The following is a 57,671-nucleotide window of genomic DNA, read 5'->3' as shown; positions in this document are numbered from 1 at the left end:
AAGCAGGAGACCCGCCGGATGCCGATGCTCCGCCCCTGACGGGCGGACCGGCTCACCGGCTGACGGGCCGACCGGCCGGCGCGCTCCCCGCGACCACGGGGAGCGCGCCGCACCCGCACCGGCTCAGTACGACAGGCCGTGCCCGATCTGGTACAGCGCCTTGTCCGGGACGTCGGCGCGCATTATCGCCACCGGCAGCCGGCCCACCGGATCCCGCCGCCCGGCGATCACCCGGGCCGCCGCCCGCAGCTCCACGTCCGTCCACGAATAGCTCGCCAGCGCCGCCTTGACGCCGGCCAGCTGCGCGATGTCGTACGGATTGCGCACCGCCAGCTGCACCACCGGCTTCCCGGTGGCCAGCAGTGCCTCGACCAGCTTCCGCTGCGACGAGCCGGCGGTCACGTTGTACGTGGCCACCACCACCGCGTCCCGCTCGCCCAGCGCCGCCACCGCCGCGTCGATCTGCGCGGACGTCGGCGACATGCCGGTCGACTGCGCGGTGGCCGTGAAACCCAGCTCGTCCAGGGCCCGCGCCAGGACCGTGGTCGGTGGGCCACCGGTGCCCGAGGGCGCGGCCGGGTCGACGCCCACCACCAGCACCCGCCGTTCCCGCCGGCGGGACAGCGGCAGCACCCCGGCGTCATTGCGCAGCAGCGTCGTCGTACGGTCCGCGATCCGGTCCGCGGCCGCCAGATGGCCCCGCGTCCCGACGACCCGGTCCACCTCGCCCCGGCTGGTGTACGGGTCGTCGAACAGCCCCCGCCGCTCCTTCAGCAGCAGGATCCGCAGCAGCTTCGCGTCGAGGTCGTGCTCGGACAGTTCCCCGTCCCGCAGTGCCGTCAGGACGGCGCCGTGCGCCACCGACAGGTCCGGCGGGTTCAGCAGCTGGTCCACACCGGCCTTCAGCGCGAGGACCGGCACCCGGGCGTCGCCGTACTTCTTCCGTACGCCCTCCATGCCCAGCGAGTCCGTCACCACCACCCCGTCGTAGCCGAGGCGTTCGCGCAGCAGGCCGGTGAGGATCGGCCGGGACAGCGTCGCCGGGTCCTCGCTCGCGTCGAACGCCGGCACGACGATGTGCGCCGTCATGATCGAGTCGATCCCGGCGGCGATCGCCGCCTTGAACGGCGGCGCGTCCAGCCGCTCCCACTCCTCGGCGGTGTGGTGGATGTACGGCAGCCCCACATGGCTGTCGGTATCGGTGTCGCCGTGGCCGGGGAAGTGCTTGGCGCAGGCGGCCACCCCGCCGTCCTGATAGCCCCTCACCTGCCCGCCGACCATACGGGCCACCGCCTGCGGATCGGCGCCGAAGGACCGTACTCCGATGACCGGGTTGGCCGGGTTGACGTTCACGTCCGCGTCCGGCGCGTAGTCCTGCCGGATGCCCATGGCGGCCAGCTCCTGCCCGGCGATCCGGCCCGCCGTACGGGCGTCGTCGCGGGAGCCGCCGGCGCCGAGCGCCATCGCGCCGGGGAACAGCGTCGCGGGCGCGCCGACCCGGGCCACTATGCCGTGCTCCTGGTCCGTGGAGATCAGCACCGGTACGGGCACGCGCTGGGCGGCCGCGGCCTTCTGGATGCCGTTGGACAGCTCGGCGATCTGGTGCGGCTCACGGGTGTTGTGCGCCCAGCCGAAGTAGATGATGCCGCCGACGTGGTACTTCGCGATCAGCTCCGCCGCGTTGGCGACCCCGATCTCCTTCTGGTTGGCGGCCACGTCGGCCGGGGCGGGGTCGGTCGCCGATTCGCCGTAGACCCGCATCACGAAGAGCTGGCCGACCTTCTCCTGTGGGGTCATCCGGGCGATCAGGCGGCGCAGCCGGTCCCGGGCGGCGGCATCGGGGGCGGGCCGGCGGCCGGTGACCGGCGCCGCCACGGCGGGCCCGGCACCCGCCGCACAGGCGGCGACGGCACCGGCCGCGGTGGTCAGAACGGTACGTCTGGAGTGCATCCGCGCTCCTTCCGGAGGGCTTCCTCGACCTCGTACAGGACTCGTTGAAGGAAACTTCCAAGGAGACACGGATAGCCGGAAAACTATTGTCGGTCAATCACTCCGGTCGGGGGTGCCGCCCTCCTCTTGCACGCCGGCCGGGGGTGTGGGAGGGACCGCGGGAGACACGCCGACGGCGTCGCCCGCCGCGGCACCGGCCGCCACCCCGTCGAGCAGCCACCGCAGATGCTCCCGGCCCGCGGCCAGCAACCCGGGCAGCTCGGGCGTCTCGGGGAACCAGCGCTTCTCGTACTCCCAGCACAGCCAGCCGCCCGCGCCCAGGCCGAAACCGCCCTCCGGCGCGGGCACCGGACCGTGCGCCGCCGCCGGCTCCGGACCGAGCGCGGCCAGCGCGGACGCCAGCGGCAGGGCGCCCGCACCGAGCGGCACCGGACGCGGATCCGCCGCCGACACCACGTCCTTGACCTGCACATAGCCCAGATACGGAGCAAGTGCCGCCCGGGTGTCGACGGGCCGCTCACCACCGCGCCAGGTGTGCAGCACGTCCCACAGCGCGCCGACGCTGCGGTGCCCGACCAGGCCCAGCACCCGCGCGGCGGCCGCGCCGGTGCCGTGCGAGTCATGGGTCTCCAGCAGCACCCGGACGCCCCGCTCGGCCGCGAGCGGCGCCACCGCGGCGAGCCGCCGGGCGGCATCCGCGTCCGCCTCCTCCGCCGGCCGCTCCCCGCCGCCGGGGAACACCCGCACATACGGCGCCCCCAGGTCCGCGGCGAGCAGCACCAGCTCGGACAGCTCGTGCGCCAGCTCCTCCTCGCCCGCCGCGTCCCGCTCGGCCGCGACCCGGGCGTATCCGGCGACGGAGAGGATCTCCACCCCGGCCGCCGCGAACTCCGCGCGCACCGCGGCCCGCTCCCGCGCCCCGATCAGCGGATGCACCGGCTCCTCCGGATGGGCCCGCAGCTCCACCCCCTGATAGCCGGCCCCGGCAGCCAGCCGCACCACGTCGGCGACCGGCATGCCCGGCACCCCGAGCGTGGAGAACGCCAGGCGCAAGGGCGGCGCCGCCGCCCGGCCCGGAGCCCCGGCCGGCGGGGTGCCGCCCGGCCCGCCCTCGTCGCCCGTGCCCTGCGTGCCGTCCGTTCCGGTCATGCCCGCGCTCCTCTCCTCCGTGGTCGTCCTACGTGCCCGCCCCGCGCAGCGACAGCCGCCAGTCCTGGCCGACCAGGTCCTGCCCGAAGCTGTGGTGCGGCGTCTCCGAGACCAGCTCGAAGCCGGCCCGCCGGTAGATCCGGCGGGCCGCGCCGAGGACGGAATTCGTCCACAGCACCATCTCCTCGTACCCGGCGTCCCGCGCGAAATCGACACAGGCGCCGACGAGTTGCCGCCCGAGGCCGTGGCCCCGCGCGGACGGCTCCACCAGCAGCAGCCGCAACCGGGCCACGCCCGGCCGGCCGTCCCGTACGCACATCACCGCACCGGCCCTGGCGCCGTCCAGCTCCGCCACCCAGGTGCGGTCCCACCGCGGGTCGAACGCCTCGGCGTACTCCGCGACGATCCGGGCGACCAGCGCCTCGTAGCTCAGGTCGAAGCCGTACTCGGCGGCGTAGAGCGCGGCGTTCCGCTCGACCATCCAGCCGAGGTCACCGGGGCGGGCGGTGCGCAGGGTGACCGTGGGGGAGGAGGCCGGAGGTGCCTCGCCGGTGGCCGCCGGGTCGTCGCCGAGCAGGGCGCGGATGGTCCGCATCGCGTCCGCCAGGCGGGCCCGGTCCGCCGCCGGAAGGTGCCGGAGCAGGGAGCCCGCGGCCTCCTGGGAGCGCTCCTCCAGCAGCCCGGCCGCCTCCCGGCCGTTCCCGGTGAGCGTGATCCGCTGGCGGCGCGGGTCCTGCGCGGACCTGCCGCGGCTGATCAGCTCCCGCTCCTCGAACTTGCCGAGCAGCCGGCTGAGATACCCGGCGTCCAGGGACAGCGAGGCACGCAGATCCGCCGCATCCACCCGCTCCTGGTGGGCGAGTTCGTAGAGCACCCGCGCCTCGGTGAGGGTGAACGGGGTGTAGAGGTGCCGACCGTAGTCGAGCGCGCCTATCAGGTTGGTGTAGAAGCGGTTGAACCTGCGCAGCTCACGGACGTCGGCGCCGGGATCGGACGCCGCGGCGTCGCCCTCCGGCGCGCTGCCGGACCGGGCGTTGGAGGGTGCTTCGGTTGTCATCGTGGACCACCTCACCGTTGACTGAGTCAAGGGTAACGACCGGAGCCGCTCCGCGCACCACCAATGCGCCGGCAGCCTGGCCGGCCCGTCCGGCGGCCGTCCCCCGCGGCCGCCGCGATGCCACCATGGAACGCGCTTGCTCCACCTCCGTTCCCGCTGCACCACGCCGCTGCTCCACCCGCCACCGAGGAAGCCGCCCCCGCACCAGGGGGAGAGAGGCCGGGCCGTGACACGCAGGACCGTACGCATCGCCATGAACGGCGTGACCGGGCGCATGGGCTACCGCCAGCACCTGGTCCGCTCCCTCCTCGCCCTGCGTGACCAGGGCGGACTCCCCCTGGACGACGGCACGGTCATCTGGCCGGAGCCGGTGCTGGTCGGCCGCTCCCCGCAGAAGCTGCGCGCCCTGGCCGAGCGGCACGGCCTGCCCGAGTGGTCCTGCGACCTCGACGCCGTACTGGCCGACGACACCGTCGAGATCTACTTCGACGCCCAGGTCACCGCCGCCCGCGAGGAGGCCGTGCAGAAAGCGATCGCGGCCGGCAAGCACCTCTACGTCGAGAAGCCCACCGCGAGCAGCCTCGCCGGCGCCCTCGAACTCGCCCGGCTCGCCCAGGAGGCCGGCGTCAAGAACGGCGTCGTCCAGGACAAGCTCTTCCTCCCCGGCCTGCGCAAACTCCGCCGCCTCGTCGAGGGCGGCTTCTTCGGCCGGATCCTGTCCGTACGCGGCGAGTTCGGCTACTGGGTCTTCGAGGGCGACCGGCAGCCGGCCCAGCGCCCCTCCTGGAACTACCGGGCCGAGGACGGCGGCGGCATCGCGGCCGACATGTTCCCGCACTGGGAGTACGTCCTGCACGAACTCTTCGGCCCGGTCCGCACCGTCCAGGCGCAGCTGACCACCCACCTCCCGCGCCGCTGGGACGAGTCCGGCACGCCGTACGACGCCACCGCCGACGACGCCGCCTACGCCGTGTTCCAACTGGCCGGCGGCATCGTCGCGCAGCTCAACTCCTCCTGGGCGGTCCGGGTGCACCGCGACGAACTCGTGGAGTTCCAGGTGGACGGCACCGAGGGCTCCGCCGTCGCCGGGCTGCGCGGCTGCCGGGTGCAGCACCGCTCCGTCACCCCCCGACCCGTCTGGAACCCCGACCTCCCGGTGGCCGAACCGTTCCGCGCGCAGTGGCAGGAGGTCCCCGACAACGCCGACTTCGACAACGGCTTCAAGGCGCAGTGGGAGCTCTTCCTGCGCCATGTCGTCCGCGACGGGCCCTGGCGCTGGGACCTGGCGGCCGGCGCCCGCGGCGTCCAGCTCGCCGAACTGGGCGCCCGGTCCTCCGCGGAGGGCCGCCGCCTGGACGTCCCGGAGTTGGACCGGTGACCGCCCGGACACCCGGCGGCGCCGCCTCCACATCCGGGCCCGCGGCCGCCCCGGCGCCCGGAACCCGCTCCCCGTTGCGGTCCCGCACCGTCTTCGCCGCCGCCCACGTCGTCGCCGATCCGTACGCCGACACCAGCCCGGACGGGCCGGCCGCCCTCGACTGGGACGCCACCCTCGCCTTCCGCCACCACCTCTGGTCGCACGGCCTGGGCGTGGCCGAGGCGATGGACACCGCGCAGCGCGGGACGGGCCTGGACTGGCCCGTCGCCGCCGAACTGATCCGCCGCTCCGGCGCCGAGGCCCGCGCGGCCGGCGGCCGGCTGGTCTGCGGCGCCGGCACCGACCAGATCACCGCCGGATCGCTCGCCGTGATCCGGGCCGCCTACGAGGAGCAGCTCGCGGTCGTCGAGGCGGCCGGTGCGCAGGCCGTCCTGATGGCCTCCCGCGCGCTCGCCGCCGCGGCCCGCAGCCCCGAGGACTACCTCGACGTCTACGGCCACCTCCTCCGCCAGGCCGCCCAACCGGTCGTCCTGCACTGGCTGGGCCCGATGTTCGACCCGGCGCTCGCGGGCTACTGGGGATCCGCCGACCTGGACGCGGCCACCGCCACCCTCCTCGCGGTCATCGCCGCCCACCCCGGCAAGGTCGACGGCGTCAAGATCTCCTTGCTGGACGCCCCACGGGAGCGCGCACTGCGCCGCCGCCTGCCGCCGGGAGTGCGCTGCTACACCGGTGACGACTTCCACTACCCCGAACTGATCGCGGGCGACGAGCAGGGCTTCAGTCACGCCCTGCTCGGCGTCTTCGACCCGCTGGCCCCCTTGGCGGCCGAGGCCGTCCGCCATCTCGACACCGGCGACCCGGCCGGCTTCCGCGAACTCCTCGACCCCACCGTCACGTTGGCCCGCCACCTCTTCCAGGAACCCACCCGCCACTACAAGACCGGCGTCGTCCTGCTGGCCTGGCTGGCGGGCCACCAGTCGCACTTCACCATGGTCGGCGGCCTCCAGTCGGCCCGCTCGCTGCCCCATCTGCAACGCGCCCACGAACTCGCCGCCGCACTCGGCCTGTTCCCGGACCCTGACCTCGCCGCCCACCGGATGCGCCGCCTGCTGTCCGTACACGGGGCCGAGGACGCCTTCCCGGTCCCGGCCCCGGCTCCGGGCGCGGGCGCGGCCCAGGGCGAGGCGCCGGCCCAGGCCCCGGCCTCGGGCGCGGGCGCAGGCGCGGCCCCGGCATCGGGCGCAGCGGAGCACCCGGGAGCCCCCGCATGACCGACGACCTCACCGGCCCCACGGACCTCACCGGCCCCACCGACCTCACCGTCCCTGCCGACGTCACCACCCCCACCGACCTCACCCACACCACCGATCTCTCCCGCCTGAGCCTCAATCAGGAGACCCTCCGCCAGTGGTCGCTGCCCGAACTCGCCGACGGCTGCGTACGGGCCGGCGTCCCGGCGGTCGGGCTGTGGCGCGCGCCCGTGCGGGCGTACGGCGTGGCCGCGGCCGCCCGGCTGGTCCGCGCGGCCGGGCTGCGGGTCAGCAGCCTGTGCCGGGGCGGGTTCCTCACCGCGCTCGACCCCGGTGAGCGGGCGGCGGCCCTGGACGACAACCGGGCGGCGGTCGACGAGGCCGCCACCCTGGGGACGGACACCCTGGTGCTGGTCTCGGGCGGGCTGCCGGCCGGCAGCCGGGACCTGCCCGGCGCCCGGGAGCGGATCGCGGACGCCCTGGGGGAGTTGGCGCCGTACGCCGCGGAACGGGGCGTACGGCTGGCGATCGAACCGCTGCACCCGATGTACGCGGCGGACCGGTGCGTGGTCTCCACCCTCGCCCAGGCGCTGGACCTCGCCGAGCGGTTTCCCGCGGACCGGGTCGGGGTGGTCGTGGACACTTACCACCTGTGGTGGGACGACACGGCCGGGGCGCAGATCGACCGGGCCGGGGCCGCCGCCCGCATCGCCGCCTTCCAACTGGCCGACTGGGTCACCCCGCTCCCGGAGGGCGTCCTGCTGGGCCGCGGGCAGTTGGGGGACGGTGTGGTGGACCTGCGCTGGTTCCGGGAGCGCGTCGAGGCGGCCGGCTACCGGGGGCCGATCGAGGTGGAGATCTTCAGCCCGGCGCTGTGGGCCCGCGACGGCACCGAGGCGCTGGCCGAGATCGTGGACCGTTTCCGCCGGCACGTCGCCGCCCGGCCGGAGCCCGGACCGCCGGCGCCAGGTGAACGGAATTCGTACAAGGGGTGACGGGCAAATAACTCTGCGGATGCGCGCAACCGTTCACGGCCGGCGGAAGTCATAGCTGTCGCTGGCCCAGGAGGGGGAGGGATCCGGGGGGATCCGGGGCCGGCACGGGAGGGGGAATCGAGGGGCCCGGCCTGGGGGGACGGGCCCCTCGACGGTGCGCACGCCGGTGCGCACGACGGTCGGCGGACACTCCGGCCCGGCGCGCTGTCAGACCCCGGCGGTACCGTCGGGGCATGGTCAACACAGCCGTGGTGGAAGGGGTCCTGGAGCGGATCACGTACGCCAACGAGGAGAACGGCTACACCGTCGCCCGGGTCGACACCGGCCGCGGCGCGGGCGATCTGCTGACCGTCGTCGGGGCGCTGCTCGGTGCGCAGGTGGGGGAGTCCCTCCGGATGGAGGGCCGCTGGGGCTCGCACCCGCAGTACGGCAAGCAGTTCACGTGCGAGAACTACACCACGGTGCTGCCCGCCACCGTCCAGGGCATCCGCCGCTACCTCGGCTCCGGTCTGGTCAAGGGCATCGGCCCGGTCTTCGCCGACCGCATCACCCAGCACTTCGGCGTGGACACCCTCGACATCATCGAGCGCGAGCCGCAGCGCCTCATCGAGGTCCCGGGCCTCGGCCCCAAGCGCACCAAGAAGATCGCCGACGCCTGGGAGGAGCAGAAGGCCATCAAGGAGGTCATGGTCTTCCTCCAGGGCGTCGGGGTCTCCACGTCCATCGCCGTGCGGATCTACAAGAAGTACGGCGACGCCTCGATCTCCGTCGTCCGCAACCAGCCCTACCGGCTCGCCGCCGACGTCTGGGGCATCGGCTTCCTGACCGCCGACCGCATCGCGCAGTCCGTCGGGATCCCGCACGACAGCCCGGACCGGGTCAAGGCCGGCCTGCAGTACGCCCTGTCGCAGTCCACGGACCAGGGCCACTGCTTCCTGCCCGAGGAGCAACTGCTCGCCGACGCGGTGAAGTTGCTCCAGGTGGACACCGGCCTGGTGATCGACTGCCTGGGCGAGCTGGCCGCGGAGCCGGAGGGCGTGGTGCGCGAGAAGGTGCCCGCCGGGGAGGACGGCGCGGAGGTCACCGCCGTCTATCTGGTGCCGTTCCACCGCGCGGAGATCTCGCTCGCCGGGCGGCTGACCCGGCTGCTGCGCACGGACGAGGACCGGATGCCGGCGTTCCGCGACGTCGCCTGGGACAAGGCGCTGGCCTGGCTGGCCCGCCGTACGGGCGCCGAGCTGGCCCCCGAGCAGCAGGAGGCGGTGCGGCTGGCGCTGACCCAGAAGGTCGCGGTGCTCACCGGCGGCCCGGGCTGCGGCAAGTCCTTCACGGTCCGCTCGGTCGTCGAGCTGGCCCGCGCCAAGAAGGCCACGGTCGTGCTGGCCGCGCCCACGGGCCGGGCCGCCAAGCGGCTGTCGGAGCTGACCGGCGCGGAGGCCTCCACGGTCCACCGTCTCCTGGAGCTCAAGCCCGGCGGGGACGCCGCCTACGACGCGGACCGGCCGCTGGACGCCGATCTGGTGGTCGTCGACGAGGCGTCCATGCTGGACCTGCTGCTGGCCAACAAGCTCGTCAAGGCGGTCCCGCCGGGCGCCCACCTGCTCCTGGTGGGCGACGTCGACCAGCTGCCGTCCGTAGGGGCCGGTGAGGTGCTGCGGGACCTGCTGGCCCCCTCCGGCCCCGTGCCGGCCGTGCGGCTGACCCGGATCTTCCGGCAGGCCCAGCAGTCCGGCGTGGTCACCAACGCCCACCGCATCAATTCCGGCGTCCCGCCGCTGACCACCGGGCTGGCCGATTTCTTCCTCTTCGCGGAGGAGGACAATGAGGAGGCCGGGCGGCTCGCCGTGGACGTCGCGGCCCGCCGGATCCCGGCGAAGTTCGGTCTCGACCCGCGCCGGGACGTCCAGGTGCTGACCCCGATGCACCGCGGCCCGGCCGGAGCGGGCGCCCTGAACGGCCTGCTCCAGCAGGCCATCACCCCCGCCCGCCCCGACCTGCCCGAGCGGCGCTTCGGCGGCCGGGTCTTCCGGGTGGGCGACAAGGTCACCCAGATCAGGAACAACTACGAAAAGGGCCGCAACGGCGTCTTCAACGGCACGGTGGGCGTGGTCACCGCCCTGGACGAGGTCGAGCAGCGGCTGACGGTCCGCACCGACGAGGACGAGGAGGTTCCGTACGACTTCGACGAACTCGACGAACTCGCCCACGCCTATGCGGTGACGATCCATCGCTCGCAGGGTAGTGAGTATCCAGCGGTGGTGATTCCGGTCACCACCAGCGCCTGGATGATGCTGCAGCGCAATCTGCTGTATACCGCCGTCACCCGGGCAAAGCGCTTGGTGGTGCTGGTCGGCTCCCGCAAGGCCCTGGGGCAGGCCGTCCGCACGGTTTCCGCCGGTCGGCGGGGTACGGCGCTGGCTCACCGGCTCGCCGGGGCGATGTGATGTCACTCCTCTTTCCCAATCGGGGCGAACGGGAGCAGGATGGGACACTGGCGCGGCACTGAGTGCCGTAATGAGGCCCTATGGCCGACCCCGAGTGCACAACCAAGGTCCAAATGGGGGAAGGTATAGGCAGTCAGGGCACCTCGAAGAAGAGGCACAACGTCGGTGAGGGATGACGTGAGCGACAACTCTGTAGTACTGCGTTACGGGGACGGCGAATACAGCTACCCGGTCGTCGACAGCACTGTCGGCGACAAGGGCTTCGATATCTCGAAGCTGCGCGCCCAGACCGGTCTGGTGACCCTGGATTCCGGTTACGGCAACACCGCGGCGTACAAATCCGCGATCACCTATCTCGATGGTGAGCAGGGAATTCTTCGTTACCGCGGGTATCCGATCGAGCAGCTCGCAGAGCGCAGCACGTTCGTCGAGACCGCATACCTCCTGATCAACGGTGAGCTGCCCACCGTCGACCAGCTGTCGGCCTTCAAGCAGGACATCACCTACCACACCCTGCTCCACGAGGACGTCAAGCGCTTCTACGACGGCTTCCCTCGGGACGCGCACCCGATGGCGATGCTGTCCTCGGTGGTCAGCGCGCTGTCGACCTTCTACCAGGACAGCCACAACCCGTTCGACGAGCAGCAGCGCCACATCTCCACGATCCGCCTGCTGGCCAAGCTCCCGACGATCGCGGCCTACGCCTACAAGAAGTCGGTCGGCCACCCGGTCGTCTACCCGAGCAACGACCTCGGTTACGTCGAGAACTTCCTGCGGATGACCTTCTCGGTGCCCGCCGCCGACTACGAGCTGGACCCGGTCGTCGTCAGCGCCCTGGACAAGCTGCTGATCCTGCACGCCGACCACGAGCAGAACTGCTCGACCTCCACGGTCCGCCTGGTCGGCTCCTCGCAGGCGAACCTCTTCGCCTCGATCTCCGCCGGCATCAACGCCCTGTGGGGCCCCCTGCACGGCGGCGCCAACCAGTCCGTGCTGGAGATGCTGGAGCGCATCCAGCGCGACGGCGGCGACGTCGACGCCTTCATCCGCAAGGTGAAGAACAAGGAAGACGGTGTGAAGCTCATGGGCTTCGGGCACCGCGTCTACAAGAACTTCGACCCCCGGGCGAAGATCATCAAGGCGGCGGCGCACGACGTCCTCTCCGCGCTCGGCAAGTCCGACGAGCTGCTGGACATCGCCCTGAAGCTGGAGGAGCACGCGCTCTCCGACGACTACTTCGTCTCGCGCAAGCTCTACCCCAACGTCGACTTCTACACCGGCCTGATCTACCGGGCCATGGGCTTCCCGACCGAGATGTTCACGGTGCTCTTCGCGCTCGGCCGGCTCCCCGGCTGGATCGCCCAGTGGCACGAGATGATCAAGGAGCCGGGCTCCCGCATCGGCCGCCCGCGCCAGATCTACACCGGTGTCATCGAGCGCGACTTCGTCCCGGTCGAGCAGCGCTGACGCTTGGGCCTGCTCTCGGGCGGCCCGGGCGAGTGAGCCGAAGGGGCGCGCCTGTGTCGAGCGGTTGAGCGCGCGCCGGCCCCGACGATGGAGGGGCTGAGCGCGGTCGACCGCTCGACACAGGCTTCTGCGCCCCGGAGGTGAACCGAGCCCCCAACAGTGCAGAACCAAGCCCCAAAAGCAGGAAGCGCCCCGCCTCCGGATCCCCCCACGGGTCCAGAGTGCGGGGCGCCTCCCTTGTCCCGGTTGGATTCCCCCCACGGGATCCGTCCGGGCGTTCCGGGTTGCACCGCGCTCCGCCGGGACGCGCACATCGGGAGGGCCGCTCAAAGCTCCCCGGGCACGTCGCCCCGGCCACGCGTAGCCGTGGCACGGTCCCCCAAGACCGACACGGCTGGTGCAGTGCAAGTCCCGCCGGGGTGCTTGCACTGCCCGGTTAGACTCGCGACCCCCCTCAATGGTTACGTTCCGATGAGTGTGATCTGGGTCTCTTGCCATATGGGGGCGAATACGGTCAAGGCCCTCGATCTGGAGATCGGGGCCCTGGGGTATGGGTGTTGCGTCCCGGAGTGTGGACGTTGTGTCAACTGTAGGGATTATGTGAAGGTTTGAATGGTTACGCGCGACGGCGCGGGCCGCACCCCGAAGGGCGGCGACCCGCACCCGTACGCACGGACCGGCGAACCGTAATCAGGCCGCCCGGCCCACCAGCTCGTAACCCGCCTCGTCGACGGCCGCCCGTACCGCCTCCTCGTCCAGCGGCGCCTTCGAGGTGACCGTCACCAGTCCGGTCGCCGCGACCGCCTGCACCGCGCTCACGCCCGGGATCTCCGAGATCTCCGACGACACCGCGCCCTCGCAGTGCCCACAGGTCATGCCGGTGACCTGGTACGTCGTGGTCACCGCGGCGCCCTCGACGTCGGCGGTGCCGGAGTGGCAGGAGCCTTCCGGGGTGCAGCAGGAGCTGTTCTCAGTCATGGGTTCTCCTCGTGGGGCAGATGATCCGGGCTTCTGTCCGAGCTTCGACCAACCTTGGTCACCTTATACCCCTGGGGGGTATAGATCCAAGCGGGGGCACGCCGATTCCCGGCGGCGGCCCGCCCGTCGCGTTGCCGCGCGCCCCGCCACGCGTCAGCCTTGGGATACGGACTCGGAGCCGATCCGAGGAGGCGGCACATGGCCGTACTCGCCTTCTACGCCCTGCTGGCGCTCACCACCCTGCCGCCCCTCGTCCCCAACTCCGCCCTGCTCGTCTCCGCCGGGGTCCTCGCCTCCCGGGGCGCGCTCTTCCTCCCCCTCGTCCTCCTCACCGTGGCGGGCAGCGCCCTGGCCGGGGACCTGCTGATGTTCCTCGCCGCCCGCCGCTTCGGCGGACCCGTACGGGACTGGATGCGCCGCAACCCCCGCCGCAGCGCACTCCTGGACCGCACCTCCCGGCGCATCGAACGCCACGGCGTCCCGTTCGTGATCGCCGTACGGTTCCTCCCCAGCGGCCGGATCGCCGGCGCACTGGCCTCCGGCATCCTGCGCTATCCGCTGCCCAAGTACCTCCTCGGCGCCGGCATCGCCGAGGCGACCTGGGCGGCGTACTCCGTCGGCCTCGGCTACCTCGGCGCCGCCACCGCCGGCCGCCCCCTGTACGCCGCCGCCATCGGCCTGGGCGTCTCCTGCGCGGTCGCCGCCACCGCCACCGCCCTCCAATGGGCCGGCCACCGCCGGGCGGCCCGCCGCGCGGCTACCGCGCCCCGCCCGCCGTGCCCGCGTCCGCCCGACCGCTCGGGCCTGCCGGACCGCCCGTAGCGCGGACCTCGGCGAGCGCCACCGGCGCACCGGACCGGCGGGACCGCTCGCACGCCTCGGCCACGTACAGCGCCTCCAGCGCCTCCGCGGGCGGACACGGGTTCGCCGCCCGCCCCGCGGCCACCTCGGTGAAGACACCCAGTTCGGTGACGTACGCCTCCTGGAAGCGCTCCATGAACGTCGCGTACGGAGCGGCCGCCCGTCGCCACGACAGCCGCGGCTCCGCGGACGGCAGCGGCGCCCGGTCGTCGAGACCCACGATCCGGGCGCCCCGCGACCCGCACACCTCCAGGCGGACGTCGTGCCCCGCGCCGTTGTAGCGGGTCGCCGTGACCGTCGCCAGGGTGTCGTCGTCGAACCGCAGCAGCGCCGCACAGGTGTCGACGTCATCGCCGTCGGCGAAGAAGGACGCCCCGCGGTTGGACCCCTGCGCGTAGACCGAGACCACCTCGCGGCCGGTGAGCCAGCGCAGCACGTCGAAGTCATGGATGGAGCAGTCCCGGAACAGCCCGCCCGACGTGGGGATGTACCCGGCCGGCGGCGGGCTCTGGTCGCTGGTGCAGGCGCGCAGTGTGTGCAGCCAGCCCAGCTCGCCCGAGCGCAGCGCCTCACGGGCGGCCCGGTAGCCCGCGTCGAAGCGCCGCTGGAAGCCGATCTGGACCGGCACCGAGCCCGCCTGCGCCCGCTCCACGACGCCGATCGTGCCCGCCACGTCCAAGGCCACCGGCTTCTCGCAGAAGACCGGTACACCGGCGTCCAGCGCCTGGTGGATCAGGGCCGCGTGCGCACTGGTCGCGGCGGTGATCACCACCCCGTCCAGGCCGTCCGCGTACAGCTCCGGGATGCCCGCGGCCGCGCGCACGCCCAGCGTGCGCGCCAGCGACGCGGCCCGCGCCGGGTCGGCATCCGCGACCACCAGGTCGGTGACGCCGGGAACCTGCTGAAGGGTCTGGGCGTGGAACGCGCCGATGCGCCCCGTGCCGATGAGGCCGATCTTCACTTCTCGGTCCTTCCAGGAGGTGGCGGTGACGGCCGTCGCCGGAACGTCTGGGCGAAGCGCCCGTTGGAACGGTCCAACGGCGGCCGTTCCGCGCACCCTGCATGTCCGGATGTCCGCATGTCAACCCTTTCCGCAGGTCGAGCGGCGGCCCGAGGGAGACCGAAGGCCGGGCCGTCGTCCGGGCGTTGACGGCCACCTGCGGCGATGACAGGATCCCGGTCCATGGAACGTTCCAACGAGCGCGACGACGGCCCTCGGACCGCCGCCGGCCGGCCCCGGCCCCCGACGATCCGCGGCGTCGCCGAACGCGCCGGCGTTTCCAAATCCCTGGTCTCGCTCGTCCTCCAGGACTCACCACGGGTCAGCGACGCCAAGCGGCGGGCCGTCCTGGACGCCATCGACGAGCTCGGCTACCGGCCCAACGCCGCCGCCCGCAGCCTCGTCGCACGCCGCACCCACACCGTCGGCGTCCTGCTGAACGACCTGCGCAACCCCTGGTTCGTCGACCTCCTCGACGGCCTGAACTCGGTCCTCCATGCCCACGGCCTGCGCATGCTGATGGCCGACGGCCGGCTCGACCGGCGCACCGGCCAGGACGTCGCCCGCACCTTCCAGGAACTCCGGGTCGACGGCCTCGTCGTCGTCGGCACCCTCCCCGACACCGACGGCCTCGCCGAGATCGCCGAGCGGCTGCCCACCGTCATCGCGGGCAACCACGAACCCCGGCTCCCGCACGCCGACATCGTCGCCAACGACGACGAACGCGGCGCCCGGCTCGCCACCGAGCACCTGATCTCCCTCGGCCACCGGCGGATCGCCCACATCGCCGGCCGCGGCCTGGTCGGCGCACTGCGCCGCCGCGGATTCGAGGCCGCCCTCCGCGCCCACGGCCTCCACACCACCGCCGCGGTGGAGCACGCCGACGGCACGGAGGAGGGCGGCTACCGCGCCGCCGTACGCCTCCTCAACCCCGCCCGCCGCACCGAACGCCCCACCGCCGTCTTCGCGTTCAACGACATCTCCTGCGTCGGCGCGCTCTCCGCGGCCCAGGAACTCGGGCTGACCGTCCCCGTCGACCTCTCCCTCGTCGGCTACGACAACACCTACCTCGCCCGCATCCGCCACCTCTGGCTGACCTCCGTCAACAACGCCAGCCACGACGTCGGCCGGCGGGCCGCCCGCTGCCTCCTGGACCGCATGGCGAACAAGGACGCCCCGACCGCGACGAACCCGCCGGCGGACCACCAACTCGTCGCCCCGGAACTGGAGATCAGAGGATCCACGGCGCCGCCCGGAGCCACCTGACGCCCACCGGAGCCGTAGGCCACCCGGCTGCCCACGACACACCGGCGTCCCCCTACGCCTGCCGCCCGGCCCGCAGCTCGCGGTCCACCGCCCGCAGCAGCACCAGCAGCATCCGGTTCAACGGCGTCGCGATGCCGTGCCGTCCCGCCGCCCGCACCACCGCGCCGGTGAGGTACTCGTGCTCCAGCGGACGGCCCGCGAGCCGGTCGTACAGCATCGACGAACCACCGTCCGGAGGCGCGTGCGCGTACAGCTCCAGCGTCCGCGCGATGTCCGCCTCGCCGATGTCCGCCCCCTCCGCGCGGGCCACCGCCGCCGCCTCCCGCAGCAGATCGCGGCTGAGCGCCGCCATCTCCGGATCCGCGAAGACACCGATCCGCTGCTGGAGCAGCGCCGTGAGGGGGTTCGCCGCGAGGTTCGTGAACAGCTTGCGCCACACGGCCGTGGTGAAGTCCGGCACCGGATGCACCCGCAGCCCCGTACCGGCCAGCAGCGCGGCGAACCGGTCCGCCAACGGGCCCTCGGGAACGTGCAGTTCACTGGCGACGTGGTGCCGGACCCGCCCCGGCGCGATGCGCTCCGCGGAGATGTAGACCACGGTCGGCAGGATCGCGGTCCCCGGAGGGACGAGCGGCACCACCCGCGCCTCCTGGTCGAGGCCGTTCTGCAGCACCGCGACGGCGGTGTCCGGGCCGCACAGCCGCCGCAGCCAGCCCTCGGCGCTCGCGGTGTCCTGCGCCTTGGTGGTCAGCAGCACCCAGTCGACCGGTGTCACCCGCGCCGGATCGGTGACGATCCGCACCGGCGCGGTCCGGACCTCGCCGCCGGTCTCGACGGCGAGGTCACGCAACGGACTGCGGACGCACAGCGTGACGTCCAGACCCGCCCACCGGGCGAGGGCGGCGACGTACCCGCCGATCGCACCGGCCCCGATCACCGCGACCCGCGCGGGCGCGGCGGCGGCCCGGTCCGGCGCGGCGGCGGCCTGGGGAGTCTGGGCCATACCTCGATCGTAGCCACGCGGGGTGTCGCGGGGGACCTCTGCCGGCAGCCGGCCGACCCGCCCGTACCGTTTCGGGTGGCTTCGCTACCGGCCGCCCCGGCCCGGCCGCTGCGCCACCCACGTTCTGACCGTGTCCGCGAACCAGTACGGTTTCCCGCCCTCCACCAGATCCGGTTCGGGCAGCAGGCCGTGCTTGCGGTACGAGCGCACGGTGTCCGGCTGCACCTGGATGTGTGCCGCGATCTCCTTGTACGACCAGAGCCTGCGGTCGGTCATCTCTGCCACCTCCTGAGCGCCGCACGCAGGGCCGGCCCGGGGTGAGCCGGCCGGGGCCGCGCACGGCCTGGTGATCACTGAGCCTGTGCCCGGACAACGACACTCGGTGACGACCGGCGAGGGCCTGTCGAACGGTTGTGACCGAAGGCCCGGAGAACTGTGACAGCCGTGACGCACGCCGTACTTCTGTGTGCGCATGTGACGGGAGGGAGATACGCCGTACTTCTGCGTCCCGGGGCCCCTACTCGCCCGCCGCCCTCCGCAGCTCGTGCTCAAGATCCTCCAGGGCCAGCCCCTTCGTCTCCGGGGCGTAACGCCGGCAGAAGACCCACGACAGCACGCACATCGCCCCGAAGAACCAGAACGTGCTGCTCGCGCCGACCGCGTCCAGCAGCACCGGGAAGACCAGTGCCACCGCGAAGTTGACCATCCACATCACGAACACCGCGGCACCCATGGCCAGTCCGCGCACCCTCAGCGGGAACATCTCGGCGAGCAGCAACCACACGCCGGTGTTCAGGGTCGCCTGCATGAACGCCATGTACAGCACCATCAGCCCCAGCACCAGCACGCTCACGGCCGGCGAGTGCGGGAGGTGGAAGGACGCCCCCAGCAGCGCGAGCGCCACCGTCATCCCCGCCAGCCCGCACAGCAGCAGGGGACGCCGGCCGACCCGGTCGATCAGGGACATCCCGATCGCCGTGGCCACTACGGAGACGGCCCCGACGGCGATCGTGGCCGTAATGGCGGCACCGGTGCCCAGACCGGTCGAGGCCAGGATCTTCGGCGCGAAGTACACCACCGCGTTGACACCGGTGATCTGCTGCACCGCCGCCAGCCCGATGCCGACCAGCAGCAGCCGCCGCACCCACGGCGTACGCAGCTCCTGCCAGGCGCCGCGCCGGGCGTCCGCCTCCAGACTGCGGGCGTGGTCGATCCGGGCCAGCTCGGCTGACACGTCCTCGGCCGGCAGCGTACGGCCGAGCACCCGCGCCGCGTCCTCCTGCCGCCCCTTGCTGATGTACCAACGCGGCGTGTCGGGCAGGAAGAACAGCCCCGCGAACAGCGCCACCGCGGGCAGCGCGGCCAGCCCCAGCATCCACCGCCAGGCCGCCCACTGCGCCAGCACCGCGTTCAGGAGATACGCCAGCAACTGCCCGCTGACGATCATGAGGGAGTTGAACGAGACCAGCCGGCCCCGGATGTGCGGAGGCGCGACCTCGGACAGATACAGCGGGGTGATCACGGAGGCACTGCCGACGGCCAGCCCCAGCACGAAACGCGCCACCGTCATGAACGGCACCGTGGGGGAGAGCGCGACGGCCACCGCACCCCCGATGAACACCGCACCGGCCCACAGCAGCGCATTGCGCCGGCCCAGCGCATCGGACATCCGCCCGCCGATCAGCGAACCGAACGCGGCGCCGATCAACAGGGCACTGGTGATGACCCCCTCACCCAGCGACGTCAGACCGAAATGCGCCTCCATGAAGGGCAGCGCGCCGGAGATCACCCCGGTGTCGTAGCCGAACAGGGCGCCCCCGAGGGCGGCGATGGCAGCGATGCCGACGATGAAGCGCCGGGCGTTCTGGTCCCGCACGGCAGGACGCTGACCGGCGGACGCCACCTGGCTGGTAGGAACGCCCATCCTCATCCCCGCCGCGCCACGGAGGCCACCCGTGCGGCGTCCCCGGCAAGGGGGACCGGATCCCCCTGAGCCGCCGCCCGTATGAGCCGAAACGGAACGGGCACGACACGCGCGACGGACAGGGGCGCGACATACATGAAAAGGGGGCCTTTCGGTACGGGTCGGGGTGGGGGACGAGTACGGGGGGCGGGTATGCGGAGGCGGGTGCGCGGAGATGGGCATGCCGGGCCCGAGTACGGCTGCGGCGGCCGACGGCTCAGCGATACATCGCCGGCCGCTCGACCAGCTCCACCGGGACGCGCTCACCGGTGGCCTGGGCCCGTACCCCGGCCTCGCAGACCGCCGCCGCGGCATAGCCGTCCCAGCAACTGGGGCCCTCGACCTCGCCGCGCCGGGTCGCGTTCACCCAGAGCTGCACCTGCCGGTCGTACGCGTCCTCGAAGCGCTCCACGAAACCGGGTGGAATGGCGCCGCCCCAGCGGCCGGCGGTGTTGCTGAAGACGCCGCGGTCGTCACCGATCCGGGCGGTGCCGCCCTCGCAGACCGCCTCGCAGCTGACCTGGTAGCCGAAACCGCAGTTGACGAAGATCTCGGTGTCCACGACCCGACCGCCCGCGGTCTCGAAGAGCACCAGCTGCGGGTCGCTGAGCCCCTCGGGCGCATTCCCGGTGGGGCCGGGGCGCAGCACGCGTACCGCGGTGATCTCGTCGTCCAGCAGCCAGCGCGTCACATCGATCTCGTGCACCACCGAGTCATTGATCATCATTGCGTTGGTGAAGCCGGGCGGCGTGTCCGCGTTCCGGTGCCGGTTGTGCAACATCAATGGACGCCCGTAAGTCCCTTGCGCGAGAAGGGACTTGAGGCTCCGGTAATCCGCATCGTAACGACGCATGAAGCCCACCTGCACGCGGCGGTGCCCCAGCGCCTGCTCGGCCTGCAGCACACGCAGCGCGGACGCGGCATCCGGCGTCAGCGGCTTCTCGCAGAGCACGGGCAGATCGCGCGCGAACGTCTCCAGCAGCGCCGCCTCGTGCGCGGGACCGGGCGAGGCGATCAGCACCGCATCGACGGCCGGGTCGTCCATGGCGGCGGCGGGATCGGTGTACGGGGTGCAGCCCTCGATGCCGTCCGCCAGATGCTTCACCCGCGCCGCGTCGATGTCCGCCACCGCCGCCACCCGGGCCCCACTGATCACCTCATTGATCCGCCGCACATGGTCCGCCCCCATCCGCCCGGTGCCGATGACCGCCACCCCGAGCGTCCCCCGGGAACCCACGCCACTCAGCCCGCTCATCCTGTCCTCCATGCCGCTCTCCATAATTTCCGCAGTCTCTTTGTCGCTGATTTCTGTCACTGCCCGCCCGAGGCCCGGGCCCGGCGGTTCGCGCCGGCAGGGGCTGTCAGGCGCCGCAGGAGCGCAGGAAGCGGCGGGTGCGTTCGGCGATGGGGAACGGGCGGTCGGGCGGGCAGGGGTACATGTCCTGCTCGACGATGGCGAAGAGGTCGACGTTCAGCGCCTGCGCGGCTTCCAGGACGGGCGGCAGTGCGGGCACGCCGAGCGGTGGTTCGCACATCACGCCCTGCTGGACGGCCGGGCCGAAGGGTGTGCCCTTGGCGACGACGTCGCTGAGGATGTCCGGGTCGACCTGCTTGAGGTGCAGGTACCCGATGCGTTCGCCGTAGGTGCGGATCAGCTTGACGCTGTCGCCGCCGCAGTAGGCGTAGTGGCCGGTGTCCAGGCACAGGTTGACCAGGTCGGAGTCGGTGACGTGGAGGAAGCGCTCGACGTGCTCCTCGGTGTCGATGTGGGTGTCGGCGTGCGGGTGGACGACGATGTCGAGCCCGAACTCGTCGCGCACCCGCTTGCCCAGGCGCTCCATGCCCGTCGTCAGGTGCTTCCACTGCTCGACGGTGAGCTCGCGCGGTTCGAGCTCCTCGGCGGTCTTGTCGTCCCGCCAGAACGACGGGATGACGACGAGGTGCCCGGCGCCCATGGCCTGGGTGAGGGTGGCGACCTCGGAGACGTGGGCCCAGGTCTTGTCCCATACGGACGGGCCGTGGTGCAGGGAAGTGAAGATCGTGCCGGCCGAGACCTTGAGGTTGCGGCGGGCGACCTCGTCGCGGAGGACGGCGGGGTCGGTGGGCAGGTAGCCGTACGGGCCGAGTTCGATCCACTCGTAGCCGGCCTCGGCGACCTCGTCGAGGAAGCGTTGCCAGGGCACTTGTTGGTCGTCGTCGGGGAACCAGACTCCCCACGAGTCGGGGGCCGAACCGATGCGGAGGCGGTCCAGGACGGGCGGGGCGGCATGGCGTGCGGGCATGCTGCGGCTCTCCTCTCGCCGGTCGGCGGTGACCGGGAAGGCGCGGGGTGGGGTTGTGGGGCACAGCCTCTCTGTCGCCCCGGGGAGTGTCAAGACTTCGTCCTGACATAAGGACGTAAGGACTTGTGGGGTGGATGGGGGGAGGGGTGGCCGGAGGGGCGGAGGGGTTTGGGGGTGGCTGAGTTGTTGGGGTGAGGGCCGGTCGGGGGCTGAAGGGATTTCGCTTTGACGTCAGAATGTAAGGACAAACTGTTGACAGGGTCTGAGGGTCACCGTTAGACCTTTCCTCGGACGGGAGGGCAGAACCCGGTCCTGCTGAGGGGAAACCGCCGAGTGGCAACCGTTGAGCGGCAACTGCTGAGTGGCAACTGCTGAGCGGGATCCGTTGGGTGAAGGCCGTTGGGCGAAGTCCGTTGAGCAGAAATCCCTGGGTGGGACCCGTTGAGTGAGGTGCCGGATGTGGTGCGCTGACCTGGAGGGGCGTGTATGACCGAGTCGTACGACCTGATCACGATGGGCCGGATGGGGGTGGATATTTATCCGCTGCAGACCGGGGTGTCGTTGGCGCAGGTGGAGACCTTCGGAAAGTTCCTGGGGGGCTCGGCCGCGAACGTCGCGGTGGCGGCCGCCCGGCTCGGGCGGCGCAGCGCGGTCATCAGCCGGACCGGCAAGGACCCGTTCGGGGAGTTCCTGCACCAGGCGCTGCGGGAGTTCGGGGTGGACGACCGGTGGGTGACGCCGGTCGCGGCCTATCCGACCCCGGTGACCTTCTGCGAGATCTTCCCGCCGGACGACTTCCCCCTGTACTTCTACCGGCGCCCCAAGGCCCCGGACCTCGTCATCCACCCGGAGGAGCTGGACCGGGAGGCGATCGCCGCCGCGCGGATCTTCTGGGTAACCGGTACGGGGCTGTGTGAGGAGCCGAGCCGCAGCGCCACCCTCGCCGCGCTGGAGGCCCGCGCCGAGGCAGGTGCTGAGGCCGGTTCGGGCGCCCCCGGACCGACCGTCTTCGACCTCGACTGGCGGCCGATGTTCTGGGGCGGTGAGGGGGGCGCCTCCGGGGACGGCAGGGCGACCGGCGCCGCGGCGAGGGCCGCCGCCCGGCCGTATTACGAGGCCGCGCTGCGGAACGCCACCGTGGCGGTCGGGAATGTGGACGAGGCCGAGGTCGCCACCGGGCTGCGCGATCCCAAGGCGTGTGCGCAGGCGCTGCTGGACATGGGTGTCGAGCTGGCCGTGGTCAAACAGGGGCCCAAGGGGGTGCTGGCCGTGCACCGGGACGGCCGGGTCGCCGAGGTGCCGCCGACCCCCGTCGAGGTCGTCAACGGGCTCGGCGCCGGGGACTCGTTCGGCGGGGCGCTGTGCCACGGCCTGCTCTCCGGCTGGGAGCTGGAGCCGATGATGCGGTACGCGAACGCGGCCGGGGCGATCGTTGCCTCCCGGCTCGCCTGTTCCTCCGCGATGCCTACGCGGGAGGAGGTCGAGGAGTTCCTCACCGGCCGGTGAGGTGCTTGCCGGCCGGCGAGTCCTCGCCGCCGGGTGGGGTGCGCTCCGCCGGTGGGTGCGCTCCGCCCGGTGGGGCGCGCGCGGGCCGGTGGGGCGCGCGGGCCGGTGGGCTGCGCGCGAGCCGGTGAGCCGGCGGTGACTCCCTGCCTGCTCTCCCTGCCTGCTCTCCCTGCCTGTTCTCCCCGTCCGTTCCCCCCGGTCTCGTCGCCCGTTCTCCCCGCCCGTTCTCGTCGCTCCTCGCCCCCTTCCCGCACCTTGCCCCTTTCCCGCTCCCCGCCCGCCGCCCCCGCTGACCCCGCTGTCTCTCCCCGCCCACTCCTCCCCGTCCCACCCCTCCCCACCCCGCCCCCAGAAGGTGAGTTGACCCTTGTCCCCTCGGATCAGTGATCTCGCGACGTTGCGGGCGCGGCAGCCCGGAGCGGTGGCGGAGGCCGCCGCCCGCCGTACCCGTCGGCCGCTCATCGGTGACAGCGGGCGGCTGATGATCGTGGCCGCGGACCACCCGGCCCGCGGTGCGCTCGCCGTGGGTGACCGGCGGCTGGCCATGGCCAACCGCCTGGACCTGCTCGAACGTCTGGTGCTCGCGCTGTCGCGGCCGGGGGTGGACGGGGTGCTGGCCACCGCGGACATCCTGGAGGACCTGCTGCTGCTCGGCGCCCTGGAGGGCAAGGTGGTGATGGGCTCGATGAACCGCGGCGGGATCGCCGGCGCGTCGTTCGAGATGGATGACCGGTTCACCGGGCACCGGCCGCAGGATCTGGCCCGGCTCCGGTTCGACGCGGGGAAGCTGCTGCTCCGCATCGACTACGACGATCCCGGGTCGCTGACCACGATGGAGGCCACCGCCCGCGCCATCGATGCGATGGCCGAGCGGGAACTGCCCGTATTCGTCGAGCCGTTCCTGTCGTCCCGAATAGACGGCAGGGTCTGCAACGACCTCAGCCCGGAGGCGGTCATCCGCTCCGTCGCCATCGCCTCCGGCCTCGGCGGCACCTCCGCGTACACCTGGCTGAAGCTGCCGGTCACCGACGACCCGGAGGCGATGGCGCGGGTCTGTGAGGCCACCACGCTGCCGACCGTGCTGCTCGGCGGTGACATCGGCTCGACCGTCCGGGAGCAGGAGGCCGCGTACGAGAAGTGGGCCAAGGCGCTGCGGCTGCCGACGGTGCAGGGCCTGGTCGTCGGGCGGTCGCTGCTCTATCCGGCCGACGGTGATGTCGCGGCCGCCGTGGACACCGCCGTCGGCCTGCTGTAAACGCCGCGATATCCGCAGGAGACTTTAGACATGAGTGCTGAATTCCCCCCGACCGGGAGGGGCAGGACCCGCCCCGAGGCCGGGACCGGCCCCGAGGCCAGCCCCCATCCCGAGGCCGGCCCACAGCCTGAAGCCGGCCCCCGCCCGGAGGCCGGGCCCCGTACCGCCTCCGGCCCCCACCCCGAGGCAGGTATCCGCCCCGAGGCCGGGCCCCGTACCGCCTCCGGTGCCCGCCCCCTTGCCCCTCCCACAGCCGCCGACCGCCCCCTTGCCGATTTCCACCTCAGAGCCGGGGAAGCCGCGCGCGGGCCCTACGCCGTGGACATCGACCCGGAGCGGGCCGGCTGGGGGTATTCCTCGTTGCGGGTCCTGGAGCTGGCGCCCGGGGGGCACCACGCGTTCGGCACCGGGGACAGCGAGTGGATCGTGCTGCCGTTGTCCGGTGGGTGCACGGTCGTGGTGGACAACGGGGAGGAGTTCGAACTGCTCGGCCGGGACAGCGTGTTCAGCGGCGTCACGGACTTCGCGTACGTGCCGCGGGACGCGCAGGTGGGCATCGCCAGCGACGCCGGGGGCCGGTTCGCGCTGACCGGGGCCCGGTGCGAGCTGACGCTGCCGGCCCGTTACGGTGCCGCCTCCGAGGTGCCGGTGGAGCTGCGCGGCCGCGGGAACTGCTCGCGGCAGGTGAACAACTTCGCCGCGGCCGGCACGTTCGAGTGCGACCGGCTGATCGCGGTGGAGGTGCTCACCCCGGGCGGCAACTGGTCGTCGTACCCGCCGCACAAGCACGACGAGTGCCGCCCGGGCGTGGAGTCCGAGCTGGAGGAGATCTACTACTTCGAGATCGCGTCCGCGCGCGGCACGGAGGGCGTCGGCTATCAGCGCGTCAGCCCGTCCGGGCACGGCCGCGGTACGGACGTGCTCGCCGAGGTGCGGGGCGGCGACGCGGTGCTGATCCCGGACGGCTGGCACGGGCCGTCGATCGCGACGCCCGGCCACGCCATGTACTACCTCAACGTCATGGCCGGCCCGGGGGAGGAGCGGGAGTGGCTGATCTGTGACCACCCCGAGCACGGCTGGATCCGTGACACCTGGCCCGACCAGCCCGTCGACCCCCGCCTTCCGCTCTACGACGCGCCCGTAGGAGACGTCTGATGAACGCCGCCCCGACGACCCGCCGCCTGACCGTCGCGCAGGCCCTGGTCGAGTTCCTCGCCCACCAGTACACCGAGCGGGACGGCCGGCGGCAGCGGCTGATCGGTGCCTGCTGGGGCATCTTCGGCCACGGCAATGTCGCCGGTATCGGCCAGGCGCTGCTGGAGTCCGGTACGGCGCTGCCGTATCTGCAGGGCCGTAACGAGCAGGCGATGGTGCATGCCGCGGTCGGTTACGCCCGGCAGTGCGACCGGCTGTCCGCGCAGGCCGTGACCACGTCCATCGGGCCGGGCGCGACGAACCTGGTCACGGGCGCGGCGCTGGCCACCGTGAACCGGCTGCCGGTGCTGCTGCTGCCCGGTGACACCTTCGCCACCCGGCCCGCGGAGCCGGTGCTGCAGCAGTTGGAGGTGCCGTACGCCGGTGATGTGTCGGTCAATGACGTGCTGCGTCCGGTGTCGCGGTATTTCGACCGGGTGACCCGGCCGGAGGCGCTGATTCCGGCGGCGATGCAGGCGATGCGGGTGCTGGCCGATCCGGTGGACACCGGGGCGGTCACGCTGGCGCTGCCGCAGGACGTGCAGGCGGAGGCGTACGACTGGCCGGAGGAGTTCTTCGCCGACCGGGTGTGGCGGGTGCCGCGGCCGGCGCCGGACGCCGCGGCGCTGGCGGAGGCGGTGCGGTCGGTCCGCGGTGCCCGCCGGCCGTTGGTGATCGCGGGTGGCGGGGTGCACCACTCGGAGGCGGAGGAGGCGCTGCGGGCGTTCGCCGATGCGACCGGGATCCCGGTGGCGTCGACCCAGGCCGGTAAGGGGTCGCTGCGTCATGACCACCCGTGTGACGTGGGCGGGATCGGGCACACCGGTACGGCGACGGCGGATGCGCTGGCCCGTGAGGCGGATCTGGTGATCGGGGTGGGCACCCGTTACACGGACTTCACGACCGCGTCGGCGACGCTGTTCGCGGAGCCGGGCGTGCGGTTCGTCAACCTCAACATCGCCGCGTTCGACTCCCACAAGCTGGGTGCGCTGTCGCTGGTCGCCGATGCCCGGGCGGGCCTCGCGGCGCTGACGGACGCGCTGGCCGGGCACCGGGTGGAGAAGGAGTACGAGGCGGCGTACGGGGCGGCGAAGGAGGAGTGGGAGCGGCGGGTGGACGCGGCGTACGGTGCCGCGGACGCGTCGGCGCGGCCGTCCCAGACGCAGGTGCTGGGGGCGCTGGACGCGCTGGTGGACGAGTCCGACATCGTGATCAACGCGGCCGGGTCGCTGCCGGGTGATCTGCACAAGCTGTGGCGGGCCCGGTCCCGCCGGCAGTACCACCTGGAGTACGGGTACTCCTGCATGGGTTACGAGATCCCGGCGGCGATCGGGGTGCGGCTGGCCGCGCCGGACCGTCCGGTGTGGGCGCTGGTCGGCGACGGTACGTATCTGATGAATCCGACGGAGATCGTCACCGCGGTGCAGGAGGGCATCAACGTGACGATCGTGCTGATCCAGAACCACGGGTACGCGTCGATCGGCGGGCTGTCCGAGGCGACCGGCGGGGAGCGGTTCGGGACGGCGTACCGCTTCCGGGCCGGGGACGGCACGTACACGGGGGCGCCGCTGCCGGTGGATCTGGCCGCGAACGCCGCCTCGCTCGGGATGCGGGTGATCCGGGCCGCGACGGTCGGTGAGCTGCGGGCGGCGCTGGCCGAGGCGCGTGGCGCGAACCGGCCCACATGTGTCTATGTCGAGACCGAAACGGCTGACACTGTGCCGGGCGCGCCGGAGGCGCAGGCCTGGTGGGATGTTCCTGTTGCCGAGACCGCGACGCGTCCGGCGGCGGTCGCCGCGCGTGCGGCGTACGACCGGCAGGCCGCCGGGCGCCGCCGCCACCTCTGACCCACGTTCCACACATCGTCAAGCGAAGTCGTCACCCCAGAAAGGCCCCTCGCATGAAGACCATCAGCCACTGGATCGGCGGTAAGCCCGTCGAGGGCGTCTCCGGCAACTTCGGTCCGGTCTACAACCCGGCCACCGGCGCCCAGGAGAAGCAGGTCGCCTTCGCCTCGGCCGGTGAGGTGGACGCGGCGGTGCGTGCCGCGAAGGAGGCGTTCGCGACGTGGGGCAGCAGCTCCCTGGCGAAGCGCACGTCGGTGCTGTTCAAGTACCGCGAGCTGGTCGACGCGCACCGTGCGGAGCTGGCCCGGCTGATCACGGCCGAGCACGGCAAGGTGCACTCGGACGCGCTCGGTGAGGTCGCCCGCGGTCTGGAGATCATCGAGCTGGCCTGCGGCATCCCGGAGAAGCTGAAGGGCGAGCTGTCCACGCAGGTGTCCACGCGGGTGGACGTGGCGTCGATCCGCCAGTCGCTGGGTGTGGTGGCGGGCATCACGCCGTTCAACTTCCCGGCGATGGTGCCGATGTGGATGTTCCCGATCGCGATCGCCTGCGGGAACACCTTCGTGCTGAAGCCGAGCGAGAAGGTGCCGAGCGCGGCGTTCAAGCTGGCGGAGCTGGCGGCCGAGGCGGGTCTGCCGGACGGTGTGCTGAACGTCGTCAACGGCGACAAGGTGGCCGTGGACGCGATTCTGGAGCACCCGGACGTCGCGGCGGTCTCGTTCGTCGGTTCCACGCCGATCGCCCGGTACATCCACACCACCGGTACGGCCAACGGCAAGCGGGTCCAGGCGCTGGGCGGCGCGAAGAACCACATGCTGGTGCTGCCGGACGCCGATCTGGACCTGGCCGCGGACTCGGCGATCAACGCCGCGTACGGTTCGGCCGGTGAGCGCTGCATGGCGATCTCCGTGGTCGTCGCGGTGGGGGACACCGCGGACCCGCTGATCGGCAAGATCAAGGAGCGCGCCGACCGGCTGCGGATCGGCCCGGGCGAGGACCCGGCGTCCGAGATGGGCCCGCTGATCACGAAGGCGCACCGCGACAAGGTCGCCTCCTACGTCTCGGGTGCCGCGGCGCAGGGCGCGGACGTGGTCATCGACGGCACGGGCTACACCGTCGAGGGCTATGAGGACGGCCACTGGATCGGCGTCTCGCTGCTGGACAACGTCACGCCGGAGATGGACGCCTACCGTGACGAGATCTTCGGCCCGGTGCTGTCGGTCGTGCGGGTGGAGACGTACGACGAGGCGATCGCGCTGATGAACAACTCGCCGTGGGGCAACGGCACCGCGATCTTCACGCGGGACGGCGGCGCGGCCCGCCGCTTCCAGCTGGAGGTGGAGGCCGGCATGGTCGGCGTGAACGTGCCGATCCCGGTGCCGGTGGGCTACCACTCGTTCGGTGGCTGGAAGGACTCGCTCTTCGGCGACCACCACATCTACGGCAACGACGGGGTGCACTTCTACACCCGCGGCAAGGTCGTCACGACCCGCTGGCCGGACCCGTCGGACGGCGGGATCAACCTGGGCTTTCCCAGCAACCACTGACAAAACCGCATGACCCGACCCCCTGCCGGCCCGTTCCCGGCGGGGGGTCCGGTGGTGTCCGGGCCGGGGCGGACCGCGGCGCGGCGCATTGCTACGGTGCTCCCTCGCAGTGAAGGGACGAGCGGCGCGCCGGATTGACGGGGCACCGGGGACAACGGGGGACGAATGCAGTCATCCATGGCGCTCGCCAAGGGCGCCCGCATCACGGGCGGGGCGTTCTGCCTGCTCTTCTTCCTGTTCACGGCGTACTGGCTGGCCGTCGATCTGGGCGAGTTCGGCATCGACGGGATGTGGGAATTCTGGACCTTCCAGCGTCCCGCCGGCCTGAACCAGGTCACCGGGCCGTTCCATCTGGGGCTGGCGCTGGTGCAGTTGGCGGCGGTGATCACGGCGTTCGCCGGGCAGCGGGTGGCCGGCGGGCTGCTCGCGGTGGCGACGACGCTGACCTTCGCGACGACGCTGCAGGCGATCGTCAGCGTCGGCAACCACACCAGTGACGACAAGTGGTTCCAGCACGCGGAGACCAGCACCTCGACCTTCGACGGGGTGTTCATCAGCAGCGGTCTGCTGTTCCTGCTGACCCTCGTCGCCGGTGTGGTGCTGCTCGCCGGGATGCGGGCGTGGCCCCGCCCGAAGCCCAGTGAGCCGCCGCTGCGGCCCGCCGGGCAGGCCGGTGTGGTGGCCGGGCTGCTGCTCGGCGCGATGGCGCTGTGCCTGGTCGTCTGGCACCTCTACATGCTGGTGCAGAACGGCATCGGCTCCTTCGAGATGCTCTACCTCGGGCGGGGCGCGCTGCCGTCGCTGCTGAGTCTGGCGCCGGGCTGGTCGGGGCTGGTGTTCCTGGTCCTGACCGCGCTGGCCGCGCTCAACAGCCTGATGCGGGGCGGTGCGGCGCGCGGCCTGGCGATCGGGTTGTCGGTGGTGTCGCTGCCGGGCGCCCTGCTGACGCTGATCGGGCTGGCCGGCAACGGCGACCTGTTCACCCTGAACGAGTCGATGCCGGGCCTGAGCGTTCTGGGCGATGTGCAGCTGCTGCTGGACCTGCTGGGTTCGGCGGCGCTGCTGGCGCTGATGGCGCGCGGTGAGCCGGTGGCCCCCGCCTGGTATCCGCCGGTTCCCGCGCCGCAGTTCGGCGTGCCCGGACCCGTCCCGCCGGCCGGTCCGCCGCAGCCGCCGGCGCCGGGCTGGCAGCCGCCGGCACCCGGCTGGCAGCCGCCGGTGCCGCCGGTGCCGCCCGGCCCTCCGGCCGGCGGCCCGCAGGTGCCGCCGCCGGGCAACCCGCCGCAGCCGCCGGGCGGTTTCGGCCCCGCCCCGTACTGAGGCCCGGCACCGGCCGACGGTCCGTAGCGGCGAGAGCCTCGGTCCGCGCCCGCATACCGCATCCGTGGTAGCCGGGGGCGGGATCGTACTCCCCCTGGAGGCCTTGGGGTTCGCCCCGGGGTACCGGCCGCCCGCACTGTCCCGTACCTAGGATCGCGGTATGGATCTGCGAGGTTTCGGGCGGCGGGCACGGTCGCGTGCGGCGCTGCGCGGGCGGCGGCTGTATGCGGCCGTCGGCGCGCTGGCCGTGCTGGCAGGGGGCGGCACCTGGGCGGCGGCCTCCTCGGACGCGGCGCCCGCGGTGCACCGCGAGGACCGGATGCTGTCCCTGCCGGAACGTCCCGGCGGCACGAAGAAGGTGCGGATCGACACCTCCTTCTTCACGTCCGGCCCGGCGTCCGGCCGGCGGCCCGCGGTGCTGCTCGGCCACGGCTTCGGCGGCAGCAAGGCCGACGTCCGCCCCGAGGCCGAGCGGCTGGCCAGGGACGGCTATGCCGTACTGACCTGGTCGGCGCGCGGATTCGGGAGGTCCACCGGGAAGATCGGGCTGAACGACCCGGACGGCGAGGTCGCCGACGCCCGCCGGCTGATCGACTGGCTGGCCCGCCGGCCCGAGGTGCGCCTCGACCGGCCCGGCGACCCCCGGGTGGGCGTGGCCGGCGCCTCGTACGGCGGGGCGGTGTCGCTGCTGGCCGCGGGGTACGACCGGCGGGTGGACGCGATCGCCCCGCAGATCACGTACTGGAACCTCGCCGACGCGCTCTTCCCGCACGGGGTGTTCAAGAAGCTGTGGGCCGGGATCTTCTTCACCACCGGCCAGTCCGGCGCCCCCACCGGCGCGCCGCGCACCCCGCCCGCCTCCTCGGGCGGCTGCGGCCGGTTCGAGCCGGCGCTGTGCCGGATGTACGAGCGGACCGCGGTCTCCGGCCGGCCGGATGCGGAGGCGCGCAGGCTGCTGGCGGCCCGCAGTCCGTCCGCCGTCGGGGACCGCATCAAGGTCCCCACGCTGATCATGCAGGGCCAGACCGATTCGCTGTTCACCCTGGACCAGGCCGATGCCGTGCAGCGGGCGATCCGCCGCAACGGGGCACCGGTCGCGGTCGACTGGATCGCCGGCGGCCACGACGGCGGCGACCGGGAGACCGCCCGCCTGACGGGCCGTACGGCGGCGTGGTTCGACCGCTATCTGAAGGGCGACAAGGGCGCCGACACCGGGCCAGGGTTCCGGATCAGCCGTACCGGGGGTGTGGATTCGACCGACGGCGCGGTGCGGCTGCGCGGGGCGAGCGCGGACCGGTACGCCGGGCTGGCGCACGACCCGCGGCGGATCCGGCTCACCGGCCGTACCCAGACCTTCCGCAATCCGGCCGGCGCCGGGCCGCCGGCGATCTCCGCGGTGCCCGGGGTGGGGGCGCTCGGTGATCTCTCCTCGCTCGGTTCCGGCGGGCTGTCGCTGGACTTCCCCGGCCAGTACGCCCGGTTCGAGTCGGCGCCGCTGTCCTCGGCGGTCCGGCTGACCGGCCGTCCCGAGGTGACCGTGCGCGTACGGTCCGGCTCCCGGGACGCGGTGCTCTTCGCCAAGCTCTACGACGTCGCCCCGGACGGCCGCCGCCAGGTGCTGCCCGCGCAGCTCGTCGCCCCGTACCGCATCGCGGACGCCCGCGCGGGCCGGACGGTGCGGCTGCAACTGCCCGCCGCGGACCACGAGTTCGCGGCCGGGCACCGGATGCGACTGGTCCTGGCGGCCACCGACCTCGGCTACGCCTCACCGGCCGAACCCACCGCGTACACCGTGTCGTTGCAGGGCGGCGGGGTGCTGGACGTGCCGACCGTGCCGCAGGTGCGCAGCGCGGCCGCGCCGCTGCCGGCGTGGACCTGGGCGCTGCCCGCCGCGGCCGCCGTGCTGGCCGGGCTGCTGCTGCTCACCGCCCGCCGCCGGACCGCGGCGCCCCCGCCCGATCCGGCGCTCACCGGGGTGCCGCTGGAGATCCGCGGCCTGAGCAAGCGGTACGCGGGGTCCGCGGACCGGTACGCCGTGCGGGAGTTGTCGTTCCGGGTGGAGCGGGGGCAGGTGCTGGGGCTGCTGGGGCCCAATGGTGCCGGGAAGACGACGACGCTGCGGATGCTGATGGGTCTGATCGCGCCGGACGAGGGCGAGGTCAGGATCTTCGGGCAGGCGGTGCGGCCGGGTGCGCCGGTGCTGTCGCGGGTCGGCGCGTTCGTCGAGGGCGCCGGGTTCCTGCCGCATCTGTCCGGCCGGGCCAATCTGGAGCTGTACTGGCAGGCGACCGGCCGGCCCGCCGAGGACGCCCACCTGGACGAGGCGCTGGCGATCGCCGGCCTGGGGGAGGCGCTGCAGCGCGCGGTCCGCACGTACTCGCAGGGCATGCGGCAGCGGCTGGCGATCGCCCAGGCCATGCTCGGCCTGCCCGACCTGCTGATCCTCGACGAGCCGACCAACGGGCTGGACCCGCCGCAGATCCGCGAGATGCGGGAGGTGATGGTCCGTTATGCCGCGGCCGGGCGGACCGTCATCGTCTCCAGCCATCTGCTGTCCGAGGTCGAGCAGAGCTGTACGCATCTGGTCGTCATGGACCGCGGGCGGCTGGTGCAGGCCGGGCCGGTCGCCGAGATCACCGGCTCCGGCGACACCCTGCTGGTCGGGATCGCCGGGGAGGTCACCGACGCCGTGGTGGAGAAGGTGGCCGCGCTGCCGGGTGTCGCCTCGGCGGTCCGCGCCGACGGCGGGCTGCTGGTGCGGCTGGCGGACGCCGCCGGTACGCCGCGGCTGGTGGCCGAACTCGTCCGGCTGGACGTCCCGGTGGACCGCGTGGGCCCGTACCACCGGCTGGAGGACGCCTTCCTCACCCTGATCGGAGGCGACGCCCGATGACCGCTGACCGGAGGGGACGCACGATGGCCGCTGATGCCGGGGGAGACGCCACGACCGGGAGCGGGAGCGGAACCGACACGGCGAGCGGGCCGGGGCCGGTGCCCGGGGACGGGCGGGCGGCGGGTTACCGGCCGCGCCGCACCCTGCCGCTGCGCGTGGAGGCCCGCCGGCAGCTGCTGCGCCGCCGCACCCTGGTCGTCGCCGCGGTGCTGGTGCTGCTGCCGTTCGTGCTGGTGGCGGCGTTCGCGATCGGCGGCGACCCGGCCACCCGCGGCGGCGGCCGGGCCTCGCTGATGGCCGCCGCCACCGCCTCCGGCGGGAACTTCGCCGCGACCGTGCTGTTCGTGTCCGCGGGTTTCCTGCTGGTGGTGCCGGTGGCGCTGTTCTGCGGTGACACGATCGCGTCGGAGGCGAGCTGGTCGTCGCTGCGGTATCTGCTGGCCGCGCCGGTGCCGCGGGCCCGGCTGCTGCTGGCCAAGCTGTCCGTGGCGCTGCTGTTCAGCGCCGCCGCGATGGTGCTGCTGCCGCTGGTCGCGCTGGGCGTGGGCACCGCCGCGTACGGCTGGGGGCCGCTGCAACTGCCCACCGGCGGGGCGCTGTCCGCGGGCGACGCGGTGGGACGGCTGGCGGTCGTGGTCGGCTATGTCTTCGTCAGCCAGCTGGTCACCGCGGCGCTGGCGTTCTGGCTGTCGACGGTCACCGACGCGCCGCTGGGCGCGGTCGGCGGCGCCGTCGGACTGACCATCGTCGGCAACGTCCTCGACCAGGTCACCGCCCTCGGTGGCTGGCGGGACGTGCTGCCCGCCCACTGGCAGTACGCCTGGGCGGACGCCCTGCAGCCGACGGTGGAGTGGTCTGGGATGCTCCAGGGCGCCTCGGTGTCGGTGGCGTACGCGCTGGTGCTGGTCGCGCTGGCGTTCCGGGGGTTCGCGCGCAAGGACGTGGTGTCGTGAAGGCACCACGACGATGCGGCCGGGGGCCGGCCCCGGCCCCCGGACCGCCACGACCCGGCCGCCGTGATCAGGCGGTCGGCCCCTGCATGTGCGCGCTGACCCAGCGCAGGGTGCCCTCGCCCAGGCCCTGCACGTAGGTGGCCGCACTGTGCGTGCCGCCCGGCACTATCTGGAGCCGGGTGTGCACCGGGCCGCGCCCGTACCGGGCGATGAAGTTCCGGACCTTCGGCAGCACGGTGTACTCCTTCGAGCCGTCCTGGAAGGCCAGATAGACCTCCGGTCCGCCGCGCGCCGTCAGGCGGCGGGCCAGCTCCTCGGGGTTGTTGTCCCGCTCCTCCTTGGCGTGGCCGTTCCACAGCGGGGAATCGGGCACGATGTCCGGCCCGTTGGGGATGGCCACCTTGAAGGTGCCCGGGTTCTGCAGGACGTTCTTCAGGGCCGCGAAGCCGCCCGAGGAGGAGCCCATGATGGCCCAGGCGTCACGGGTCTTCAGGGTGCGGAAGTTCTGCCGTACGAGGTCGGGCACGTCCTGGCTGAGCCAGGTGCCGATCTTAGGCTGGCCGGGTATGTCGCTGCCGTCGTAGTACTGCTTGTCGTTGGGGTTGAGGACCGGCATGACGACGATGAAGGGCAGGCTGGTGCCGTTCTTCGACCACCGGGCGAGGCTCTCCTCCAGCTTGAGGTCGGAGCCGATCCAGTAGTTGACGGGGTAGCCGTACGCGCCGGGCAGTGCCTCCATCACCGGGAAGCCCTTGTCGGCGTTGCGCTTCTCGTAGTACTCCGGCGGCGCCCAGACCCACACCTTGCCGGTGAAGCCGGACTTCGGGCCGTGCAGGGTGGTCACGCCGATCGGGGTGTTGCCGCCGGCGCCGCCGACCCGGCTCTCCTCCTGGAAGGTGATCGGCTTGGTGGGCCACTGCACCAGGGAGCGCTTCCCGTGGGGCGTGGTGTGCAGCGCGGCGCCCGTCTTGGGGCCGCCGCCGAAGCGTACGGGGGAAGGCGGGGAGGTGCTGGTGCCGCAGCCGGCCGTGGTGACGAGCACGGTCAGGGCGATCAACGCGACCACCGGATGGAACAGGGCTTTGCGCACGGGCCTTCTCCTTGCCGAACCTGCCGGGATGCGTCCCGGCCGACCAGCAAGAGGACGCGGGGGCGCGCCCGGGTTTCCCCCGGCGGGTGTCGGGTTGCTCGCACCCTAGCCCGGAATCCGGCCTTCCCCTTCCTGACCTGCGATGTTTTACGCCCACCGGAAGGCCGGTTTACCAGGATTTTCCCGGTGGGCAGGGCGATCGCGGCGGGTCCACGCGCGGGGGCGGACCCGCCGGGCCGCACCGGGGTGCCGGTCCGCCCGCCGCCCCGGTACGCCCTGCCCTGACCCGTATCCTCTCGTTATGACCTGGTCGCGTGCCCTGAAGGACGCCGCCCGCTCCGGGCTGACCATCGAGCGGACCAAGCTCACCCCGCTGATCGCGGTCCGCGGCACGGCCGGTGTCGCCCTCGTCATCGGCCTGTGCCTGTGGCGCGGCAACCCCGCCCTCGCGGTGTCCTCCGCCTTCGGCGCGTTCTCCTCCGGCATCGTCACCTTCCAGCGCAGCATGCGGCCGCGCCCGGTGCTCGCGCTCGCCGTCGCCGGCGCGCTGGCGGTCTCCACCTTCCTCGGCTATCTGGCCGCCGCCCATGTCGCCGCGTTCGTCCTGCTGCTCTCCGGCTGGACCCTGCTGGCCGGAATGGCCTGGGCGATCGGCCCGGTCTCCGGGCTGGCCGGCACCCAGACCGTGGCGATCATGCTGGTCACCGTCACCTTGCCGACCTCCGTCCTCGGCGCCCTGGAACACGCCGCGCTGATCTTCTTCGGCGGCCTCGTCCAGGCCACCTTGATCGTCGTCTTCCCGGTCCGCCCCTGGGGCACCCAGCGCGATGCGCTCGCCGACGCGCTGGCCGCCGAGGCCGACTACGCCCGCAGGCTGCGGCACGACCCCGTCGCACCCTTCGACCCGGCGCCCCTGATGGATGCCCGGCTCGCCGCCACCGTGACCGCCCGTCAGGCCCGCCGCCGCCCCGTCCAGCTGCACGGCCCACGCGGCCTCGCCGAACGCGTCCGGCCGGTCCTCGCCTCCCTGGCCGACCCGGTCGTCGGCGCCCCCCTGGAAGGGCCCGAACGCGACCGCGCCCGCGACCTGCTGGCCGCCGCGGCCACCGTCCTGGACGCCGTCGCCCACGCCGTACGGCACGCCCGCCCCGTACGGCTGCCGCCGGAGGCGATGGCCACCCTGGAGGTCCCGGCGACCGGCCCGATGCTGAACGGCCACGCCCGGCGCTCCGCCTACCGCCTGATCTCCCTGCTCGCCGACGCCGTCGAGCTCACCGACGAGCCGGTACGCGCCACCCGCCCCACCACCGAGGCGGAACGTGGGCAGGGCGGGCGGGAACAAGGCAGCCATCTGCTGCGCCCCAGCGTCCCCCGGCTCGTACCGGTCGCGCTGCGCTCCCTGCACCGCGAGGCCCGCTGGTCCTCGCACATCTTCCGGCACGCCCTGCGGGTGGCCGCGGTCGCCGCCGTCGGCTATCTGCTGGGCACCGCGCTGCCGTTCGGCCACGGCTACTGGGCGCCGCTGGCCTCCGTCATGGTGATGCGCCCGGACTTCGCACAGACCTACTCCCGGGGCGTGGCCCGCTTCTGCGGCACCCTCGTCGGCGTCGCCGTCGCGGGCACGGTGATGGCCCTGGTGCACCCCGGCGCCTACGTCAGCGCCGCGCTCGCCGTGGTCTGCGTCTGGCTGATGTACCTGCTGATGCGCACCGGCTTCTCGGTGACCTCCGCCTGCGTGGCCGCCTACGTGGTCTTCCTGCTGGGCATCGCCGGCGCCGGCTGGGAACAGACCGTCCAGGAACGCGTCGTGCTCACCCTCCTCGGCGGGCTGCTGGCGATGCTCTCCTACGCGCTGTTCCCCGCCTGGGAGACGCCCCGGCTGCGCGACCGGCTCGCCGACTGGCTGGACACCAACGGGCGTTATGCGCTCGCCGTATGGGAGGCCTGCGCCCGGCCTGCGGAACGCCGGCCGCGACAGGTCCGCGAGGCCCTGCTGGACGCCCGGGCCGCCCGCGCCGCCTGGGAGAAGAGCGAGGACCGCGCCGAGAAGGAGCCGGTGCGGCACCGCGGACTGTCGCCGGGCGCGGCGAAGGCGGCCGGCGCCGCGCTCGCCACCATGGGCCGGGTCACCATGATCCTGGAGGCCCATCTGCCCGCCAAGGACACCGAACCCTCCGCCGGCGCCGCAGCGTTCGCCGCCGAACTGCGTCCGAGCCTGGAGCGCGCCACCAAGGCCGTACGGGAACGCGGCCCGCTGAACTGGAGCGCCCTGCGCACCGTATGGGAATGGTGGGACGCCGAAACGGGCAGCGAGGGCGTCGCGCCGCGCGCCGCCGGGCTGCTGCTCGATGCCCTCGACGAGCTGGCCGAGGCACTGTCCGGCGACCCGGAAGCACACGAGGAGGGGGCACGGGGAACCATCCCACGCCCCCAGTAGTCTTATTAATTGCCCGCAATGAACCCCATTGGTGCCCAATGAGGCCATCTGCGGCCCGCCGCCCCCCAGTTCCCGTCAGCGCAATTCCGCATTTCGTCCCCGTCAGTCAGTCCCCCTCACTTCCGTTCCCTCAGTTCCGTCCCCGTCAGTTCCGCCCCGTCGCGAGAGAGCAACCCCACTCCCCATGGCGTCCAGCACTTCCTCCGGTACGTACGACATAGGCATCGACCTCGGCACCGCCAACACCCTGGTGTACGCGCGCGGCAAGGGCGTGGTCCTGAACGAGCCGTCGGTGGTCGCCGTCAACGCCTCCGGCGAGGTCATCGCCGTGGGCGAGGAGGCCAAGCGGACGATCGGCCGCACGCCCTCCGGCATCACCGCGATGCGCCCCCTCAGGGAGGGCGTCATCGCCGACTTCGAGGCCGCCGAGCAGATGCTCCGCGCCCTGATGAAGAAGGCCCTGCCCAGCCGCCGCTTCTCCCGGCCACGGGTGGTCATCTGTGTCCCCTCCGGCATCACGGGCGTCGAACGGCGCGCGGTCATCGACTCCGCCCGCGGCGCCGGCGCTCGCGAGGTGCACCTGATAGAGGAGCCGATGGCCGCCGCGATCGGCGCCGGCCTCCCGGTGGACGAGCCGGTCGGCTGCATGGTGGTGGACATCGGCGGCGGCACCACCGAGGTCGCCGTGGTCTCCATGGGCGGCCTGGTCACCGCCCAGTCCCTGCGGGTCGCCGGTGACGCCCTGGACGCCGCGATCACCGCGTACGTCAAGAAGAAGCACTCCCTGGCCATCGGCGAGCGCACCGCCGAGGACATCAAGATCGCCATCGGGTCGGCGGTGTGGACCCCCGTCGACGTCGACGAGGACGGCGAGCCGGACCGCCGCTCCTCCTACACGGTCCGCGGCCGCGACCACGTCAGCGGCCTGCCCCGCCTCCAGGAGATCGGCGAGGAGGAGATCCGCCGGGCGCTGGCCGAACCGGTCGACGCGATCGTCCGCGCCGTCCACCAGACCCTCGACGCCTGCCCGCCGGAGCTCTCCGGCGACATCATCGAGCGCGGCATCGCCCTCACCGGCGGCGGCGCCCTGCTGCGCGGCCTGGACCGGCGGCTGCACCAGGAAATGGGCGTACCCGTACGCGTCGCCGACCAGCCCCTGGACTGCGTCGTCAACGGCACCGCCAAATGCGTCGACGAATTCGCCAGCCTGCACGGCCTTTTGACGGGCGCGAAGGAACAACCGCGGAAGACCGTGCGTTTGTAGTTCGTAGGGTGACTGCTGGGGCTCAACACGGAGGCCTGGCTGGTCCAGGGCTGACCGCTGCAGCGGAACTCTCTATGGCTGACCGCTACGGGGCGGAACGCTGTAGGACTGACCGCTGTACGGCTGACCACCGCAGTACTGACCGCTGTAGGGGCGGCGCCGCTGAGGAGACCGCCCCGCCAGGATTGCCCTACCCGGAGACCGCCCACCCGGAGACCGCCCCGCCGGGAGACCGCCCACCAGGAGGACGCATGCCGCAGACCACGGAACCGGCCGACCACCCCGCCGGCCCGGTCCACCGCTTCGCCGAGATCCCCGAAGGCCGCATCCACTTCGTCGAGCAGGGCACCGGCCCGGTGGTCCTCCTGGTCCACGGCTTCCCCGAGTCCTGGTACTCCTGGCGCCACCAACTCGCCGCGCTGTCCGCCGCCGGCTATCGTGCGGTCGCCATCGACGTCCGCGGCTACGGACGGTCGTCCAAGCCGAGCGAGGTGTCGGCCTACCGCATGCTGGCCCATGTGGCCGACAACGTCGCCGTGTTGCGCGCCCTGGGGGAGGAGACCGCGATCATCGCGGGCCACGACTGGGGCGCGCCCATCGCCGCGCACACCGCGCTGCTCCGGCCCGACCTCTTCACCGCCGTCGCCCTGCTGAGCGTGCCGTACGTGCCGCGCGGAACCACCCGTCCCACCGAGGCGTTCGGGCTGCTGGGCGGCGACGAGGAGTTCTACGTCAGCTACTTCCAGGAGCCGGGCCGCGCCGAGGCGGAGATCGAACCGGACGTCCGCGGCTGGCTGGCCGGCATCTACGCAGGCCTCTCGGGCGACGCCAAGCCCTCCGCCGACGACCAGGACGGCAACGGGCTGACGCGGCTCACCGTCCCTGTGGGCGGCAAGCTCTCCGACCGCTTCCCGGCCGATGCCACCCGCCCCTCCTGGCTCACCGAAGCCGACCTCGACTACTACGCCGGCGAATTCGAGCGCTCCGGCCTGACCGGTGCCCTCAACCGCTACCGCAACGTCGACCGGGACTGGGCGGACCTCGCCCCCTGGCAGGGCGCCCCGATCACCCGGCCCGCCCTCTACATCGGCGGCGACCGCGACGCCCCGACCAAGTGGCTGGCCGACGCCATCAAGGCGTTCCCGGTGACCCTCCCGGCCCTCTCCGGCTCCCACATCCTCGAAGGCTGCGGCCACTGGGTCCAACAGGAACGCCCCGACGAGGTCAACCGGCTCCTGCTCGACTGGCTGCGCACCCTGCCTGCTTGAGGGGGCCGCCCCACCAGGGGCCTGAGGGCATGGGGGTTTGAGGGTCTGAGGGCTGAGGGCTGAGGGTTCGGGAGGCTGAGGGCTTGAGGGGATGAGGGTCCGGGAGTTCGGGGGGCCGAGAGTTCGGGGGTTCGAGAGGGTGGGGGTCTGAGAGGGCGAGCGGGCGAGGGTCCGAGAGGGTGAGAGTCCGCGGCCCGAGAGTCCGGGGGCCCGAGTCCGGGAGCCCGAGTGCGGGGGCGCGAGAGCCCGGGGCCCTAGAGTCCGGGGCCCGAGACTTCGGGGGTCCGAGAGGGCGAGGATCCGAGAAGGCGAGAGCCCGGGCCCGAGAGTCCGGGGGCCCGAGTGCGGGGGCGAGAGCCCCGGGCCCTAGAGTCCGGGGCCCGAGACTTCGGGGGTCCGAGAAGGCGAGAGCCCGGGCCCGAGAGTCCGGGGGCCCGAGTGCGGGGGCGCGAGAGCCCGGGGCCCGAGAGTCCGGGAGCCCGAGTCCGGGAGCCCGGAGCCCGGAGTCCGGGGGCCCGAGCGCCCGAGGCCCGGGGCCCGCACCCTCTACCGGCTGCCGCCCATATAGGCCTCCAGCCCGTCGAGGATGCGCTCCAGGCCGAACTCGTCCGCCCGGTCGCGCGCGGTCGCATCCGCCTCCGTGGAGGCGAGCGCCGCGGTGACCGCCGGATAGCGGTCGGCGCGCCCCACCAACAGCTCGTTCAACGCCGCGCTCATCACCTGCTCCGGCTCCGTAGCCCGCGCACTGCCCAGCCCCATCGAGGCCGACACCTGCGCGGGGGCCCGTACGTGGCCGCTCACCACGACCACGGCATCGAGCTGCTCCCCGCCGCTCAGCCCGGTGTCCGCCAGCGCGGCCACGGCCGCCTCCGTCCAGCCGAGTTCGTTCGGCCCCATGACGCGCGGACCGGTGGCCGCACCCAGCAGCCAGGGGTGCCGGTGGTAGACGGTCGTCAGCGCGCCCGCCCAGGCCCGCAGCCCGTTCCGCCACCCCTCGGGCAGCTGTGGCGGTTCGCCCATCGCGCTGTCGATCATCAGCGCGACCAGCTCGTTCTTGCCTGGCACATAGCGGTACAAGGACATCTTCGTGAAGTCCAGCTCGCCCGCGACCCGTTGCATCGAGACCGCCCCCAGCCCGCCCGCATCAGCGAGCGCGATGGCGGTCCCGGTGATCCGCTCCAGACTCAGCGCGGGCCGTGGCCCGCGGCTGGGCCGCTCCCGCCCGCCCCACAGCAGCTCGACACTGCCTGTCTGATCCCCGAACACACTGCGCTTCTCGTCCTCGCCCACCATTCCCGCATCCTAAAACTGCGTCCGGGGTACACAAAACAGTGTCCGTCGGATACAGTTCCTTTGTCGGTCGGACGGTCCGACCCACGCTCATCGGCCCGGTCCGACCAGCCAGGCCCGAGTGGGATGTGGATATGTGATGACGGGGGAAGAGCGATGACTCGACGTACGACGACGGCCCGCGAAAGGGGACGCGAGGCGTACGAAACGTCCCGCGCGCAAACGGCGGGCGTGGGCTCGGGCACGGACTCGGGCGTGGGCTCGGGCACGGACCCGGATGCCCGCCTCACCGAGATCGGCGGCGGCCCCGCCCACCGGCCCGAGAGCCGCGCCGATGGCAGAAGTCGTGCCGGAGGTGACGGCAGAAGCGCTGCCGGAGGTGACAGCGGAGGTGAGGGCGGAAGCGATGGTGGAAACGACGGCGGTCGGAACCGCACGGTCCTCATCTCCGGCGCCAGCGTGGCCGGCCCGGCCCTCGCGTACTGGCTCTGCCGCCACGGCTACCGCCCCACCGTGGTCGAGGTGGCCCCCGCCCTGCGCGACGGCGGCTTCGCGGTCGACTTCCGGGGTGCGGCACATCTGACGGTCCTGGAGCGCATGGGGATCCTGGACGAGATCAGACGCCACAGCACCGGCGGCGGCTCCGCCATGAGCTTCATCGACGAACGGGGCCACCAACTCGCTGCCCTGCCACCGGAGTTCACCGGCGGCGACCTCGAAATCCTCCGCTCCGACCTCTCCCGGATCCTCTACCACCACAGCCTGGCCGTGGCTGCCGACGGGCACCCGGCGCCCGAGTACCTCTTCGACGACACCCTCACCTCCCTCACGCCCGCCCCGGACGGAGTCCACGCCACCTTCGCGCGCACCCCGTCCCGCACCTTCGACCTGGTGATCGGCGCGGACGGTCTGCACTCCACCGTGCGCAGGCTGGCGTTCGGCCCCGAGCAGGACTTCGTCAGCCGCCTCGGCTACTACGTCGCCGCCTGGGACCTCCCGGAGTCCGCCGGTGACCTGGCCGCCCAACCCGTCGGCTACTCCGAACCGGGCCGCATAGCGACCGTCGGCCGAACTCCACGCCGCAGCACCGACCCGGGCTATACGGGCGAGGCGTTCTGCGTCTTCGCCTCCGATGAGGAGCTGCCCCACGGCCGGCGCGATCTGCCCGCCCACAAAGAGGCAATAGCCAGAGCCTACGAAGGAGCCGGCTGGCGCACCCCGGAGCTGATCGACACCCTCTGGGCCGCCGACGAGCTCTACTTCGACTCCATCAGCCGCGTCGATGTCCCGTGCTGGTCCACGGGCCGTATCGCCCTCCTCGGCGACGCCGCGTACGGCGCCACCCTCGGCGGGATGGGCACCGGCTCAGCGATCATCGGCGCCTACATCCTGGCCGCCGAACTGGCGGCGTCCCCCGACGACCACTCAGCGGCCTTCACCCGCTACGAACGCAGACTCCGCCCGTATGTGACCCAGTGCCAGGAAGGCGGCCGCGGCACCGGCGCCTTCCTCGCCCCCACGACCCAGGAGGCCATCGACGCCCGCAACGCCGCCCTGAACGACCCGACAGCCCGCGCCGCCATGCTGCAACAGGGCCACGACCTCTCCACGGCCATCACCCTCGACGACCCCCTCCCGGCCCAACGGCCCCTCCACCTGACCGGGACAGCAATAGACCTGGCGTAGCGGTTCATAGGTCCCTCCCGCGTGAGGCGTTGATAGGCCCACAAGACGCGTGTGACACATGTTGCCCGTGTGACGACTTGATAGGCCTGCGTTACGCGCTCATGGGACGCGCGTGGCGCGTTCAGAGGCTCGGGTGAGGTGTTCCTGGGGCCTGCGTGGCGCGTTCATAGGTCCGCGTGAGGTGCTCCTGGGCCTGCGGGTGACGCGTGACGTATTCCCGGGGCTCGCGGGTGACGCGGCCCTGGGGCCCGCTGGGGGGAGGTTGCGATCCGTGACGCGTTCCTGGGGGCCGCAGGTGACGCCTTCCTGGGACTTGCGACGCGTTCCCGGGGCCCGCGGGGTAAGGCGTTGGCTGGGACCGCTTAGCGCGCCCGTAGGCCCGAATGGCACGCCCATAGGCGGCGCGTGGCGCGGATCGGGGCTGCTGCCCTCCCCGCCCGCGTAGCGCTACGCGGGCGGGAGGGGAGCGGAGAGGAGGAACGGTGGGAGGGGTGGGAGGGGGCGGGGCGGGGCCGGGGGGAGAGAGAAGCGGCCAGCGGAGAAGCCCGCGGAGCCCGACCACCCCACGCCCCTACAGCGCCCGCCGCTTGGCCCGGTGGCGGCGTACGGCGTCCCGGTTGGCGCAGGCGTGTGAGCAGTAGCGCTGCCGCCCGGCCCGACTGAAGTCGGCATACGCATTGCCGCACTCGGCCAGCGCGCAGCGCCCCAGCCGGTGCATGCCCAGCCCGGTCAGATGCAGTGCGGTCCCCACGGCAGCCACGGCCCGCAGCACACCGCCCAGCCCGATCCCGTCCTCGCGGTAGTGAATGTGCCAGCCGCCATCCGCATGGTCGGTCAGCCGCGGAGGGGTGGACGCCTCGGCGAGCAGCTCGTTGAGCAGCGCCGCCCGCCGCTCGTCCGTACCGGCATCGACCACCTCCGCCCACCGCCGGAGAAAGCCCAACACCTCGGCCAGGTCGTCCTGTTCGACGGGCCGGTCGATCACCATCCCCGCCGCCACGCACCGTTCCTCCAGCTCCCGCACGCTGCCCGGAGGCACATTGGTGAGCTCGACCACAAAGCGGACGGGATCCTCCCCGTAAGGGTTCAGCTGCACAAGACCATTACACCAGGCTCACCACATGACTTCCCACCCACCCATGAACCCCCATCCCGCCGGAAACCACCCAACAACCGCCCATCAAAGCCCAGTTCCCCCCACCACCGACGACACCAAAATCCGCACCCCCGTCACCCCGGGCACCTTCGCCACTCCAGACGCCCCGGGCACTCCGGACGCCCCGGACGGCCCGGGTACCCTCGGCACTCCAGACGAGCCAGGCACCCCGGATACCCCGAGCACGCCCGGTAAATGGCTCCCCCTCCTGGCCACCTGCCTCGGCACGTTCCTCCTCCTGGTCTACGCGACGATCGTGACCGTGGCGCTGCCGAGCATCGCCGCCGATCTGCACGCCGGATTCGGCCCGCTCCAGTGGGTCGTCGACGTCTACACCCTTGCCCTCGCCGGACTGCTCCTCGGTATGGGCTCCCTCGGCGACAGCCTGGGCCGCAAACGCCTCTACGTGCGCGGTCTCACCGCATTCACCGCCGCCACCCTCGCCTGCGGTCTGGCCCCCAATGTTCAGGTGCTGATCGCGGCCCGCGCCGTCCAAGGGGTCGCCGGCGCGGCCATGTTCGCCACCCTCCTCCCGCTGATCGGCCTCACCTACACCGGGCGCGACCGGGCCAAGGCGTTCGCCATCTGGGGCGCGGTGGCCGGCGCGGCCGGCTGCGCGGGAAACATCGCGGGCGGCATCCTCACCCACTTCCTCTCCTGGCAGTGGATCTTCTACGGCGCCGTTCCCCTCTGCGCCGCCACCATCGCCCTCTCCGCCAAGGTGCTCGCCCGCGACGCCACCCGGCCGGCCCACATCGACTGGCCGGGCATAGCGACCTTCACCCTGGCCGCGCTCGGCATCACCTTCGGCTTCATCCGCGGCGGCGAAGCGGGCTGGTCGGCCCCGTCCACCCTGCTCGGCTTCCTGGTTGGCGCCGCCCTCCTGGCCGCCTTCCTCCTGGTCGAACGCTCCGCGGCGCGCCACCCCACGCACCGGCCCATGCTGCCCCTGACCCTCTTCCGCAACCCCGCCTTCAACGGCATGCTCCTCGCCGCCTGCGTCTATTACCTGTCCGGCTTCGGCTTCCTGCCCGTCCTCTCCCTCTGGCTCCAGGACGGCGCCGGCCTCTCCTCCCTGAGCACCGCCTTCGTCATCACCGCCCAGCCAGCGGCCTTCTTCGCCACCTCCGCCCTCGTCGGCAGTGCCCTGCACCGCCTCCCCGCCCGCTGGACCCTCGGCGGCGGCTCGCTGATCGTCGGCCTCGGCAACCTGGCCTTCCTCGTGACCGCCCCCGGCTCCTCCTGGCCGGCCCTGCTCCCCGGCCTCGTCCTCACCGGCGTGGGCGCCGGCCTGGTGTCACCCGTCCTCCCCGCGACCGCCATGTCCTCGGCGCCTCCGTCCCACGCCGGCGTGGCCGCCGCCGCAGCCAACAGCGCCCGCCAGCTCGGCCTGGCCCTGGGCATCGCCCTCCTGGGCACCGTCTTCCACCAGTCCGCTCCGCCCCCGGCCCCGTCCCCCACCGCCTACGCCCACGCCCTCCACACCGTCTTCCTCCTCGCCGCCACCCTCGCCCTCACCGGCGGCCTCATATCGACCCACCTCCTGAGCCGCCCCAACCGAACCGAACCCCGGCCCACCGCCAACTGATCCACACCGAACCAGCCCCCAGCCGGGGCGCCGGACCAGCCAGGCAGCGGACAAACCCACCAAGCCGACCGACCCCCCACCCCATCCGCCCCCCGGTCATCACCCACCCCACCCACACCGCCCCAACCACCCCACCCCACCCCGCCACATCAGGTGCCCCCTCCCACCCCGGCGCTTAGCCTGACCACAGGGGCCCGCCCCCAAAGAGCCTGACCGCAGGGACCGACTAACCAGAGACGGAACCACACCAGCAATAGCCAGAGTCAGCGCCAGAGCCCTGCCGGCGACGACCCACGACGGCCGACAACGCTCCACGAAGGCCGACGACGGCCCACGAAGGCCGACGGTGCCCCACGAAGGCCGACAGCGACTCCCGACGACCCACGACCGGGCCCGCGCAAAGGAAGCGACACGCCATGGGCAGACGCACTCCTCGACGACGCGATCGTCGCCGCGCCCTGCCGGACCCCTGGCCGCCCGACACCCGACCGCCCGAGTCACGGTCCTCCGACGCCCATCCGCCCGAGCCACTGCCGCCCGACGACGCACGGCAGCCCACCGGGCACGACTACTCACCCGAAGCGGACCGCCCCCTACGCGGCTACCTCACGGCCCTCGCCGCCTTCGGCGCGTACAACGCCGGATGGGCGATCGCGATCCGCCGCCGCGGCCGGGCACTGCCGGAACGGCCCGACCCCCGGGACCTGGCCCTGACCGCAGTGGCCACCTTCCGCCTCAGCAGACTTCTCACCAAGGGCTCGGTCACCAGCCCCCTCCGCGCCCCCTTCACGGTCTACGAAGGCCCCGAGGGTCCCGCCGAAGTCAGCGAACGTCCCCGCAAGGGCGGCCCCACCGAAACCCTCGGCGAACTGCTGACCTGTCCCTTCTGCCTCAGCGTCTGGCTGGCCTCCACCCTCACCGCCGCCCAACTCCTCTGGCCCCGCCTCACCCGCACCACCACGGGCGCCCTCACCGCCCTGGCCGCCGCCGACGCCCTCCAGTTGGCCTACACCGCCCTGGAATCCCGCGCCGCCCACCCCGAACCCCCACCCAACTGACCTCCCCGGCCGCAGGCCCAACGAAAAAGACCCTCCCCATGGGGAGGGTCCGGCGCTTTCGCATGTGCGGCCACACCGCCCCTGACCAGCAAAAAGACCCTCCCGATGGGAGGGTCTGGCCTGGCGCCCCCGGCAGGACTCGAACCTGCGGCCAAGTGCTTAGAAGGCACTTGGTGAGTACCAGCATGGTGCGGCTCTGACCTGCAACGATGGCTGGGAATGAAGGGCCGTGAGGCGGATTTCCGGAGTTCTCGGGAAGTGGCAGACGTGGAGTGACTGTTCATCGCGCACGCGGGGATGGACATCCGAGCGTCGGCCCGCGCGGCGACCAGGACGCATGCCCGGACGCTCAGGATCCTCGTCATTCGCCTGGTGACTCAGGTGCGAGCGAGCAGCGACCCATATGTCGGATAGGAGCGAGGCCATGTGTGCGAATTGAGGTCACGACCGTGTGAGCGGCGCTACGGTCTAAGCACCGGCTGCTGACGGACGAGGCGTGGGTTTCCGCGAGAGCATAGAGGGCCGCACGGTGGGAGGTTTGATGGTGGGGAGCTCGGGATCAGGGCGTGGCGCGCTGTGGCTGGCTGTGGTGTTGGCGGGCACAGCGTCGGTCGGGTTAGTTGCAGCGGCAGTGATGGCCGATTTGAACACAGCAGCGCTCATATCAAGCCTCATAGGCGCTGTGGTCGGCCTGGTGGGCGCGGTGGGGTCCTTCGTCGCCCTGATCCGCAGCCCCAGCGATAGCGGTTGTGTGGGACGCCAGGTCCGATCAAGGCGAGGTGGGTTCGCTGCCGGCGGCAATTTCACCGGTAACGCCGTCGGTGACCGCTCACAGGTGTCGGGACCGCGCACTCCTGATCGTCGGCCTACAACCCAGCGAGGCCCCGATCACGTTCAGGCCGGCCCAGGTGCTGTGGCAGCTGGCGGGGACATGACCGACAACGCCTTTGGCAACGAGAGCCGCCGATGACTGCGCTGCCGTGGCGTCGCGGAAGAACGTCTGCCCGCACCCGCCCGGAAGACGGCACCCCTGCAGGGAGTGACCGGGACGTGGACTCTCATGCGCAAGAGCCGGGCACCGCCGTTCCCCCGGACAGCGCGCGACACGTAAGGGTGAGCCGCGGCGGCGTAGGAGCCGGCGGCGACATCATGGGCAACGCGTTCGGTCCCTACAGCCGGGTTACCAACATCGCGGAGCAGCACGTACATCTGCCGCCCGACCGAGGGCTGGAGGTGACATGGCCGCTGGAGATCGGGGCGGTGCCGGCGTTGGCCACGGCTTTCCAGCCTCGGAGCGATCTGCGCAAGAAGGTTGAAGCGGCCCGTTCGGGCGGTGATCCCGTCGTGCTGACCCAGGTACTTTCCGGCGGTGGCGGTGTCGGCAAGTCCCAGCTGGCTGCCGCCTACGCCACTGAAGCTGTGGCGGATGGCAGGGAGCTGGTGGTCTGGGCATCGGCTGCCCACACGCACCAGGTGATTACGCAGTATGCACAGGCAGCCGTTCGCCTCGGAGTTCCGGGCGCCGACGCGGGGGACCCAGAAGTGGTTGCCCGTGCCTTTCTCTCGTGGCTGGCCACCACTCCCCGCCGATGGCTGGTGGTTCTGGACGACATCACGGACCCCACTGGCCTCGCCCCTTGGTGGCCAGCCAGCCACACCGGCTCCGGTTGGGTGCTGGCCACCAGCCGTTTGCATGACGCTCGGCTGTCCGGCGGTGGCCGTACCCGCATCGCAATCGATGTCTACACCCCTGAGGAGGCACACGCCTATCTGCGCGCCCGGCTGGACGGCGATGGCATGGGCCATCTCCTGGACGACCATGGCGGAGCCCTAGCGGAAGCCTTGGGCTACCTCCCGCTCGCTTTGGGGCACGCCGCCGCCTACATGATCAATGAAGATCTCCCTAGCGCTGACTACCTCGAACGCTTCCACCGCATCCGGTTGGAGCAGGCGCTGCCGGAATCGGCTGACGCCGATGGCTATGGACGACAGATCACCGCCACCCTTCTGTTGTCCCTGGAGGCCGCCCAGCGTGCCGACCCCAGCGGCCTGGTCACACCGGCCCTGATCCTGGCCGCCCTCTTGGACCCCGCTGGCCATCCCCGTGCCGTATGGGGCACCCCCACAGCCCTCCGCTATCTCACCATCTGCCGTATGGCGACGCATGCCCCTCAGCATGAGAAGGGGGCAGCGGCCACTGTCGAGCAGGTCCGCGCAGCCTTGCGTATCTTGCACCGCTACGCACTACTCACGTGTGACACGCGTGCGGAACCCCGTGCAGTGAGAATCCATGCTCTCACCGCTCGTGCTGTTCGGGAATCCACCCCGCCTGAAGTCCTTCCGAGACTTGCAACCGTAGCTGCTGGTTCCCTGCTTGAAGCCTGGCCCGATCCCGATCAGCCTCATCCCGACCTCGCAGCCGCTATGCGCGCCAACACTGAGGCCCTCGCTGGTCATAGCGGCGACCACCTCTGGTATCCCGAAGGCCACGCAGTCCTTTACACCGCTGGCTACAGCCTCGCAAACGCAGGTCTGACAGCCTCTGCCACCGCCTACTGGCAGCAACTCGCCACTGACAGCGATCGCGTACACGGACCCCATGACCGAGGCACCCTCGTTGCCCGTATCCAGCTAGGCGCCTCGCACCGTCAAGCGGGGGAGAGCGATAAGGCCGTTACCCTCCTGGAGCAGGTACTCGCCGACTGTGAACAGACGTTGGGGCCTGACAATCCCGACACTCTCGTCGCCCGCGGCAATCTTGCTTGCGCCTACCAACAAAGCGGGCGCGCGGACGACGCCGTTACTCTAACGGAGCAGGTACTTGCTGACTGCAAGAGGAGGTTGGAGCCTGACCACCCCAACAGCCTCGCGGCCCGGCACAACCTCGCTGCCGCCTACGGCTATGCCGGCCGTACCGATGAGGCCCTTTCGCTCGCAGAGCAACTGCTCGAGGACTGCGAACGCACGATGGGTTCCGATCACCCCAATACCCTTGCCGCGCGCGGCAACTTAGCTGGCCTCTACCGCCATGCGGGGCACATCGACCAGGCCATAAGCATTGAGGTGGAAGTACTCGCCGCCCGGGTGCGGACTGCAGGACCCGCCCATCCCGACACCATCGTTGCGCGTAGCAATCTCGCCGCCTCCTATGAGAAATCCGGACGCATCACCGACGCCGTTGCCTGCCTGGAACAGGCGCTCCGTGACAGCGAAAAGACCCTAAGCGCTGACCACCCCGAGACCCTCAACGTTCGCCGCCGCCTTGCAGATTGCTTCTACCACCATGCGGGGCGCATCGATGAGGCCCTCGCTATCGAGGAGGAGGCGTTGGCCGTGCTGGAACGGAGACTGGGGGCCGACGATCACAGCGTCCTCGTTGGCCGCGCCAGCCTCGGCACTGCTTACTGGCAGGCGGGGCACCTCGATAGAGCCATCACTATCCTCACCCGGGTGCTCGCCGACAGTGAACGAGTTCACCCTGATCACCCCGATACGCTCGCGATGCGCGGCAACCTTGCTGCAGCCCACTGGCAGGCGGGCCACATCGACCAGGTCATTACTCATATGGAGCGGCTACTTTCCGACAGTAGGCGACTTCATGGCGCCGACCACTCCACCACCGTCACTGCCCTTGCTGGTCTTGCCGCTGCGTACGTACAGGCAGGGCGCGCCGACGAGCTCAGCACCCTCTTGGAGTAAGGGGTGCGGTTCTTCTGAAGGGGTGAGTGAGCCTGGCAAGGCTAATTGGGGCGGGCTCGAACCGTCCCGTGTCTAGAGTGGCGATGGAGGAAAGGGAGCCGTTTCGGTGTCAGTTCCCTGAGTCGGCTACCCAAAACGGTTTCCGGTAGCGAGGTAGGGCCTGACTCGATTCCTCGGATCAGGCCCTACCTCTTCGTCCCGGGTGAGGTTCGGAGTGGCGCGGAAAGGCCGGGGCCGCCGGCCTGGGGCTTCTGTCTGGAGCGGGTGACGGGAATCGAACCCGCGCTCTGAGCTTGGGAATCAGGGGGCTCTCACGTACCCAGTGCCCGCCTGACCAGCGAAGATGCCCCGACTCGGGACGTGTGCCGGCTTGAATCTCTGGCCCTTGCAGACCGTTGTTTACCGCCCTGTCTGGCACGGCACTGGCACGGCGGCCTAGACGGCTCGGAAGGGGTGATGCTCGTGGCGCACTGACCGCTTCACGGCATATTGCTGTCGCCGCCGACAGTGAGTGGATCGCTTGCGCGAAGCGATGTGTCGGAGCAGCAGGTGCCGGGTCGCCTGAGGGCGAGATCCCCTCGGGCGGCCCGCCCTGCGGGCCCCGCCATCACGGCTGGACCACCGCCGTGACGAGACACCCGACCGGTGCGAGGCAGCGGTGAAGGAGCAACCGCGCCCTCGCCTCGCGCAGGGCGGGCCCTGGCCGCTCAGGCGCCAGCGTCGAGGGCAGACGCAGAAAACCGCGGCAGCGGTACGGGTGCTGCCGCCCTCGCCGGGGGTGTCACCATGCGTCGTCCGTTCGCTGCTGTCACGGCCAGCCTGGTGCTCGTCACTGGAGCCGCTGCCGGAGCGGCAGGCTGTTCGTCCTCGGCATCCGCGCCGCAACAGCACGCGCACGGCGTTTCCGCGCCGTCTGCCTCGACGCCGGCGCAGTCCCCCCGGCAAACCGGGGGGCCGTGCGAACCACGCGTGAAAGTGCGATCAGCGGTTGCGGCGTCGAGACGCCTTGGCCTGCTTCTGCCGCTTCTTGCGGAGCTCTGCCGCGCGACGCTCGGCTCGGACCCGGGCGTCTTCCTCTGGTCCGCGCATGGCTCGGACAAAAGCAGCTTCTGTGGCGGCTTCGTCGTCGAGCAGCCACTCTGGGCAGGAGCCAACTACCGGGGCAGTCTCGTCCGCGAGCGCTTTGTTCAGCTCGTCCAGAAGGTCCTCGCCGCGCTCGTATTCGATCAGATCGAGCGGGTGTCCGTAGACAACGCCCGGTCCAACCGGAGTCGAGCGGAACTCACAACCGTCGTAGGCGACAATTCCGCCCTTCTGGCCCCGAGCTTCGCCTCGCGGTATTTGCTCCCCGTAGCTATTCGCAGCCTGACCGCGGCGGGCTTCCGGTCCCCCAAGGAAGGGGCAGACCATCGCGCTGTAAATCATGCACAACCGATGGCCAGGGCCCTCCTGCGTCGGGGCTGCGTTCTGAAACTTGCCGCCGACGCCGGCCGCCAAGACTTCGGCCAGCATCTCGGTCTCTTCGCCGTCGACGACCCGCCACAGGGGGCCGGGCGGGACCTCCAATCCACATACGGTGCATCGCCGTTGGGTGACGCAGAGGAACACCCGCCGCATGCTCAGGGAGGCAAACTGGGGGACGCCGCCCTCCCACGGGGTGATAGCGGGCACCGGGTAGCCGCGAGGGTCGCGGGGGCGAGAAGCGATCGCGGGCGGCATCGGAATGTCGGCAGGGCGCATTCGCCAGATATTAGTCGGACTGTCCGACTGAGTCCGCCGTTTTCCGACTTTCCTGTGCTGGATGGAAACGAAGAACAGGGCGGCTTGCCATGCGGTGCTGCGAACATCACGAAATGCACAACTAGGCGGATATGCTCCCGACGGTCGTGTACGACGGACCGATAAGGGCCCGGCGAGGCCGGATCGCCTTGGGCCGGTTGGTCGAAGGGCGCGATCACCGTTCACAACAGCGGCAAGGCTCACCTGCCCGGATGTGCTCATCTCTCCGACAGCCAGATACAGGAGTCGAGGTCCGGGTGGGTGACCGCTCAGGTCCCAGGTGCATGGGAGCCGGTCTGTCTGTGAGTCCGATCCACTTCAGGCGACCGAGGGCAACACCGGACTCGCAGGCGCCAGTCGTTGCCGGACCTGCGCTGCCACTCAATAACCGGAGAATCACGCGCTGGCGGAGGACGGCAGTCGCGTAGCTTGCCGAAGGTGGCTCTTGCGCTACGACACGCATGCTATTGGCGCTCGTAGACCGAGCTCCTATCAGCCGTGTACGAGTCGAAGTCCGGGCCGTGGAGCCGCGGAGGTTTGGCCGCCCCCCTGCACGCTGATTGGTACGAGGCCGAAAACGTAGTCATTGAGTTCTTCGGGGTGTATCCCCACCTGGTCAGCGACCTCGGCGGGTGTCATGCCTCTCTCACGCAGGGCATCGAAGACCTTTGCCAGGAGTTGGCTACTTTCGCGAGCCATGAGCGACTTGGGTTCGCCGTTGCGATAGCCCATCTGCGCAAGCTTCTTGATCGTCTGGCCGTGCTTCCACTCGGAGAGGAGGCCGAGATCGCGGAGCCGATAGGCAAGCGCCATGGCGGATACGCCCCAGCGTCGCTTGGCGCTCAGGATGCGGTCCACCGATGCGTCGCGCAGTTGCTGGGCGACGATCCCAGCTCTGGGCATGAGGAAGGCAGACGCGAAGGCGTTGGCCTCCGGCTCGGCTGCTCGGCCGCCAGGGAGTCGATATTCGGAGTGCAGGACGAGGTGGCCGAGTTCATGGGCGGCATCGAACCGGCCTCGTTCTCCTGTCTTCCGGGTGTTCAGGAATACGTAGGGGGTGCCGGCGTGCGTGGTGGAGAAGGCATCCGCGTCGAGACAGTCCGGGGCCAGGGAGAAGACCCGTACGCCGTTGGCCTCCAGCAGATGCACAAGGTTGGGCACTGGTGCTTCACCCAACCTCCAAGTGGCCCGGACCTGTTCGGCGGCTTGTTCAGGTGTGAGGTGAGGGTAAGTAGGAACGTTGCGCCTTGGCAGACGGAACCGCTCCTGCATCCATGCGTTGAGGGTGGAAGCCACGGCACCAGAGCCAAGTGTGGCATCTCGCTCCAGGGCACTCATCTTCGTGGGCGCCCTGAAGCTGACTGCGTCTAGCTGCATCTCCGGTGCCGGCGGAGCCTGAAAGAACGCCACGGGAAAGCGCAGGACCTTCGCCAAGGCGGAGAGCGTATCCGCGGACGGAGCCTTCCGGTGCTTCTCGAAGGCGTTGATGCTCTGCGCGGAGAGCCCAGACGCCGCAGCCAGTGCCGCTTGGGTCATGCGCCGTCTCTTGCGCGCGAGGACCAGCCGCTCCGGCGTGAACACGTATTTCAACTCCCATGTCTTGCTCTGACCAGTTAATTCTCCCCCAAGAACTCCACGACGACCTCCGGGGCCTCTTCAGTGCCGGGGGCGTCAAGGGAGATGTCGAAGCCCGGGGCGTCCATGGGAGGCAGGCTGATCGGTATCCGGGTGAGCCACTCGTCGACGAACTTGCCGTTCATCTTCACCGGCAGGGACAGTTCGGCCAAGATCTCTCTGCTATCGCGCCGGTAGAGCAGGCACCAGGTTGGGATCTGGTCCAACTCGACTCCGTACAGCAGCTCGTCGTGGGACATGAACGACAGTTGGCCGTTTTTCTCCACCATGCGAGCCATCGCCGGACCCTTGGGGTTTTTCGACCTCACTTGCTTCTTCAGATCCGCGACCCCGCCTTCGGCGCTGATGGCTGTGATGGCGTGTGTGCGGTCGGGATGGATCACGCGCAGGATGCTGTCCCGAGAGGTGCGCCCCCATCCGTCGGGCACCAGTACCTCGGCCAAGTAGCGGTTCGCTCGGCTCCAGAAGAGGAACCCCCGGGCGGCGGGAGCATCGAAGTCTGTGCAGCTGCGTACGTCTTCGAGTGCCATGCTTAACACCACGGTGAACAGGTCGGTGGAGACGCCGAGTTGGGCAAGCTGGTTGACCTGCCGCTGGGGGTCGGGCTGTGCCAAGGTCTGTTCCCTCCAAGCATCTCAAGTTTCAGAAATCATACCTCGATCGAGGTGAAATTTCTGAAACCCAAGCTGATCGTACTCATGTTCCCCTTGGCTCCTCAAGCGCGGTGCTTCACACGGGTGTTGCCGCTACTGTGGCTGTACGTCCGACGGCGGCCTCGTTGCCAGCGCGGTGGTGGCGTCACAGTGCAGGAGATGGGTTGGGTGCACGACGGAGTGCCAGGCTTCTGCGAGGGTGGTGGGGTGCTGACAGCGCGCGGCAGTAGGGCACTTCTGTAGCCGCGTAGCCCTATCGGCATCCATGGTTCGGGATTGCTCTCAGAGTGTCAGTGGCGCGCGGTACGTTCTGCGGGCGGACGACGCGAAAGGGGAGGGCAATTCGATCATGTATGACGCCGAGTTAATGTCTGTGGCCACCGGTGCAGCCGGCTCACTCGTTGCGGCCATTGCCACATGGGGCGCCGAGAAGATGCGGGGCAGGGTCATGCACTTCTTCCGCCAAGGCAGTGCGGCCCAGCGGAGAGCGGCTGCCCAAGCGGTGGATGACACCGCGACACAACTCACTTCGTCTGCTGAGGGCGCTGACGCCCTAGCTGCGAACGTGTGGACTCAGCTCATTGCCCAATACCTTGCTCAGCACCGCGACGCCATGAGCGAGATCGGTGATCTTGCCGTGCCTGCGCCGCCCTCGAAGGTCTGGCACCAGCACAACAGAGGCACGGGAACGTTCATTGGCGGCGACGTTCACGGCGGCGTGACCTTCAATTACGGCGAGGCGGCAGATGGAGGACGCTGAAAGCCGGGAACAGCACAATCACGGATCCGGCACGTTCGTGGGCGGAGACGTCAATGGCGGCATCTGGCACATTTTCCTTCCGCCCTACGGCAAAAAGCAGACCGCTGCTGCACCAGCGCGCCAGCACCGCCCTGAGCGGGACGACGAGGAGCCAGACGACGACTACGACGACCTGGCTGCAACCCTCGCGCTATTGGTCCTAGCCGCTAGCGTGATGGGTACGGCCACTGTGCATGAAGCGATGGGCTGGCCGTGGTCCAAAGGAGGACCGTCTCTGGGGATCACCGAGCGCATCATCGGAGGGCTGGTCTTCTTCTACGGCTTCCTGGCTTGCGTCGCTGCCTTTTTCGCTCGTCTTGCCCAGGTCTTCGAGCTTTGGGCGGAACAATGTACGGTCACGGCCACGCAAAGCCGAGGTCGATGGGTGGCTCGACCCCCTGCGTTCATGTCCAGGGCTGTGGCAGCTCTCGCTGCTGCTGCCGCTTCCTTAGCCGAGGTGCTCGCCTCTCTCTACGGTTGGCGATCTTTCGGTGGTGAAGTGTCACAACGCGCCCACACAGCCCGTCTCAATGCCGCTGCAAATGCGCGAGCTGCCCGTGCCGCGGCTAAAGGGCTACAGACTTAAGAGCTGGCCCGCTGACGGCGGTTGGGGCGCGCATCAAGTGCTGAGCGGATACTCGCGAGACCCTGATGTGGCAGCTGTTGCAGCCTGCGGACATGCCAGAGCTGCGCCTTCATGCAGGCCGCCACTGCGCCGTCTAGTGCCAATGCGTCTTGCGGGACGGCGCCTGGTGTGTGGAGTTGAGCGAGGCCGTCCAGGCGTCGGCTGCGTCTTACCCACGGTCAGCCGAGTGGTCGACGTCTGTGCCTTCCTCAACCGCCTGCCCATACTTACCCAGCCCCGCCTACTGCCCTTGGTGGGTAAGAGCCGGGAGCTTCAGCGGCCGTGAGTGCGCGGCGAGCGCAATTGCGTGACCGTGCCGGGGCTGCCACGAAGGGGCTTCAGGAGAAGGCCAAGCAACGAAAGAGGTTGCGCACGAGTGTGAGGGGCTCGTGGTCGCCGTCCAGCAGGGAGGGCTGCGACCATGACTCGTATGGCTGCCAGGAGATGTGACCGCTGTGATCTGTTCATCGGGGAAGGCTGCGACTGTCCACCAGACGGATCGGCTCCGCGCGCCGATGCCCCGGCTGCCTTTGCTCGGGCTGGGCGCGGGTCCGTTGCCCCTCCCGACAGGATCCTGATCTCGCCGCATGGGGTGGCTCACCTTCCGGATGCGTGCAACCACCATCCAGAGCAGAGCCATCGAGACGCAGGGTGGGGATGGATCCCGCAGCCGGCGAAGGGGCTGTGGGAGGACATAGGGCCAACTCGCCCGGTGCACGCCACTGAGGGCAATACTGCGCTTGTCGCCAATCGCCGATGCGGGAGTTGCTTGTCGTAGCGCGGGGAGGTCGTGCTCACCTTCGGTGAGCAGCTTCGTGGCTGCCCGCTCCTGTACGACGGGTCGGTGCTCAGTGCGGCGTCGGCGAGCAGATGCATCCGCCAGTACGGATGGAGTCTGCCCTCGGTTGTGGGACCTGACCGACTGGCGAGTGCGAGTACGGGCGTGGGGTCGTCGAGGCCGAGCCGTACGGCGAGGCGGCCGAGGTCAGACTGCTCGTCGCCGAAGATGGCCAGTTCCTAGTCGATGAGCAGGCGAGCGCCTGCGGGTCCGCTAAGAAGGTGACCCGGCTGCAGGTCGTGGTGCAGCAGCACCGGATGGACGGTGCGCTCCGTGGCCTCGTCGAGTTCCCAGTGGAGGGATCGGGCCACGGTGCGCAGCCTTGGTGCAGGCGTCGCATACATGCGCATGCGGGCATGGAGGTAGTCAGTCCAGCTGAGATGTTGTCGGGCGGCGGCGACGCGGCCGAAGTGGGTGCCGGGGATGCGGTGGATGGCCATAAGTGGTTCGACAAGTTCCTCCATAAACCGGTAGGCGAGTATGGGCTCCGCGTGAACTGCGACCTGCGCGGTCCACGGCGGAGTGCTGCTCCGGGACGCGGCGAGTAGCTGTGGACCTGGTCGCCGAGGTTTTTCCCAGGGTGTTGACCACCCCCGGGGAGGAAGTAGCACTCCTGGCCCTCCCATGTGGCGCGCATGAGGAGGACGCGGTCGTCCTGAAGGACGACGGCCTTGGCAGCGGTGCGGATCTCGGGGATGACGGGGTCGGTCACGGCGCTGGTCCACACCGGTCACACCCTGGCGACCCGATCCGGGGCCACCCTCAAGGACACGATGGTCCGCGCCGGCCAGTCGTTGGAAAGGCGGCACTGAGCTACCAGCACTCGGATCTTGAGCGGCAACAGGAAGTTGCGAGCGGACTGGACGACCTCGTGCGGGCCGCCCGCAGCAAGGCCCGTCAGAAGCCCTCCGGTGAGTCTTCTGGTGCGGATCTGGTGCGCGACGCCTAGCCCGGTCTAGACAACAGACAAGGCCCAGGTCACTGACCTGGGCCTCAACTATGGAGCGGGTGACGGGAATCGGGCACGGTGGCGTGCGGTAGCCGTCGTACGGCGCCTGTGGGGGTCAATCTATGAAGAGAACGCCGTCCGTGGGCGGCCCCGTATCGTCGGATTGCGGCTGCAAGGCCACAAGGGCCCGGGGGGGGGGGGGGGGGGGGGCCCCGGGGGGGGGGGCGGGGGGGGGGGGGCGCGCCGCCCCGGGGGCGCCCGGCGGGGGCGGGGGGGGGGCGGGTGTGCAAGAGGGT

General features: G+C 71.5%; 42 protein-coding genes, 1 tRNA gene and 1 pseudogene (1 of these 44 running past the window's edge). 26 read left to right on the top strand and 18 right to left on the bottom strand.

What is annotated here, in order from left to right; all coding sequences use genetic code 11:
- Nucleotides 1-39: the 3' portion of a S28 family serine protease gene (locus AB0E02_RS28915; protein ID WP_362144325.1), read on the top strand. The gene continues 1,383 nt to the left of window position 1, outside the view; 39 of the gene's 1,422 nt are visible here — the last part of the coding sequence; the start codon falls outside the window, past its left edge; its stop codon occupies nt 37-39.
- An 84-nt stretch (nt 40-123) separates the two neighbouring features.
- Here AB0E02_RS28915 and AB0E02_RS28910 read toward each other — a convergent pair whose 3' ends face one another.
- From AB0E02_RS28910 to AB0E02_RS28900, 3 genes are all read right to left on the bottom strand, one after another.
- Nucleotides 124-1,950: a glycoside hydrolase family 3 protein gene (locus tag AB0E02_RS28910; protein ID WP_362144323.1), complete on the bottom strand. Its 1,827-nt coding sequence runs from the start codon at nt 1,948-1,950 to the stop codon at nt 124-126.
- 93 nt (nt 1,951-2,043) lie between these two features.
- Nucleotides 2,044-3,003 (bottom strand): sugar phosphate isomerase/epimerase, encoded by a 960-nt coding sequence (locus tag AB0E02_RS28905; protein ID WP_362144354.1) that lies wholly within the window; start codon nt 3,001-3,003, stop codon nt 2,044-2,046.
- A 124-nt stretch (nt 3,004-3,127) separates the two neighbouring features.
- A complete protein-coding gene (locus AB0E02_RS28900; protein ID WP_362144320.1) occupies nt 3,128-4,156 on the bottom strand; it encodes a helix-turn-helix domain-containing GNAT family N-acetyltransferase in 1,029 nt (342 codons plus the stop codon).
- A 226-nt stretch (nt 4,157-4,382) separates the two neighbouring features.
- On the opposite strand from AB0E02_RS28900, the gene AB0E02_RS28895 reads away from it, so the two are divergent.
- The 5 genes from AB0E02_RS28895 (at nt 4,383) to AB0E02_RS28875 (ending at nt 11,693) form a co-directional block, all read left to right on the top strand.
- Nucleotides 4,383-5,534: a Gfo/Idh/MocA family oxidoreductase gene (locus AB0E02_RS28895; protein ID WP_362144317.1), complete on the top strand. Its 1,152-nt coding sequence runs from the start codon at nt 4,383-4,385 to the stop codon at nt 5,532-5,534.
- Nucleotides 5,531-6,808, top strand: a complete 1,278-nt coding sequence (locus AB0E02_RS28890) for a dihydrodipicolinate synthase family protein (protein WP_362144314.1) — start codon at nt 5,531-5,533, stop codon at nt 6,806-6,808. The genes AB0E02_RS28895 and AB0E02_RS28890 overlap by 4 nt, the downstream gene beginning before the upstream one ends.
- Nucleotides 6,805-7,782, top strand: coding sequence for a sugar phosphate isomerase/epimerase family protein (locus AB0E02_RS28885; RefSeq protein ID WP_362144312.1), 978 nt, complete (start codon nt 6,805-6,807; stop codon nt 7,780-7,782). The genes AB0E02_RS28890 and AB0E02_RS28885 overlap by 4 nt, the downstream gene beginning before the upstream one ends.
- A gap of 233 nt (nt 7,783-8,015) precedes the next feature.
- Complete coding sequence (locus tag AB0E02_RS28880; protein ID WP_362144310.1) at nt 8,016-10,226, top strand: ATP-dependent RecD-like DNA helicase; 2,211 nt, start codon at nt 8,016-8,018, stop codon at nt 10,224-10,226.
- A 177-nt stretch (nt 10,227-10,403) separates the two neighbouring features.
- Complete coding sequence (locus AB0E02_RS28875; protein ID WP_030415386.1) at nt 10,404-11,693, top strand: citrate synthase; 1,290 nt, start codon at nt 10,404-10,406, stop codon at nt 11,691-11,693.
- Nucleotides 11,694-12,383: 690 nt separating this feature from the next.
- Here the strand turns inward: AB0E02_RS28875 and AB0E02_RS28870 are convergent.
- Nucleotides 12,384-12,671: a heavy-metal-associated domain-containing protein gene (locus AB0E02_RS28870; RefSeq protein ID WP_030415387.1), complete on the bottom strand. Its 288-nt coding sequence runs from the start codon at nt 12,669-12,671 to the stop codon at nt 12,384-12,386.
- A 198-nt stretch (nt 12,672-12,869) separates the two neighbouring features.
- On the opposite strand from AB0E02_RS28870, the gene AB0E02_RS28865 reads away from it, so the two are divergent.
- Complete coding sequence (locus tag AB0E02_RS28865) at nt 12,870-13,493, top strand: VTT domain-containing protein (protein ID WP_362144306.1); 624 nt, start codon at nt 12,870-12,872, stop codon at nt 13,491-13,493.
- On the opposite strand, the gene AB0E02_RS28860 is transcribed toward AB0E02_RS28865, so the two are convergent.
- The gene (locus AB0E02_RS28860; protein WP_362144302.1) at nt 13,429-14,493 is read right to left on the bottom strand and encodes a Gfo/Idh/MocA family oxidoreductase; all 1,065 of its coding nucleotides are present in this window, start codon (nt 14,491-14,493) and stop codon (nt 13,429-13,431) included. The two genes, AB0E02_RS28865 and AB0E02_RS28860, sit on opposite strands and share 65 nt — an antisense overlap.
- Nucleotides 14,494-14,715: 222 nt before the next feature.
- On the opposite strand from AB0E02_RS28860, the gene AB0E02_RS28855 reads away from it, so the two are divergent.
- Entirely contained in the window at nt 14,716-15,798 is a 1,083-nt protein-coding gene (locus AB0E02_RS28855; RefSeq protein WP_362144299.1) for a LacI family DNA-binding transcriptional regulator, read from the top strand.
- 52 nt (nt 15,799-15,850) lie between these two features.
- On the opposite strand, the gene AB0E02_RS28850 is transcribed toward AB0E02_RS28855, so the two are convergent.
- From AB0E02_RS28850 to AB0E02_RS28830, 5 genes are all read right to left on the bottom strand, one after another.
- Entirely contained in the window at nt 15,851-16,801 is a 951-nt protein-coding gene (locus AB0E02_RS28850) for a 2-dehydropantoate 2-reductase (RefSeq protein WP_362144296.1), read from the bottom strand.
- Nucleotides 16,802-16,885: 84 nt separating this feature from the next.
- Nucleotides 16,886-17,077, bottom strand: coding sequence for a MerR family transcriptional regulator (locus AB0E02_RS28845; protein ID WP_030415392.1), 192 nt, complete (start codon nt 17,075-17,077; stop codon nt 16,886-16,888).
- 241 nt (nt 17,078-17,318) lie between these two features.
- Complete coding sequence (locus AB0E02_RS28840; protein ID WP_362144292.1) at nt 17,319-18,725, bottom strand: sugar porter family MFS transporter; 1,407 nt, start codon at nt 18,723-18,725, stop codon at nt 17,319-17,321.
- 256 nt (nt 18,726-18,981) lie between these two features.
- Nucleotides 18,982-20,019, bottom strand: coding sequence for a Gfo/Idh/MocA family oxidoreductase (locus AB0E02_RS28835; protein ID WP_362144289.1), 1,038 nt, complete (start codon nt 20,017-20,019; stop codon nt 18,982-18,984).
- Nucleotides 20,020-20,125: 106 nt separating this feature from the next.
- Entirely contained in the window at nt 20,126-21,046 is a 921-nt protein-coding gene (locus tag AB0E02_RS28830) for a sugar phosphate isomerase/epimerase (protein ID WP_362144287.1), read from the bottom strand.
- 486 nt (nt 21,047-21,532) lie between these two features.
- Between AB0E02_RS28830 and iolC the strand changes: the two genes are divergently transcribed.
- The 8 genes from iolC (at nt 21,533) to AB0E02_RS28790 (ending at nt 33,561) form a co-directional block, all read left to right on the top strand.
- Nucleotides 21,533-22,552 (top strand): 5-dehydro-2-deoxygluconokinase, encoded by a 1,020-nt coding sequence (gene iolC / locus AB0E02_RS28825; RefSeq protein ID WP_362144284.1) that lies wholly within the window; start codon nt 21,533-21,535, stop codon nt 22,550-22,552.
- A 367-nt stretch (nt 22,553-22,919) separates the two neighbouring features.
- Nucleotides 22,920-23,807, top strand: coding sequence for a deoxyribose-phosphate aldolase (locus AB0E02_RS28820; protein ID WP_362144281.1), 888 nt, complete (start codon nt 22,920-22,922; stop codon nt 23,805-23,807).
- Between the two features lie 30 nt (nt 23,808-23,837).
- Nucleotides 23,838-24,962, top strand: coding sequence for a 5-deoxy-glucuronate isomerase (gene iolB, locus AB0E02_RS28815; RefSeq protein WP_362144279.1), 1,125 nt, complete (start codon nt 23,838-23,840; stop codon nt 24,960-24,962).
- A complete protein-coding gene (gene iolD, locus AB0E02_RS28810; protein ID WP_362144276.1) occupies nt 24,962-26,848 on the top strand; it encodes a 3D-(3,5/4)-trihydroxycyclohexane-1,2-dione acylhydrolase (decyclizing) in 1,887 nt (628 codons plus the stop codon). The genes iolB and iolD overlap by 1 nt, the downstream gene beginning before the upstream one ends.
- A gap of 53 nt (nt 26,849-26,901) precedes the next feature.
- On the top strand, nt 26,902-28,395 hold the full coding sequence (locus tag AB0E02_RS28805) for a CoA-acylating methylmalonate-semialdehyde dehydrogenase (RefSeq protein WP_362144273.1): 1,494 nt from the start codon (nt 26,902-26,904) through the stop codon (nt 28,393-28,395).
- 165 nt (nt 28,396-28,560) lie between these two features.
- Entirely contained in the window at nt 28,561-29,715 is a 1,155-nt protein-coding gene (locus AB0E02_RS28800; protein WP_362144270.1) for a hypothetical protein, read from the top strand.
- Between the two features lie 160 nt (nt 29,716-29,875).
- Complete coding sequence (locus tag AB0E02_RS28795; protein ID WP_362144267.1) at nt 29,876-32,608, top strand: alpha/beta fold hydrolase; 2,733 nt, start codon at nt 29,876-29,878, stop codon at nt 32,606-32,608.
- A gap of 23 nt (nt 32,609-32,631) precedes the next feature.
- Nucleotides 32,632-33,561, top strand: coding sequence for an ABC transporter permease (locus AB0E02_RS28790; RefSeq protein WP_362144265.1), 930 nt, complete (start codon nt 32,632-32,634; stop codon nt 33,559-33,561).
- 67 nt (nt 33,562-33,628) lie between these two features.
- On the opposite strand, the gene AB0E02_RS28785 is transcribed toward AB0E02_RS28790, so the two are convergent.
- A complete protein-coding gene (locus AB0E02_RS28785; protein ID WP_362144262.1) occupies nt 33,629-34,651 on the bottom strand; it encodes an alpha/beta hydrolase-fold protein in 1,023 nt (340 codons plus the stop codon).
- 301 nt (nt 34,652-34,952) lie between these two features.
- On the opposite strand from AB0E02_RS28785, the gene AB0E02_RS28780 reads away from it, so the two are divergent.
- From AB0E02_RS28780 to AB0E02_RS28770, 3 genes are all read left to right on the top strand, one after another.
- Entirely contained in the window at nt 34,953-37,088 is a 2,136-nt protein-coding gene (locus AB0E02_RS28780; protein ID WP_362144259.1) for an FUSC family protein, read from the top strand.
- 184 nt (nt 37,089-37,272) lie between these two features.
- Entirely contained in the window at nt 37,273-38,352 is a 1,080-nt protein-coding gene (locus tag AB0E02_RS28775) for a rod shape-determining protein (protein WP_362144256.1), read from the top strand.
- Nucleotides 38,353-38,603: 251 nt separating this feature from the next.
- The gene (locus AB0E02_RS28770) at nt 38,604-39,620 is read left to right on the top strand and encodes an alpha/beta hydrolase (RefSeq protein ID WP_362144255.1); all 1,017 of its coding nucleotides are present in this window, start codon (nt 38,604-38,606) and stop codon (nt 39,618-39,620) included.
- A gap of 546 nt (nt 39,621-40,166) precedes the next feature.
- Here AB0E02_RS28770 and AB0E02_RS28765 read toward each other — a convergent pair.
- Nucleotides 40,167-40,913 (bottom strand): TetR/AcrR family transcriptional regulator C-terminal domain-containing protein, encoded by a 747-nt coding sequence (locus AB0E02_RS28765; protein ID WP_362144252.1) that lies wholly within the window; start codon nt 40,911-40,913, stop codon nt 40,167-40,169.
- A gap of 441 nt (nt 40,914-41,354) precedes the next feature.
- Between AB0E02_RS28765 and AB0E02_RS28760 the strand changes: the two genes are divergently transcribed.
- The gene (locus AB0E02_RS28760; RefSeq protein ID WP_362144351.1) at nt 41,355-42,596 is read left to right on the top strand and encodes an FAD-dependent monooxygenase; all 1,242 of its coding nucleotides are present in this window, start codon (nt 41,355-41,357) and stop codon (nt 42,594-42,596) included.
- A 571-nt stretch (nt 42,597-43,167) separates the two neighbouring features.
- On the opposite strand, the gene AB0E02_RS28755 is transcribed toward AB0E02_RS28760, so the two are convergent.
- A complete protein-coding gene (locus AB0E02_RS28755) occupies nt 43,168-43,692 on the bottom strand; it encodes a CGNR zinc finger domain-containing protein (protein ID WP_362144249.1) in 525 nt (174 codons plus the stop codon).
- A 25-nt stretch (nt 43,693-43,717) separates the two neighbouring features.
- Between AB0E02_RS28755 and AB0E02_RS28750 the strand changes: the two genes are divergently transcribed.
- Entirely contained in the window at nt 43,718-45,340 is a 1,623-nt protein-coding gene (locus tag AB0E02_RS28750; protein WP_362144246.1) for an MFS transporter, read from the top strand.
- A gap of 416 nt (nt 45,341-45,756) precedes the next feature.
- A complete protein-coding gene (locus AB0E02_RS28745) occupies nt 45,757-46,398 on the top strand; it encodes a DUF1360 domain-containing protein (protein ID WP_362144244.1) in 642 nt (213 codons plus the stop codon).
- A 121-nt stretch (nt 46,399-46,519) separates the two neighbouring features.
- Here AB0E02_RS28745 and AB0E02_RS28740 read toward each other — a convergent pair.
- Nucleotides 46,520-46,601, bottom strand: a tRNA-Arg gene (locus AB0E02_RS28740).
- A gap of 946 nt (nt 46,602-47,547) precedes the next feature.
- Between AB0E02_RS28740 and AB0E02_RS28735 the strand changes: the two genes are divergently transcribed.
- Nucleotides 47,548-50,097 (top strand): tetratricopeptide repeat protein, encoded by a 2,550-nt coding sequence (locus AB0E02_RS28735; protein ID WP_362144242.1) that lies wholly within the window; start codon nt 47,548-47,550, stop codon nt 50,095-50,097.
- Nucleotides 50,098-51,078: 981 nt separating this feature from the next.
- Here the strand turns inward: AB0E02_RS28735 and AB0E02_RS28730 are convergent.
- The 3 genes from AB0E02_RS28730 to AB0E02_RS28720 all read right to left on the bottom strand — a co-directional run bounded on the left by AB0E02_RS28730 (nt 51,079) and on the right by AB0E02_RS28720 (nt 54,125).
- On the bottom strand, nt 51,079-51,837 hold the full coding sequence (locus tag AB0E02_RS28730) for a hypothetical protein (protein WP_362144240.1): 759 nt from the start codon (nt 51,835-51,837) through the stop codon (nt 51,079-51,081).
- Between the two features lie 531 nt (nt 51,838-52,368).
- Nucleotides 52,369-53,457, bottom strand: coding sequence for an XRE family transcriptional regulator (locus tag AB0E02_RS28725; protein WP_362144348.1), 1,089 nt, complete (start codon nt 53,455-53,457; stop codon nt 52,369-52,371).
- Between the two features lie 32 nt (nt 53,458-53,489).
- Complete coding sequence (locus AB0E02_RS28720; protein WP_362144237.1) at nt 53,490-54,125, bottom strand: hypothetical protein; 636 nt, start codon at nt 54,123-54,125, stop codon at nt 53,490-53,492.
- A 388-nt stretch (nt 54,126-54,513) separates the two neighbouring features.
- Here AB0E02_RS28720 and AB0E02_RS28715 point away from each other — a divergent pair, with 388 nt between their 5' ends.
- Both AB0E02_RS28715 and AB0E02_RS28710 read left to right on the top strand, forming a co-directional pair.
- Complete coding sequence (locus tag AB0E02_RS28715) at nt 54,514-54,924, top strand: hypothetical protein (protein WP_362144234.1); 411 nt, start codon at nt 54,514-54,516, stop codon at nt 54,922-54,924.
- Nucleotides 54,911-55,549: a hypothetical protein gene (locus AB0E02_RS28710; RefSeq protein WP_362144231.1), complete on the top strand. Its 639-nt coding sequence runs from the start codon at nt 54,911-54,913 to the stop codon at nt 55,547-55,549. Before AB0E02_RS28715 ends, AB0E02_RS28710 begins: the two co-directional genes overlap by 14 nt.
- A gap of 1,056 nt (nt 55,550-56,605) precedes the next feature.
- On the opposite strand, the gene AB0E02_RS28705 is transcribed toward AB0E02_RS28710, so the two are convergent.
- Nucleotides 56,606-56,737: a hypothetical protein gene (locus AB0E02_RS28705; protein WP_362144229.1), complete on the bottom strand. Its 132-nt coding sequence runs from the start codon at nt 56,735-56,737 to the stop codon at nt 56,606-56,608.
- Between the two features lie 411 nt (nt 56,738-57,148).
- Here AB0E02_RS28705 and AB0E02_RS28700 point away from each other — a divergent pair.
- Nucleotides 57,149-57,375 (top strand): annotated as a pseudogene (locus AB0E02_RS28700) (site-specific integrase); the annotation flags it as partial.
- Between the last annotated feature and the right edge of the window lie 296 nt (nt 57,376-57,671).

It is taken from the genome of Streptomyces sp. NPDC048196, assembly GCF_040652715.1.
Lineage (GTDB): Bacteria > Actinomycetota > Actinomycetes > Streptomycetales > Streptomycetaceae > Streptomyces > Streptomyces siderophoricus.
The sequence above is the reverse complement of the archived record's forward strand: the minus strand, read 5'-3'. Positions and strand labels throughout refer to the sequence as shown.

Excerpts from the sequence above, each read along its gene's own strand:
- AB0E02_RS28805 (WP_362144273.1), top strand. The coding sequence starts at position 26,902 with ATGAAGACCATCAGCCACTGGATCGGCGGTAAGCCCGTCGAGGGCGTC.
- iolB (WP_362144279.1), top strand. The coding sequence starts at position 23,838 with ATGAGTGCTGAATTCCCCCCGACCGGGAGGGGCAGGACCCGCCCCGAG.
- AB0E02_RS28910 (WP_362144323.1), bottom strand. The coding sequence starts at position 1,950 with ATGCACTCCAGACGTACCGTTCTGACCACCGCGGCCGGTGCCGTCGCC.
- AB0E02_RS28715 (WP_362144234.1), top strand. The coding sequence starts at position 54,514 with ATGTATGACGCCGAGTTAATGTCTGTGGCCACCGGTGCAGCCGGCTCA.
- iolC (WP_362144284.1), top strand. The coding sequence starts at position 21,533 with ATGACCGAGTCGTACGACCTGATCACGATGGGCCGGATGGGGGTGGAT.
- AB0E02_RS28770 (WP_362144255.1), top strand. The coding sequence starts at position 38,604 with ATGCCGCAGACCACGGAACCGGCCGACCACCCCGCCGGCCCGGTCCAC.
- AB0E02_RS28885 (WP_362144312.1), top strand. The coding sequence starts at position 6,805 with ATGACCGACGACCTCACCGGCCCCACGGACCTCACCGGCCCCACCGAC.
- iolD (WP_362144276.1), top strand. The coding sequence starts at position 24,962 with ATGAACGCCGCCCCGACGACCCGCCGCCTGACCGTCGCGCAGGCCCTG.
- AB0E02_RS28775 (WP_362144256.1), top strand. The coding sequence starts at position 37,273 with ATGGCGTCCAGCACTTCCTCCGGTACGTACGACATAGGCATCGACCTC.
- AB0E02_RS28845 (WP_030415392.1), bottom strand. The coding sequence starts at position 17,077 with ATGACCGACCGCAGGCTCTGGTCGTACAAGGAGATCGCGGCACACATC.
- AB0E02_RS28880 (WP_362144310.1), top strand. The coding sequence starts at position 8,016 with ATGGTCAACACAGCCGTGGTGGAAGGGGTCCTGGAGCGGATCACGTAC.
- AB0E02_RS28795 (WP_362144267.1), top strand. The coding sequence starts at position 29,876 with ATGGATCTGCGAGGTTTCGGGCGGCGGGCACGGTCGCGTGCGGCGCTG.
- AB0E02_RS28855 (WP_362144299.1), top strand. The coding sequence starts at position 14,716 with ATGGAACGTTCCAACGAGCGCGACGACGGCCCTCGGACCGCCGCCGGC.
- AB0E02_RS28840 (WP_362144292.1), bottom strand. The coding sequence starts at position 18,725 with ATGGGCGTTCCTACCAGCCAGGTGGCGTCCGCCGGTCAGCGTCCTGCC.
- AB0E02_RS28850 (WP_362144296.1), bottom strand. The coding sequence starts at position 16,801 with ATGGCCCAGACTCCCCAGGCCGCCGCCGCGCCGGACCGGGCCGCCGCC.
- AB0E02_RS28865 (WP_362144306.1), top strand. The coding sequence starts at position 12,870 with ATGGCCGTACTCGCCTTCTACGCCCTGCTGGCGCTCACCACCCTGCCG.
- AB0E02_RS28835 (WP_362144289.1), bottom strand. The coding sequence starts at position 20,019 with ATGAGCGGGCTGAGTGGCGTGGGTTCCCGGGGGACGCTCGGGGTGGCG.
- AB0E02_RS28765 (WP_362144252.1), bottom strand. The coding sequence starts at position 40,913 with ATGGTGGGCGAGGACGAGAAGCGCAGTGTGTTCGGGGATCAGACAGGC.
- AB0E02_RS28745 (WP_362144244.1), top strand. The coding sequence starts at position 45,757 with ATGGGCAGACGCACTCCTCGACGACGCGATCGTCGCCGCGCCCTGCCG.
- AB0E02_RS28730 (WP_362144240.1), bottom strand. The coding sequence starts at position 51,837 with ATGCGCCCTGCCGACATTCCGATGCCGCCCGCGATCGCTTCTCGCCCC.
- AB0E02_RS28800 (WP_362144270.1), top strand. The coding sequence starts at position 28,561 with ATGCAGTCATCCATGGCGCTCGCCAAGGGCGCCCGCATCACGGGCGGG.
- AB0E02_RS28900 (WP_362144320.1), bottom strand. The coding sequence starts at position 4,156 with ATGACAACCGAAGCACCCTCCAACGCCCGGTCCGGCAGCGCGCCGGAG.
- AB0E02_RS28790 (WP_362144265.1), top strand. The coding sequence starts at position 32,632 with ATGGCCGCTGATGCCGGGGGAGACGCCACGACCGGGAGCGGGAGCGGA.
- AB0E02_RS28735 (WP_362144242.1), top strand. The coding sequence starts at position 47,548 with ATGGGCAACGCGTTCGGTCCCTACAGCCGGGTTACCAACATCGCGGAG.
- AB0E02_RS28870 (WP_030415387.1), bottom strand. The coding sequence starts at position 12,671 with ATGACTGAGAACAGCTCCTGCTGCACCCCGGAAGGCTCCTGCCACTCC.
- AB0E02_RS28750 (WP_362144246.1), top strand. The coding sequence starts at position 43,718 with ATGACTTCCCACCCACCCATGAACCCCCATCCCGCCGGAAACCACCCA.
- AB0E02_RS28780 (WP_362144259.1), top strand. The coding sequence starts at position 34,953 with ATGACCTGGTCGCGTGCCCTGAAGGACGCCGCCCGCTCCGGGCTGACC.
- AB0E02_RS28710 (WP_362144231.1), top strand. The coding sequence starts at position 54,911 with ATGGAGGACGCTGAAAGCCGGGAACAGCACAATCACGGATCCGGCACG.
- AB0E02_RS28830 (WP_362144287.1), bottom strand. The coding sequence starts at position 21,046 with ATGCCCGCACGCCATGCCGCCCCGCCCGTCCTGGACCGCCTCCGCATC.